This is a genomic window from Nocardia abscessus NBRC 100374, from assembly GCF_000308455.1.
Taxonomy (GTDB): Bacteria; Actinomycetota; Actinomycetes; order Mycobacteriales; family Mycobacteriaceae; genus Nocardia; species Nocardia abscessus.
Genome location: NZ_BAFP01000081.1, coordinates 57672 through 99188 on the forward strand (window position 1 = coordinate 57672; position 41517 = coordinate 99188).

40 protein-coding genes (1 of these 40 cut by a window edge) are annotated in these 41517 nt (G+C 68.4%); 17 read left to right on the forward strand and 23 right to left on the reverse strand.

Features of this window, described 5'->3' with window-relative positions; translation table 11 throughout:
- The 3 genes from ON19_RS16165 to ON19_RS40405 form a co-directional block, all read right to left on the reverse strand.
- Window positions 1–747: the 5' portion of a glycosyltransferase 87 family protein gene (locus tag ON19_RS16165; protein WP_157229731.1), read on the reverse strand. Its footprint begins 495 nt before the window's first position; only the first 747 of its 1242 coding nucleotides appear in the window; the start codon lies at window positions 745–747; the stop codon falls past the left edge of the window.
- A gap of 80 nt (window positions 748–827) precedes the next feature.
- Entirely contained in the window at window positions 828–2306 is a 1479-nt protein-coding gene (locus ON19_RS16170) for a metallophosphoesterase (RefSeq protein WP_063709443.1), read from the reverse strand.
- 231 nt (window positions 2307–2537) lie between these two features.
- Entirely contained in the window at window positions 2538–2714 is a 177-nt protein-coding gene (locus ON19_RS40405) for a helix-turn-helix domain-containing protein (protein WP_306307046.1), read from the reverse strand.
- A gap of 185 nt (window positions 2715–2899) precedes the next feature.
- Between ON19_RS40405 and ON19_RS16175 the strand changes: the two genes are divergently transcribed.
- Window positions 2900–3292 carry a hypothetical protein gene (locus tag ON19_RS16175; RefSeq protein WP_157229732.1) on the forward strand — a complete coding sequence of 131 codons (393 nt, stop codon included), beginning with the start codon at window positions 2900–2902 and terminating at the stop codon, window positions 3290–3292.
- Window positions 3293–4237: a hypothetical protein gene (locus ON19_RS16180; RefSeq protein ID WP_051168956.1), complete on the forward strand. Its 945-nt coding sequence runs from the start codon at window positions 3293–3295 to the stop codon at window positions 4235–4237. It begins immediately after the preceding gene.
- Window positions 4238–4318: 81 nt separating this feature from the next.
- Here the strand turns inward: ON19_RS16180 and ON19_RS16185 are convergent, their stop codons facing one another.
- Both ON19_RS16185 and ON19_RS16190 read right to left on the reverse strand, forming a co-directional pair.
- Window positions 4319–4909 carry an LppA family lipoprotein gene (locus ON19_RS16185; protein ID WP_157229733.1) on the reverse strand — a complete coding sequence of 197 codons (591 nt, stop codon included), beginning with the start codon at window positions 4907–4909 and terminating at the stop codon, window positions 4319–4321.
- 67 nt (window positions 4910–4976) lie between these two features.
- Window positions 4977–6221 (reverse strand): TIGR03618 family F420-dependent PPOX class oxidoreductase, encoded by a 1245-nt coding sequence (locus ON19_RS16190; protein WP_043692568.1) that lies wholly within the window; start codon window positions 6219–6221, stop codon window positions 4977–4979.
- A 334-nt stretch (window positions 6222–6555) separates the two neighbouring features.
- Between ON19_RS16190 and ON19_RS16195 the strand changes: the two genes are divergently transcribed.
- The 8 genes from ON19_RS16195 to ON19_RS16230 all read left to right on the forward strand — a co-directional run bounded on the left by ON19_RS16195 (window position 6556) and on the right by ON19_RS16230 (window position 16482).
- On the forward strand, window positions 6556–7017 hold the full coding sequence (locus tag ON19_RS16195; protein ID WP_157229734.1) for a YfbM family protein: 462 nt from the start codon (window positions 6556–6558) through the stop codon (window positions 7015–7017).
- Between the two features lie 125 nt (window positions 7018–7142).
- Window positions 7143–8084 (forward strand): RNA polymerase sigma-70 factor, encoded by a 942-nt coding sequence (locus tag ON19_RS16200; protein WP_043692587.1) that lies wholly within the window; start codon window positions 7143–7145, stop codon window positions 8082–8084.
- Between the two features lie 115 nt (window positions 8085–8199).
- A complete protein-coding gene (locus ON19_RS16205; RefSeq protein ID WP_043692590.1) occupies window positions 8200–8439 on the forward strand; it encodes a hypothetical protein in 240 nt (79 codons plus the stop codon).
- Window positions 8440–9251: 812 nt separating this feature from the next.
- Window positions 9252–10727, forward strand: a complete 1476-nt coding sequence (locus tag ON19_RS16210; RefSeq protein ID WP_043692593.1) for an NAD(P)/FAD-dependent oxidoreductase — start codon at window positions 9252–9254, stop codon at window positions 10725–10727.
- A 49-nt stretch (window positions 10728–10776) separates the two neighbouring features.
- Window positions 10777–12606 (forward strand): 3-deoxy-7-phosphoheptulonate synthase, encoded by a 1830-nt coding sequence (locus ON19_RS16215; RefSeq protein WP_043692596.1) that lies wholly within the window; start codon window positions 10777–10779, stop codon window positions 12604–12606.
- 725 nt (window positions 12607–13331) lie between these two features.
- On the forward strand, window positions 13332–15662 hold the full coding sequence (locus ON19_RS16220) for a sensor histidine kinase (protein ID WP_227954821.1): 2331 nt from the start codon (window positions 13332–13334) through the stop codon (window positions 15660–15662).
- Between the two features lie 32 nt (window positions 15663–15694).
- Window positions 15695–16111: a roadblock/LC7 domain-containing protein gene (locus tag ON19_RS16225; protein WP_043692599.1), complete on the forward strand. Its 417-nt coding sequence runs from the start codon at window positions 15695–15697 to the stop codon at window positions 16109–16111.
- Window positions 16108–16482 (forward strand): DUF742 domain-containing protein, encoded by a 375-nt coding sequence (locus tag ON19_RS16230; protein WP_043692602.1) that lies wholly within the window; start codon window positions 16108–16110, stop codon window positions 16480–16482. The genes ON19_RS16225 and ON19_RS16230 overlap by 4 nt, the downstream gene beginning before the upstream one ends.
- Before the next feature lie 22 nt (window positions 16483–16504).
- On the opposite strand, the gene ON19_RS16235 is transcribed toward ON19_RS16230, so the two are convergent.
- Window positions 16505–18460, reverse strand: coding sequence for a GMC family oxidoreductase N-terminal domain-containing protein (locus ON19_RS16235; RefSeq protein WP_043692605.1), 1956 nt, complete (start codon window positions 18458–18460; stop codon window positions 16505–16507).
- A 199-nt stretch (window positions 18461–18659) separates the two neighbouring features.
- Window positions 18660–19244: a hypothetical protein gene (locus ON19_RS16240; protein WP_043692607.1), complete on the reverse strand. Its 585-nt coding sequence runs from the start codon at window positions 19242–19244 to the stop codon at window positions 18660–18662.
- Between the two features lie 280 nt (window positions 19245–19524).
- On the opposite strand from ON19_RS16240, the gene ON19_RS16245 reads away from it, so the two are divergent.
- Entirely contained in the window at window positions 19525–20724 is a 1200-nt protein-coding gene (locus ON19_RS16245; RefSeq protein WP_043692609.1) for an alpha/beta hydrolase family protein, read from the forward strand.
- Between the two features lie 37 nt (window positions 20725–20761).
- Here the strand turns inward: ON19_RS16245 and ON19_RS16250 are convergent, their stop codons facing one another.
- The 15 genes from ON19_RS16250 to ON19_RS16315 all read right to left on the reverse strand — a co-directional run bounded on the left by ON19_RS16250 (window position 20762) and on the right by ON19_RS16315 (window position 35274).
- Window positions 20762–21517 carry a DUF6882 domain-containing protein gene (locus ON19_RS16250; protein ID WP_157229735.1) on the reverse strand — a complete coding sequence of 252 codons (756 nt, stop codon included), beginning with the start codon at window positions 21515–21517 and terminating at the stop codon, window positions 20762–20764.
- A gap of 58 nt (window positions 21518–21575) precedes the next feature.
- On the reverse strand, window positions 21576–21929 hold the full coding sequence (locus ON19_RS16255) for a hypothetical protein (RefSeq protein WP_157229736.1): 354 nt from the start codon (window positions 21927–21929) through the stop codon (window positions 21576–21578).
- A 238-nt stretch (window positions 21930–22167) separates the two neighbouring features.
- Window positions 22168–22701, reverse strand: coding sequence for a hypothetical protein (locus tag ON19_RS16260; protein WP_043692613.1), 534 nt, complete (start codon window positions 22699–22701; stop codon window positions 22168–22170).
- A 4-nt stretch (window positions 22702–22705) separates the two neighbouring features.
- Entirely contained in the window at window positions 22706–23050 is a 345-nt protein-coding gene (locus ON19_RS44690) for a carboxylesterase family protein (protein WP_218006432.1), read from the reverse strand.
- A gap of 322 nt (window positions 23051–23372) precedes the next feature.
- Entirely contained in the window at window positions 23373–24524 is a 1152-nt protein-coding gene (locus ON19_RS16265; protein WP_043692616.1) for an acyl-CoA dehydrogenase family protein, read from the reverse strand.
- 13 nt (window positions 24525–24537) lie between these two features.
- Entirely contained in the window at window positions 24538–25683 is a 1146-nt protein-coding gene (locus tag ON19_RS16270; RefSeq protein WP_043692618.1) for a thiolase family protein, read from the reverse strand.
- A 3-nt stretch (window positions 25684–25686) separates the two neighbouring features.
- Window positions 25687–26514, reverse strand: coding sequence for an enoyl-CoA hydratase/isomerase family protein (locus ON19_RS16275; RefSeq protein ID WP_043692621.1), 828 nt, complete (start codon window positions 26512–26514; stop codon window positions 25687–25689).
- Window positions 26511–27764 carry a CaiB/BaiF CoA transferase family protein gene (locus ON19_RS16280; RefSeq protein WP_083899422.1) on the reverse strand — a complete coding sequence of 418 codons (1254 nt, stop codon included), beginning with the start codon at window positions 27762–27764 and terminating at the stop codon, window positions 26511–26513. The genes ON19_RS16275 and ON19_RS16280 overlap by 4 nt, the downstream gene beginning before the upstream one ends.
- A complete protein-coding gene (locus ON19_RS16285; RefSeq protein WP_043692624.1) occupies window positions 27764–28528 on the reverse strand; it encodes an SDR family NAD(P)-dependent oxidoreductase in 765 nt (254 codons plus the stop codon). Before ON19_RS16285 ends, ON19_RS16280 begins: the two co-directional genes overlap by 1 nt.
- Entirely contained in the window at window positions 28528–29694 is a 1167-nt protein-coding gene (locus ON19_RS16290; RefSeq protein ID WP_043692720.1) for an acyl-CoA dehydrogenase family protein, read from the reverse strand. Before ON19_RS16290 ends, ON19_RS16285 begins: the two co-directional genes overlap by 1 nt.
- A gap of 267 nt (window positions 29695–29961) precedes the next feature.
- On the reverse strand, window positions 29962–30333 hold the full coding sequence (locus tag ON19_RS16295; RefSeq protein ID WP_043692627.1) for a hypothetical protein: 372 nt from the start codon (window positions 30331–30333) through the stop codon (window positions 29962–29964).
- A complete protein-coding gene (locus ON19_RS16300; protein ID WP_051168959.1) occupies window positions 30330–31088 on the reverse strand; it encodes an ABC transporter ATP-binding protein in 759 nt (252 codons plus the stop codon). The genes ON19_RS16295 and ON19_RS16300 overlap by 4 nt, the downstream gene beginning before the upstream one ends.
- The gene (locus ON19_RS16305; protein ID WP_043692630.1) at window positions 31085–31798 is read right to left on the reverse strand and encodes an ABC transporter ATP-binding protein; all 714 of its coding nucleotides are present in this window, start codon (window positions 31796–31798) and stop codon (window positions 31085–31087) included. The genes ON19_RS16300 and ON19_RS16305 overlap by 4 nt, the downstream gene beginning before the upstream one ends.
- Window positions 31776–33899 carry a branched-chain amino acid ABC transporter permease gene (locus tag ON19_RS16310; protein ID WP_043692633.1) on the reverse strand — a complete coding sequence of 708 codons (2124 nt, stop codon included), beginning with the start codon at window positions 33897–33899 and terminating at the stop codon, window positions 31776–31778. Before ON19_RS16310 ends, ON19_RS16305 begins: the two co-directional genes overlap by 23 nt.
- Window positions 33900–33915: 16 nt before the next feature.
- The gene (locus ON19_RS16315) at window positions 33916–35274 is read right to left on the reverse strand and encodes an ABC transporter substrate-binding protein (protein WP_043692636.1); all 1359 of its coding nucleotides are present in this window, start codon (window positions 35272–35274) and stop codon (window positions 33916–33918) included.
- Window positions 35275–35768: 494 nt separating this feature from the next.
- Here ON19_RS16315 and ON19_RS16320 point away from each other — a divergent pair, with 494 nt between their 5' ends.
- The 6 genes from ON19_RS16320 (at window position 35769) to ON19_RS16345 (ending at window position 40971) form a co-directional block, all read left to right on the forward strand.
- Window positions 35769–37037 (forward strand): aromatic ring-hydroxylating oxygenase subunit alpha, encoded by a 1269-nt coding sequence (locus ON19_RS16320; protein WP_043692725.1) that lies wholly within the window; start codon window positions 35769–35771, stop codon window positions 37035–37037.
- Window positions 37021–37389 carry a hypothetical protein gene (locus ON19_RS16325; protein ID WP_051168960.1) on the forward strand — a complete coding sequence of 123 codons (369 nt, stop codon included), beginning with the start codon at window positions 37021–37023 and terminating at the stop codon, window positions 37387–37389. The genes ON19_RS16320 and ON19_RS16325 overlap by 17 nt, the downstream gene beginning before the upstream one ends.
- Before the next feature lie 3 nt (window positions 37390–37392).
- Window positions 37393–38610, forward strand: coding sequence for a metal-dependent hydrolase family protein (locus ON19_RS16330; protein WP_043692639.1), 1218 nt, complete (start codon window positions 37393–37395; stop codon window positions 38608–38610).
- Window positions 38597–39013, forward strand: a complete 417-nt coding sequence (locus tag ON19_RS16335) for a nuclear transport factor 2 family protein (protein WP_043692644.1) — start codon at window positions 38597–38599, stop codon at window positions 39011–39013. Before ON19_RS16330 ends, ON19_RS16335 begins: the two co-directional genes overlap by 14 nt.
- A 36-nt stretch (window positions 39014–39049) precedes the next feature.
- On the forward strand, window positions 39050–40162 hold the full coding sequence (locus tag ON19_RS16340) for an acyl-CoA dehydrogenase family protein (protein WP_043692647.1): 1113 nt from the start codon (window positions 39050–39052) through the stop codon (window positions 40160–40162).
- Window positions 40163–40227: 65 nt separating this feature from the next.
- Entirely contained in the window at window positions 40228–40971 is a 744-nt protein-coding gene (locus ON19_RS16345) for an acyl-CoA dehydrogenase family protein (protein ID WP_083899424.1), read from the forward strand.
- Between the two features lie 170 nt (window positions 40972–41141).
- Here the strand turns inward: ON19_RS16345 and ON19_RS16350 are convergent.
- The coding region (locus tag ON19_RS16350; protein ID WP_043692650.1) for an MTB12 C-terminal domain-containing protein at window positions 41142–41517 on the reverse strand (376 nt) is incomplete at its 5' end.

Genomic DNA, 41517 nt, shown 5'->3' on the forward strand with positions numbered 1-41517 from the left:
CACCGCAGGCCCGGACAACTCCTCGGCCCCGTAACGATGCACGATGGTCCAGCCGCCGTTCACCAGCCGAGCGATCAACAGCGGTGTGGCAGCGGGCGATTCGATCTGCAACCCACGCTGCGACTGGAACCGCAGGAAAGACCACGCACCCGGACCCAACGCTGTCAATCCCACGGTCACCGTCACACCGACACCCGCCATCACGGCACTCATCCGCCACAGCGCTCGCCGGCGCAATCCCAGCACGACCACCACCGGCCACAGTTTCAGCAACGCGCCCGCGGCAGCGGCCGCACCGGCCGCCGCCGGACGGCGCATCGACCACAGCAGCGCCGCGACCGCGGTCGCGGCCACGATCAGATCGAATCGGCCATAACAGACCCGGCCCAGTAACGCCACCCCCACCGTCCACAGCCACGGCCCGGCCTGCGCCGTCTCCCAGCCGGTGCGCCGGGCCGCCCGGATCAACAAGCCCAGTACGCCCGCGTCCGCCGCGGCCACCAGCGCGAAGAATATCCAGTTGTAGCCGAGCCCGCCGCCGATCAGCCAAGGCACCACCAGCAATGCACCCGCTCCGGGCGGGTACTGCCACCGCTCGTCGTCCAGCGGGAAAGCGTTCCGGTCCACGATGAACTCGGCCCATCCGCGGTACAGGGTCAAGTCCGCGGCCGAGGCATCCCAGATGCTGTGCGGCAGGACCGTCACCCCCGTGAACACCACCATCAGAATCCGGGTGACCACCCACACCAACCACAACCTCGATACCGACGACCACCCACGCACAAGGCCGCAGCCTATCCACCGCGACAGACGGATGGCTAAACCTCTTATCGCTGGGCCGCGCTGGGCAATTCACGATGCCGGATCCGACGGGACGCATGAGAAGCTCTGCGCGACCGAGCTATCCGCTCGATCCCCGACAGATCGCGGCGCACCACATGGTTTCGGTCGGCGAGTGATCCCAGGCTGTAGCGTGACTGCAGCCCGAACAGCTGGGTTCGGGTACGGGCGCTCCAGCGCCGAGCGGCTGCCGTGCGAGTGGTCTGGAACGTGACCATGTACCCGCCCTCGTACAGCCGCAGCAGCGAGTATCCAGCCGGGTATTCCTTGATCGAGGCCACTTCCAGGAACTCGACCGGAATGGGGGTGTCCGGGCGCGTGCGTCGATTGCGGTGCGTGTGCCCGCTGTGGTGCAGAAACACCCCTGGGGAGCGCCCGTAGAGTTGGTGCACGATCGACGCGTCCCGCCGGTTGAGCACGAAACCGGGGCCGCCGAGATTACCCGTCGCCGACTCTCTGGTCACCGGGTGATGGCCGAAAATCAGTGTCGGCTGGTCGGGCTCGTCACGCAGCAGTGCGCGCAGGCGAGACATCTGCTCGGCGTCGATGCGCCCGCCGGAGCCGTCGAGATCGGTGGTGTCCAGACCGATCACGCGCAGTCCGTCCAAGTCGTAGCTGAACAGTCGCTGCCGGGGCAGGAAGTGCGCGCCCCAGCAGTCGTGGTGCGCGGTTCCCGCCAGTCGCGGACCCGCCTGCCAGTCGGCGCCGACTCGCGGCCGGTCGTGATTACCGCGGCACAGCAACAGGTCTCGGCCGATGTGGCCCCAATTATCGAGCCGGCGCCGCAGATTGCGACATTCGCTCGGCGTTCCGTCACTGGTGAGGTCGCCTGCCAGCACCAGGTGGTCGACGTCGCGATCCGGCTCGCGCACGTCGGTCAGCAGCGCGTCCAGCATCACCTCCGGATACGGGGCCATTCCCGGCTCCTGCCGGACACCGGTCGGCAGTGCGGCCACGATCTGGCCGCTCACCTCCTCGCCGAAGTGCAAGTCGTTGGCCAGCGCGAGAGTGCGCAGCAGCCGCCCCGGCGGCGGGGTGAGCATGCGGAACTCGTGTCTCTGCTCGTCATCCCACCAGCGCGTCGTCGAACCGGACACTGCCCGCACGCCTCCCGAGCGGGCCTCCAACCGGTACGGCCGGCCGGGTTCGAGCCCGGTGACTTCGACGTAGTGGAAGGCGGTGGGTGTGGCGTCGGAGTGCACGACCGGCAGCGGTCTGCGCGAATCCGCCGGCCCGAGAGCGAGTTCGGTGTCCGCCGCGACAGGCCGCCATCGCCCGATCGGATCCGCAGCGGCGGTCGTCCAGCTGACCGCCACCGACCGATCGCTCACCGTGATGATCTCCAGATCACTGGCTGTCATCGCAAACGATCGGGACGCCAGCAGCGCGAATCCGCCTACCGGAAGCGCGGCCGCTGCGGCGAGCGCGGTGAGCACGGTCCTGCGGGATGGGTCCTGGTAGACCATCGCAACCCCTGACGTCGGTCTCGCCGATGCCTCGGCGGACTCGACGTTATCGAGGCAACCGTGCCGTCCCGTGAACAACGGTTGAGCGGTGCCGGTCGGTTGGCCGCCGGTTTCCTGAATAGGCCACTGCCCGCGTCGATCGCAGTTCACGGTCCATTCGATCGGGATCGCCGGACTTGATGCCCACCGCTCATCGCGCTCGGTGGTGCGGCCGCGGTGGCCGCCTCCGCGTCACGCCACCCGGAACGCTCGCCGGTAGGCGCCCGGCGTCGTGCCCACCTGCCTACGGAAGCGGCGGCGCAGGTTGACCGCGGAGTTGAGGGCGACGCGGACCGCGATCGCCTCCACCGGCAGGTCCGTCTGCTCCAGCAAGCTGCGTGCCTCGGCAGCGAGATAGACCAGGTTCAGGCCGGATTCCGGTCAGCATGTCGTCGGGAAGCACGCACCTACCCCCGAATATCGCCTCCCTGAGCACAATTCGCGTCGGCAGCTACCGCGAGCCGTCGCGATGCTACGTTGGGATCCGACGTTCACCGGAGTGCGCGAGACGAGCACCGCGTGGCATCTGGAGTCCGCGACGACGGGGAGAGATTGTGGTGGAGCCTGCGCAGCGGGATGCCCTTCGAGTAAGCGGCGGCTTGGCGTACGTGTGCCGGAATCTGCCTGAGATCCGCAGCCTGCTCCGAGATGACGGCCGTGACCCGTCCACCCCACTGCAACAGCTGCTCGCTCGCGCGCAATCCGGTGAGTCGCCCGCCATTTCGCCCCTACTCGACGCGGTGCACTCCTCGCTCCAGCAGGCCGGTGACGCCCGCGGGATCTTCGGAAACCTACGCGGTATGGCAGGCGTCGGGCTGCGCCCGATCGAAATCGTCTACCGGTGTCCCAACGCGCTGTGCACCGGCCGTCAGGACGACGAGGTCGGTGCGGAAACTCCCCGGTGTGCCGTCACAGACCGGGAACTGATCAGGGATACGAAGCGCTGAATGGGCGGCCTGTGGAGCGAACTCGGCAAGAAGCTCGCCGAGCGATGGGTCTCGTTGCTGGTACTGCCCGGCGCGCTCTACCTGGCGATCGCCGCGATCGCGGTATTCCTCGGGCAGGCACACGCGCTCGATATCGGCCTCCTCGTCCGCAAGATCGGCGCCGCTGCCGCGAATCCGACGGTGTCGAGCGCCGGTGGTCAGGCCATTCTGCTGGTCGCGATATTGGCGGGCGCGACAGTGGCGGGCCTGCTCGTCCAGGCGATCGGCACGGTCGTCGAGCGGGTCGTGCTCGCCGCGGATTGGCAGAGCTGGCCGCGGCCGCTCTCGACGGTGGCCGCCCGCGTGGTGAATCGACGGCAGCGCCGGTGGAAAGCGGCGCACACGCGCTACCACGAGCAGGATCGGCGTGCTCTGGCGCCGAACCCCGCCGACCGTCCGGATCCGGCCGTCCGGCATCGAGCGGCCCGCGACAGGTCCAGGATCTCGGTCGAGGAACCCGAGCGCCCGACCTGGAGCGGTGACCGGATTCATGCCGCGGCACTGCGCCTCGACCGCGACTACCACCTCGACCTCGCCACGGTGTGGCCGTTCACCTGGCTCGTGCTGCCGGATGTGGCCCGCGACCAGGTCACCCAGACCCGTGCCGGCCTCACGCGGGCATCGAATCTCACCGCGTGGTCAGCGCTGTATCTCCCGCTGGGCGTGCGTTGGTGGCCCGCGTTCGTGATCGCGGTCCTCGTCGCCGCATCGGCGCGCAATCGCATCCGCGCCTCGGTGGACGCCTACGCTCAAGCCCTGGAGGCCACCACCCGCCTGTATGCCACCACCCTGGCCGGTGAGCTCGGCATCGGCCACACCGGTTCGCTCACCAAGGAACTCGGCGGCGCGCTCACCCGTGCGCTCCGCGCGTCGCCGCTGCCGCCGCCGGACCCATCGCCGCGGTAGTCGCCCGTTACCTTCTTCGTGGCCCTGCAAACGAGGCGACGGTCGCCGAGCCCGGTACGACTTCTTGCCCGAATCGGCTTTTCATCCACCGTCCCGATCGCCTGCGGGCAAGCGGCAGCCGATGGTCGCGGTGATCGTCATCGACCGGGTATCGGCGAAGACCGACACCTCGGTATTGCTGTCCCACTCCGCGCCGTCACCGCCCTCGAAGGTGACGTGCCGGTCCGGCGACGAGGCGCTGCCGGGCAGCATGTCCGTCGCGCCGGCGGACGCGGCCAGCGCACGCGCCGTCTCCTGAAACCCGGGCCACGCCTCCTCGGCAACCGAACCATCGGCTCGGTAGCGCGGTAGGACGACGCGTCTGCCGCCGGTGTGCGCGTATGGGCCGTAACAGGGCCCGAGCGCGCGGTCCTCGCTTCGGCTCCACCGCAGCGCCGGTTCGATCGCCGACGCGGCGGCCGCGATCCGCTCGACGACCGACGCCATCTGTTGTTCCGCCACCTCGGAGGACGGCAAATCGGCCAATTCGGCGGTAGCGGCGGCTATTTCCTCCGCAGAAGGCGGCGGGGCGGGCTCACCGAGCAGAGTCGCGCATCCGCTCGCCGTCAGCGCCGCGACCACCAGCACGGCAGGACGGCGCAATACGACGAGCGGCCGTCGCGATCCGGTCATCGCCACCTCCCACGCTTCCGGCAGTCGCACAGAAGCCCCGATCCTATTCGGGATCCAGGGTGGTAGTTCAGAGCCGGCCGACGATCCGTTCGGGGGTGACCCGCACGGTGACCATCGGGATGTCGCCGTAGGTGGCCGCGGCGTCGGGATTGGATTCCGCGTAGGTCGCGCCGGTGTACTTCAGCGACAGCCGATCTCGCAGTTCGTGACCGCCCTCGACCAGGGTGGCGGTGCCGTGGATCGCGGCGTAGGTGTAGGGCTGCTCGGGCGGGCTGACCAGTACGCTGACTCGCGCGTCACGCCGCAGGTTGCGCTCCTTGCGACTGCCCGCGCCCACCGCGAAGAGAACGTCGTCGCCGTCGCGAAGAATCCACACCACCGACTGATGCGGGCTGCCGTCGGGCTGGATCGTGGCGACGGTGGCGAACACCGGCGAATCGAGGACCTGCCGCAATCGGGCCTCGGACACACCGAGCGCCGCTGATTGCAGCCGGCCGAGCAGGCCCGTCGTCTCGCGGTACAGTCGCGCCGCCGCCGCGGTATCGAAGGCGGGCCCGTGCACGTCCAACTGCTCGCCCTGCACGATCGCGGTGAGTGCGTCGCCCGGCGGGTTGTCCAGTACAGCCAGAATGGGTCCGATCGCCGTGTCCACCGATTGCGCGGTGCTGCGCAGTGTTTCGATCCGGGCCGCCATCTCGGCGTCGTAGTCGCCGGACAGCGCGGTGTTCACCACCCCGGGATGCAGCAACACGTACCGCACCCTGGCCGATGCCGGCCGGCGCGCGAACTCGATGCCGAGCAGATCGTTGAGCTGGCCGCCCTGGGTGAGGGCACGCATACCGTGGTAATCGCGCTCGTGACCGAGGTCGTCCCAGCGGATCTCGCTCGTACCGCTGCCCGGACCGCCCACGTTCACGATGACCGGGTTCTCGGCCCTGTTCAGCAGGTCGATCAGTTCGTAGCTGAGCACGAATCGGCTCAGGTAGAACAGCGCGAAGGTGTACTCGAACCCTTCCGCGGTGACGAGCCGATCGGACCGGTAGTGCCGGGCACACAGCACCAGGGCGTCCAGCGTCGTGAACCGGGCCCGGATGGCGTCGATGGCACCGCGCGTGTCACCGATGGAACTCAGATCCGTCGGCACGAAATGCGCCCGACCTTCCGCACCCAGCGCAGCAGCGGCGTCGAGAAACTCCTTACCTTTCACCGGGTTTCGCCCGATGACCAAAACGGCATCTCCTTCGGCCAGCCGCTCGAGGGCGACAGCCCGCCCGATACCGTCGGTCCCACCCGCGACAACAACATGCTTCATAGCATCGAAGCTAACGCATCAGTCCATCACTGTCATCAAATGAGTACATAAATTTGAACTCACTGGTAAGCGAAGCGGCCCCCCGAGTTATCGACCTATCGCCGATACAGTGCCCGCCGCCATCCGCCTGAACCCGACCCAGCGGGCAACCGGTCCGTGCCCCGCCCGGGGCACGGACCGTCGCGTTTCCGGCCTCCGGGTACGCCTGCGAATCGCCGCCTCGCTCGAATTCCGGCACGGTGGATCTGTCGGTCCACTCGGCTACATTTCCGGATCGGCGAGGGCGCTCGTCCGGGATCCGGTGGCGCCCGTTCTTCTGAGAGGTGGAGTTCCGATGGGCGTGATCCTGTCGTTCAGGAAGGTGACCGGAGAGCAACTCGAGCGGTTGACCGCCGCGGGCACGCAAGCGCACGAGTTGCTGTGGGAGCTCGAAGACGCCGACGGCGACCCGAGCGGTTACCTGGACAAATCCTGGGACGGGCTGCGGTACCTGCTCGAGTCGGCCGAGGTGGGAGTAGACCTGTTCTACGACGGAGACCTCCTCGACGACGACTACTACGCGTGGCCGGTGGATCTGGTGCGCGCGACAGCCCAGCGGCTGAAGGCCACCCCGTTCGACCGGCTCGCCGTGCACTACGACGGCACCGCGATGGACGCCGCGGACATCTACCCGCGCATCTGGGTCCGCAACGGTGCGGAAGGTCTGGGCTACCTGCGCTACCACTACGGCGTGCTGGTCGCCTTCTTCGACAACGCCGCTCGCTCCGGCGCGGCGGCGGTCATGCACTTCGGGTGAAGCCACGCCGCCTCGGCGGTAGGTAGTTCGGCGGCCGACTTCCATTGGCTACCGTCTCCGGTGTCACAAAACGGTGGGGACCGGTGTCTTATGGGTGACACAGTCAGCGTGAAGAGGAGCCACTTATGACCGGCACGTCGCAGAACACGTCCGGGCCTCACGACCGGGGCACGGACCAGGACCACCCCGCGAACCCCGCGACCGAGTCGTTCCTCGCTCACCGCAACCTGCTGTTCACCGTCGCCTACGAGATGCTCGGCTCGGCCGCCGACGCCGAAGACGTCTTGCAGGAGACCTGGCTGCGCTGGTCGGGCGTCGACCTCGACACCGTGCGGGATCAGCGCGCGTACCTGGTCCGGATCACCACTCGCCAATCACTCGTCCGGCTGCGCACGCTCGGCCGCCGAAAAGAGTCCTACGTCGGGCCCTGGCTACCCGAACCGCTGCTCACCGCACCCGACGTGGCCGAGGACGTCGAACTGGCCGATAGCGTCTCGATGGCGATGCTGCTGGTGCTGGAGACGCTCACGCCGACCGAGCGGGCGGTGTTCGTACTGCGCGAGGTGTTCGACGTCGGGTACGACGAGATCGCGAATGCTGTCGACAAGAGCCCGGCCGCGGTCCGCCAGATCGCGCACCGGGCGCGGGCGCACGTGGCCGCGCGCCGACCACGCGGGGTCGTTTCCCCGGCCGAGACCCGCGACGCGCTCGAGGCGTTCCAGCGGGCGGTCGAAACGGGCGACCTGCAACGACTGCTCGACATCCTCGCACCGGATGTCGTCCTGCTCGGTGACGGCGGCGGCGTCGTGCAGGCCCTGCCACGCCCCGTCGTGGGCGCAGGCCGGGTGGGCCGCGCACTCACCATAGGGCTGCGCAAGTTCGCCGCCGCGGTGTCCCTGCGGCCCGCGCAAGTCAACGGCTGCCCGGCGCTGATCGTCCGCCTCGACGAGGACATCGACACCGTCTTGGCGGTGCGGGTCGACGACGGCCTCATCACCGGGATCTACGCCGTGCGCAATCCCGAAAAGCTGTCGCGCATCGGGCAGGAGACAGCTCTGCGCCGCTGAACAGCCGTCGCCCGTCCACGAACCAGCCGCGGACCCGATCGCATCCGCCCGACGACTCCACCCGCCCAGCCTGGTCGTCTTCGACCAGCCGATCCCCTCCGAGGACCAGCGACCGATGGACCCGCGACGCATCGAGCTCAACCGCAGGCACAGCCGGGAGATGGGTGCGCTGTTCCACCAGTTCCTCGACGCCCATCCGGACGTCGAATCCGAAGTCGGCACAGCACCGATGACGGACGCCCAAGAGGCCGCGTGGACCGCCTACAGCGCTGAGCTGCTGGCTCGACATCGGGCCGAGCGATCCGCCCTCGCGGCCGAGATCGAAGCCGAGCAGCGACAGCGCGACCAGCGGTAGCTACGGCGCAACGACGGCACAGCCGTCCGACGGCCCACGGAATCGAATTCCGCCTATCCGGAGCACGACCTGCCCGCGGAGGGCGCGATCGGCATGCGCTGAACGCAGGCCCGAGCGGCACAAAGGGATTGCCATGTGAAGCGCCCGGAGGCGTCGGGTCCTCCGACGCCCTCGCCGAGGGATTCGCCGTGAGTGTCACGCCTACCGACATCCCGACGTGCACTGCACATGCAGGCCATATCGTCGGCAAATCGACCGCGCCAGAACGTCATCCGCCCGCGCGGCGCATCGCCCGGAGTTGGCCGGAGCGGCGATGAGGTCACCGGCCGAGTAACTCCGGGTGAACGGCCGGTGCGATCCGAGCCCCCGCCGTATCCTGAATCGGTACGGAAAGCGGGGTGATGTGCAGACGACCTACGCCATCGCCGCCTACCTCGAAGTCCCACGTACCCCGGCGCGTTTCCACCGCGCAGCCGAATTACCTTCCCCCGCAACGGTTTCTGAATCGCCAGTGATCTCCGTCTCTTTCGGAGCCGCAGGCCGTCCCGAGTGACGCCACTTCGGCAGAAGGTCTCCCGCGGGTATTTTCGCGACCCCGCAGCAATCCTCCGATCGATAGACCGGTAGTTGCCAAACCTGTTCTCAATATTGAGGATTCGCTATCGATTGCTACAATCGAATCGTGCACCGTTAGCATAGCTAATCAGTGGCAATGCTTTGTCCGGACTCGCCCACCACCATGGCTCGCCCGGAGTTCCTCCGTCACTGAAACGGGCGCACGATCCGTTGTCGGCAGTTCCAGGGAGTTTGCTATGGACAATCCGCACGTTCTGGTCATCGGCGGCGGCCCAGCCGGGTCGACGACCGCAGCCCTGCTCGCCAAGTCGGGGGTCCGGGTGACCCTCCTGGAACGAGATAAGTTCCCGCGCTATCACATCGGCGAAAGCCTGTTGGCATCAGTTCTGTCGACACTGCGCCTCTCCGGCGCCTACGACGCGGTCGCCGCCCATGGCTTCCAGATCAAACGAGGCGGCCATTTCCAGTGGCAGAACGACGACTGGCTGCTGGACTGGTCCAAGCTCGTCGACGCGGAGGCCTGGTCGTGGCAGGTCCAGCGCGACGTCTTCGACGACATACTGCTCCGCAACGCCGCCGAGCAAGGGGCGAAGGTGATCGAGCACGCCACGGTCACCAATGTGCTGTTCGAGGGCGATCGCCCCACGGCCGTCGAATGGACCGTCGAGGGTGACGACCAGGTCCACACCGTCGAGATCGACTTCCTCGTCGACGCCTCTGGACGGGCCGGTGTGCTGGCCAAGAAGCAACTCGTCGAGCGCCAGCAGCACCCGGCCTTCCGCAACGTGGCGGTGTGGTCGTATTGGGAAGGCGCACACCTACATCCGGACAGTCCGGAAGGCGCGATCAACGTCGTTTCCACCCCCGAGGGCGGCTGGTTCTGGAACATTCCGCTCTCGAACGGCCGCCACAGCGTCGGCTACGTCGTCTCCGCGCGCAAAGCCGCCCCGAAACTCCGTGAACAAGGGCGCGAGGCGTACTACCTGGACACCATCCGCGACAGCGCGCCCATGAGCAAGCTGCTCGCGGGCGCGCGACAGGTCGCCGAGGTCAAGGCGGAGCAGGACTATTCCTACAGCTCGGACCGGTTCTGCGGTCCCGGCTGGGTCGTGGTCGGCGACGCGGCGTGCTTCCTCGATCCGTTGTTGTCCAGCGGCGTGCACCTGGCGACGTACTCGGGTCTGGTCGCGTCGGCGGCGATCGCGAGCATCCTGCGCGGCGAGCTGAGCGAGGCCGATGCTCTCGGCTTCTACGAACACGCCTATCGCCGGGCATACACGCGATTCCTGGTGCTGGTTTCCCGGATGTACGAACAGTATGTCGGGTCGGAGGAATACTTCGCGCACGCGGGCACCCTGACGACCGGGCACAGTGGCGACACGAAGCAGGCTCAGTTCACCGAGATCATGGCGGGACTCACCGACATGGACGAGTCCTCGGGAGCGCAGCAGCGCGCGGCGACCGAAACCATCGTCTCCGCGGCCGAACGACTCCATGACGAGTCGGCGAATCTCGAATACATGGGTCACCTGGATATGTCCGTCGTGTGGGATCACTGGCGTGATCCGCTGGCCGACACGACGACCGGCGAACTGCGCATCACGACCGATCCGGTGCTGGGCCTGACCGATCGACCCAGGACGGACACGGAAATCGCCGCCGTGGCTCGCCCCGTTCTCCCGCCGACGGCGGCCGGCGCCACCACCCACTAGCGCCGGTTCGGTTCGGACTTCTCGTGACACCCACCGCACGGAGCCGGCCGTGACGATCACGCACACCGGCCCCGAACCACCGGGTGATTGCCCGCCCGGTGGTTCGGGTCTCCGTCAACCGGACGGGATCGAACGATTCGGCCACCCGCTGACCAGGATGCTGCTGAGCAGCGACGGCTTCACCACCCCTGTGCTCGCGGGAATTCTGGGCACCGAGCTGCAGATTCGGGTGCTGCGCCAGGACGATATCGCGGCCGGCCGGTTGCCGGGCACCGTCACCGACGCATTGCGCGTATCCGGCGCCGATCGCGTCATCGTCCGACGCTCGTGTCTGGTCAACGCCGATCTGGTCACCGTATCCGTCAACTACGTCGTCGCCGTGCGCGGACCTGCGGCCGCGTCCGGGGTGGACGATGTGCGGGTGCCCATCGGGTCCGGCCTGATTTCGCGCGGGATGTCACAGCGCCGGCAGCTGCTGCGGACCGGCGTGACGAGATGGCCGGACGGCAGGATGTGCGCGACACGGTCCTATGTCATGCTGCTCGGCGATCGGCCTCTCTGCTACATCCGGGAGTCGTTCAATCCCAGCGTTGTTCCACCCGCCTATGCCACCGCGACCGATGATGATCCGCCTTGGGCCGATGAACCGGAACGCGCGCAGCCGGGATCGTTCACCCTTCGAACAGCACTCCCGGCCCCGCAGAAGGCCATGGGCAACGGGCCGACGGACATCCCACCCGCGACATTGTGGGGCCGCGTGCGGCGCTCGCGCCCCTTGCCTGCGCTGGTCCACCCGGACGAGTGCGAGACGCTCACCGCCGGTTTGGCCCGGGCAGCGCGCGGACAGGGCTTCGTGCTGCACCTCGGCGGCAGCGACGACCGATCCACCGCAGACGGTTCCCGCGCCGTCGATGCCCGCCGCGCGCTGATCTACGCCGCCGCGGCGGTCATGGCGCACGGGTCGGGCGAACCGGTCGTCACCATCGAACGAGCGGCCAGGTTGTATCCCGCACCACGATGGATGCCGGAGGTACTCGGCCTCGCGGCGGCGTCTTTCGTCGGCGCTGCGACCGATGACGGAAGCGATCCGGCCGACCGCACGCCGGACCCGCTGCCGGACAGGTCCGTTCACGCGGCTCGTGACGGCCTCCGCGGCGATCATCTGCCGCTCACGCTGTGTGTGAATATCCTGCGCCGTGCCGGGGATCGGTGCCATGACCCGGTGCGTCGCGACCTGCTCCGCGAGGTCGGTGGACTGTTGCCCCTCGCCGCGATCGCACCGCCGGGCGCTCACGAACTGCACAGTTCGCTGGGTTCGCTACACGTCTCGCGGGAACCGGTCCTGCCCTACGCGCACGACCCTCCCCCGCACAGCGCCCACCGGCGCGGGTGGGATCGTTCGGCACACCTGCTCTGGATCGGTGACGAGACCCGCCCCGCCGCCAGCGACCAGCTACGGTTCGCGGCCGGCGTCGGCAACCCTGTTGCCGTAGCGCTCGGTCCCACCACCACACCGCACGATGTCGAGTTCCTGTGCCGAACGTTGAATCCGCAGAAGCGACCCGGCAAACTCACCCTCGTTCCTCGGCTGAGCGCCGCCTGCACCCGCGACAAGCTCCCGGCCTTGTTCGATGCGGCTACCACGTGCGGAACTCCGGTCTGCTGGGTGTTCGATCCGCTGCCGCCCGCCCCGCGTACCCGGGACGGCCGCATACCCCTGCTCGGCGAGGGTGCCATCGACGGCATTCGCGCGTTCTTCCAGACCTGCCGGGCCACTGGCACCGCTCCCGGCGGCCTGCATCTGGAATGTGCGCCCGGCCTCGATCCGGCACAGACGCTGCACTGTGTCATCGCGGCGCTCGAGTCGAGGGCCGCCTGATCGATTGCGGCCCGCGCCAAGGCGTCCCGGTCCGCGAAGGGTCCGGAAAACCGGAGCCGGGCAGCGTGCCGCGAGTCCTTCGGCACCGGCCGTCGTAGCGACGACCGGGAGCCGGGTCCCCCTGACTGGGAAGCATATTCGTGCCTCCGGCCACTTCGGGTACTGTCCCATCCGGGTGCACTCGACAAGTCGAGCTGCACGGTTGATGGGCTCATGACAATTAGAGAAGAATCGCCGGTAAGTTCGTGGTCCGTCTCTACCGTTCCAGGCAGTTGCGGATTCACCCGCAGAGCCCGAATCCCGGCACCGGAGAACTCGGCCGGTATCGCTGCTGTCGCCCACTCGCTCAGGATCGCTACAGCAAGTTATCTGCACTGATCCGATATCATCGCCCGCTATCCCCCGCCCCCAGACCGCACTGCTGAGCGGAGGCGCATCCCAGCAAGAAAGGGGCACCCCCTCCTGCGCCACCACAGAGCTCCTCCGGCAAGCGCAATACAATTCAGGAATAATTGCGGTTCACTTGTGGAGTATCACAAATCCGCGTGATTCGCGATGTGATCGCTACGCTTTCGTTATTCTTCGGACGGGTACAGGTGAGGCGTCGGCCGGCCGGGGCGGCGCCGTGTTGGAGGTAGGCGTTTCCAGCCGTGAGCAAGTGGTCTGAACTACGCACGTCCGCTGTGGGACTGGTGCGATCGAGTCAGCGCGATGTCCGTGGTCGAGTGAGTGTGCGGGTGCGACTGCTGGCGATCGTGCTCATCTCCAGCGTCACACTGCTCACCATCGGCGTCGGAGCAGCGGGTTACCTGGTGAAATCCGCTCGCGAGGCGGAGGAATGGGCGGAGCTGGCCAGCAGCACGACAGCGCCTGCGATTCTCATGGTGCAGGCGTTCCAGGAGGAACGCCGGTTGTCGCTGTTGTATCTGGCAGGTGATGCCGAGGTCGTGCCCGGGCTCGCCGCCGCACGGCAGCGCTCGGACGCCGCGCTGGCGGCAGTGATCGACAAAGGCGATGCCGCCCGCAAACTCAATCCCGGCGGCTCCGCCTCGGATATCGAGGGCTACAACAAGCTGTTCGCCATGGTTCCCAAGCTGCGCGCCGGGGTCGACGCGCAACAGGCGCCACCGAACGATGTAATCCAAGTATTCAGCCAGGTCATCGGCACGATCGTCGCCGCGTCCATGCTCGCCGCCCGGGTAGCGCCGCAAGCCGACATCGCCATCGAACTCGGCAATGGTGTCGAGCCCCTGCGAGCAGCCGAGGCATTGTCGATGGCGGACACGCTGGGAGCGGTGGCATTGACCCGCGGCGAACTCACTCCCGCGCAACTGACCGAGTTCAACCGGCTGGTCGGCGAATTCCGCAGCCAGGTCGCCTATTCCAGCCGCGTGTTGAAGGGCACCCGGCTGGCCCAGCTCGAGGAGATCACTGCCGGAGCGGCCTACCAGAAGGTGATCGCGATGCAGGACGCGGTGATGGTCCGGGGACCGGTGGAGGCGGGCACCGATTTCGAGGATTCGACTCGCTCCACGGACGGTACCGGCAGAACCCAGGGCGCCCGCTCGACATCCACGACCGCGGCATTGCCCATGGGCGTCGCGGCCTGGCAGGATGCCTCCGGCCAGGTGGGCTCGGCGCTGCTGAAGCTGTGGGATTTCCAGAGCCGCGACGCGCACGACATCGCTCGCGAGCAAGGCGACCGGACCGCGCGGCAATCCCTGCTCGGCGGCGCGGCGGTATTGCTGGTCGCGACCCTCGCCTTCGTCGCGGCACTGGTGCTGGCCAATCGCTTCATCGCGCGGATGCGCCGATTGCGGCGCGACACGTTGGAGCTGGCGGACCAACAGCTGCCCGATCTCATGCACAGGCTCGGCCGAGGCGAGAGTCCGGACTCCGAGAAGGAGTTCACGCGCCTCGATTTCGGTTCCGACGAACTGGGTCAGGTGGCCGACGCCTTCAACCGTGCGCACGTCGCGGCCGTGGCGGCCGCGGCGGCGGAGGCGAAGACCCGCGCGGGCGTCAACGCGGTGTTCCTCAACATCGCCCATCGCAGTCAGGTGGTGGTGCACCGCCAGCTCGCACTGCTCGACCAGGCCGAGCGCAAAGAGGAGAACGCCGACCAGCTCGAGCTGCTGTTCCAGCTGGACCACCTCGCGACGCGGGCCCGGCGCAACGCCGAGAACCTCATCATCCTCGGTGGCGAGCAACCGGGTCGGCGCTGGCGCAAGCCGGTGCCGCTGCTGGACTTGGTCCGGGCCGCGGTCGCGGAAAGCCTCGACTACACGCGTATCCAGATCGGCCGGCTGCCGGATATCCAGGTGTCCAGTAACGCCGTGGCCGACCTGATCCATTTGATGGCCGAGCTGACCGACAATGCGACAGCCTTCTCACCCCCGCAGGCGCGCGTAGAGGTGACCGGCGTCGTGGTCGGGCGGGGTGTGGCGGTCGAGATCATCGATCAGGGTCTGGGCATGTCGGAGTCCGACTTCGCCGCACGGAACGAACTGTTGTCCAACCCACCCGATTTCAGTGTGGTGACCTTGTCCAGCGAGACCCGGCTGGGCTTGTTCGTAGTCGCGAAGCTGGCGCACCGCCACGGCGTTTCGGTGCGATTGGGTGAATCGGTCTACGGCGGCGTCCGGGCCGTGGTGCTGCTTCCGAACGCCCTTTTGCAGACGCAGACGCGGCCGTACGAACAGCACGACGGCGGCCCTGCCGAACCCCCGGAGACACCGATCTCGGACAACGCATCGCCTCGTCCGTCTCCGGTCGTGCAACGATCGGCATGGTTCACCCCGCCTTCCGAGCAGTCCCCGGCGCCGGGCACGCACAGCGATCGCCGTGGATCCGGCTCGGACGCCACACCGTATTCCGGGCCTGCCCCGGATGCCCGGCCGCCGTTGCCACGTCGCCGCCGTCAATCCCCCGAGGAACAGGCGGCGCCCCCCGCCGCCCCGGTGCGGCAGCGGACCGCCGACGAGGCACGCAATCTGATGAGTGCCATCGAGAACGGAACCCGCCAGGGACGCCGGAAGCGTCCCGACCTCGACTAGTCCGCGATCCACCCCACCATCGGAAGGCGACGATGACTACTTCCCAGGGAACCGGCTTCGGTTGGCTGCTCGACGAGCTGGTCACCGGACTGGTCGGAGCCCAGTCCGCGGTGCTGCTGTCCTCGGACGGGCTGCTGCTCGGCCATTCGAACCAGCTGGACAAGGCCGACGCCGAGCGGTTCAGCGCGATGGCTTCGGCGCTGCACAGCCTGTCGCGCAGCGTCGGTCACCATTTCGACGCCGGTGGCGTCTGCCAGACCGTGGTGGAACTCGACCGGGCGGTGCTGTTCGTCACCGCGGCAGGCGCCAACGCGTGCCTGGCGCTGCTGGCGTCCGAGACCGCCGATATGGGTATGGTGGCCTACGAGATGAACCAAACGGTGCAGCGAGTCGGAACACATCTGTCGGTCGACACGCGCCCGCACCCACCCGCTTCGACACAGCCATGACTTATCCGCACGATCCCTGGTACGAAGAAGACGCCGGACCGCTGGTCCGGCTCTACGCCATCACGCGCGGCCGGGGTCGTGCCGCGCGACCGGAACTGAACCTGACCACCCAGGTGGTCGATGCCGCGCCCGGTACCGCCCTGCGGCGCACCGAGCCGGAATACGCCGCGATCGTGCAGTTGTGCCAAACTCCACAGTCGGTGGCCGAGGTGTCCGCGCGACTGCACCTGCCCCTGACGATGACGAAGGTCCTCATCGGCGACCTGCTCGATGACGGCCGGCTGATCTGCCGGTCGCCCCAGCCCGCTATGGGGGCGGAGTCGGATCTCGGTCTCCTGCGCGCCGTGCTCGACGGCATTCGAGCGCTCTGACCGCACCGGCTCCGGCCCATGCTCAGATCAACTGCGCGGCAAGCCTTTTCGCGTTCATGTAGGCGATCGCCTCGATCGACACCATCGGGTTGACGCCCGACGCCGTGGGGAAGCAAGACGCGTCGGCGACGACGATGTTCGCCACTTCCCAAGTGGCGCCGTCCGGGTTGGTGGCCGAGTTCTCCGGCGAGCCGCCCATCCGGGCCGAGCCCATGATGTGCAGCGCGCCGAGGGAACATTGCCCGGGGCCGTACCCCGCGGCCCGGCAGGCGGCGGCGAACTCGGCGTGCGAGCCGCGCCGGCCCGGTTCATAGGAGATGCCGGCCTGGTGCCCGGAAAAGATGCGGTGCGCCCCGGCCGCCTCCAGAATGCTGGCCGCCCCCTCGATTCCGGTATGCAGATGGGCGGCGTCGTAGTCCGACAACCGGTACTCGACGATCGGCTCACCGCCGCGGTCGACGGACACGCGGCCCGGGTCACGGTCGCGCGTGATGATGCCGATCGCGTTCGATTTCGCGAAATCGAGCATGGTGGCCCGATGTTGCTCGGCACCGCGCCAGCTCATGAACCCGGTGGCGAGACCGGGATGGATCGGACCGGTTTCGTAGATCACACCGTAGCCGTTGCCGTCCAGGTCGCTGTGCCTGCGGCAGATCCGGGTCTGCAAGCCACCTTCCCACGGCCTGATCTCTTCCTCGAACACGCCGAATACCGCGGCCGCCGGGTGCAGGCGCAGGTAGCGGCCGATGTTGTCGTTGCGCAACCCGGAACGCCGCAGCAACGCCGGGGTCTGGATCGCGCCGGCCGACACCACGACCGCACGTGCGTGCACCTCGATCGCCACGCCGTCCGAGGTGACCGCCGAAACTCCCTGGGCCCGGCCGTCACGCACGATGATCCGCCGCACGTCGGCGTCCACGACGAGGCGAGCGTCCCGGTCGGCCGCATCGGCGAGCCAGGTCTTGGTCACCGACTGCTTGGCGCCGAGCCGGCAGCCGTATCCGCATCGACCGCACTCCACACCGGCGTCGCAGGCATCGGTGACGTTGCGCGGCAACGTATCCACTTCCCAGCCCAGCGCCTTGGCACCACGCTCCAGAACGCCGTCGCGTGCGGACAACACCGACCGCCGATCGGTGACACCGAGCCGCCGTTGCACTACTTCGAGCGCCTCGTCGAACTCGGTCTCGGCGAATTGACCGGCGCCGAGCGCGGCCCACTCCGCCCGCACGTCCTGCGGCGTCGGCAAGGAGGTGCTCCAGTTCACGACCGTCCCGCCACCGAGGCAGGTGCCCGCGACGAGAGTGATCTGACCTTCGGTGGACGCGGGCGGGCCCGGCGCGTACAGCTGCTGCAGTCCGCCGAGCTCGCCGGTACCGAAATCGCGGTCGTCGTAATAGTTCCCGCGTTCCAGCACCACGACGTCGAGCCCCGCTTCGGCCAGGACCGCGGCCGCTACACCGCCGCCCGCACCGGATCCGACGACTACGACATCGCACCGCAGTTCGGTGGTCTCGGTGCACCGCAGCGGCGCCAGCGCGGGCGCGGGCGCCGTCGGCAGCGGACCGGTCGGAGCCGGATAGCCGATCTCCTTCCACAGCGGATTGGCGCCGGCCGGGCCGGGAGTGATGTTGTAGGACAGCAGTGACGCTTGTTTGAGCGCTTGGAAGATCACCCGCACCGGCTCGAAGCGGGAATCGGCCAGCCGCAGCAGCGCTCGCTCCCGTTGCTGCTGTGACAAGCTGGAGAAGCGGCGCGGACCGCTCCCGGTGAGCAAGCCGGTCAGCCGGGAGTCCCACAGGTTCAGCAGCGTGGCCAATTGCTTCTTCTCGGCCTCGCGCGGGTTGCGCCCCAGGATCTGGAAGACGGTGTCGACGGCGCCGATCGCGCTCGCCGACGGCAGCGTCAACCCGTCGCCGGGGTTGAACGTGTCGCAGATCAGGTTCAACGCCGCGCGTTGCTTGGCTGTTGGTTCCATGTCGAACAGTCCCCTTCGTTTCGCCGAGTGAGTTCTATCACAGGACGTGAACAACCACTAACTAAACGACTGTTTGCACAGGTCGTATCATCCCCGAGCTGGGAAGAATGCATGGACACATACTGCAGCTTCCGGCGCACCAGCCGGACTTGGCGGCGGCGGGCGGCGACAAGCCGAGGCCCCCGTTCGTGCCGGACGTTCACGCCGGAATGACGATCGCCGCCGCGTAACCGACCGCCAGGAACGCGTGGACGACCGAGACGAGCGCTCCGGCGAGTTCCGCCGTCCGGTCCGCACCGGCCCGCGGCCGCGTCAGCGACCACCGGGTGAACGTTCGCTCGGCATGTACCGCGAGGCGCAGCAACTCGGCGCGATAAGACCCGAGCAGCGGTTGGTCGCATGCGCTCAGTGCCGCGGCGGTGAGATGCGCGCAGCGGCCTATCGTCACCACGACCTCGAGCACCTCGTCCGGCACCGCCGTGATGACGTAGGCGTCCGCGAGCGCGGCCGCCATCCGCGTGCGTTCGACGACGCGGCCGAGCACCCGGCCCAATTCGGACAGCCGCGCACCGTCCGCCGCCACGGACCCGGACTCCAGGGCAGTGGTCAAGTTCGCGATCACCACACCGACCGCGTGTTCGACGCGGCGCAACCGGTCGAGAATCCCCGAGGCGTCGATCGGCGAGCAACCGAAATCCGCCAGGACCGTCGCCGCCTCGACCAGCGTCGCGGCCGCCGCACGGAAGTAGATGTCCGTTCCCGCGCTTGCCGACTGCGTCCCCATGCCCACTCCCTTCGGGTAGAGACCCTCGATCAGCAGCCATCGCGCGGCGGCCCGGCTTGGGTCAGGTTTGCCGCAAATATGCGTCAATGGTTCATAACATATCGCATCGATTTGCAGGTAGATAGAAGATATGGCCCAGAACAGTCATTCACTTAAATACCGCAGAGCCTCCACCGAACGCGGCGGATACGTCCAGGAGCGTCCGACCGGCGTTGGTCCGCACATGCCGTCGCAGGCACGATGATGGAGCCGAGCCGATGTCCGTCGAGAGGATCGACCGATGTACCGTCCGAGCCGCTGTCTGGTCGCGGTCGTCGTCCTGTTCTGGGCAGCTGTGGGGTGCGGGGATACCGAGCCCGAAACGCAGCCTGCCCGGGGCGAAATCGTGTCGACGACCTCCCTGCTGAGCCTGCCGCTCGACCAGACCGCCGCGCTGCTGGCCGGCGGCGGAATCCGAACGCCCGTGCGCAACGGTGTCGACGCGTTCCGCGTCGACTACCGCACGATCACCCCGCAGGGCGAACCGACCACCGCGAGCGGGCTGGTCGTGCTGCCGCGCACCGAGTCCGAGCGCCTGCGGGTGGTCAGCTACGAGCACGGGACCATGACGCTGAAAAGTGACGCGCCGTCGGTCGATACCCGCAACCTCCCCGACCGGCTGCGCGCGGTGATGTTCGCCGCGGTCGGCTACGCGGCGACGGCGCCGGACTATCTGGGCCTGGGGACCGGCCCAGGACCGCACCCCTACACCCACGCACCGTCGGAGGTCAGCGCGTCGGCCGACCTGTTGCGCGCGGCGCAGTCCCTCGCCGCACGGCAACGCCGGGAGTTGGACCCGAACGTGCTGGTGACCGGCTTCTCCCAAGGCGGCCACGCCGCCATGGCGCTGGGCAAGGCGCTACAGGCCGGAACGATCCCGGGCTTCGGCGTCGCCGCGTTGGCCCCGATCAGCGGCCCCTACGACATACGGCAGGTGCAGGCGCCGGCCGCGCTCGACGGCCGGGTCGTGCCGGGCGCGGCGGTCCTCTTCCTTTCGTATTGGATCACCTCGATGAACCGGATCCACCAGCTCTACGACGACCCGACCGAAGCTTTCCAGCAGCCCTACGCCGACAAAGTCGAAGAACTCTTCGACGGCTTCCACAACGAGATCACCATCGTGACCTCGCTGGCGACCACACCCGGGCAACTGCTGACCGCGCGGTTCCTCGGATTGGCCGCCGAACCCACCGGCGCCGCCGCGAAGGCCATCGCCGACAGTGACGGAACCTGCGACTGGACGCCGCGGGTGCCCGTCCAGCTCTACGCCGCCCGCGGCGACCGCGCGGTCCCCTACGCCAATACCGAGCACTGCCTGCGAGCCCTCGCCAGCGGCAACGCCACACTGCGCGACGTGGGCGATGTGGACCACGCCGGGACGGCCCGCGTTGCCCTTCCGGAGATTCTCAGCTGGTTCCAGCAACAGTTTCCGCCGAGCTGACCGGCACCATAGGGGCAGGTCGCCGCATGATCGGCGGTCAGTGCGAGTCGGCCGGTTGTGTCTTCGGCTCGAAGGGTGACTCGATCCGATCCATGACGATGCGGATGTCGAGGTTCGCGACCTCACCGGAGGCGTCGAACTCGACATCGCCCGCGATACCGTGGCCGCTGAATTCCAACCACCGGTAGTCGTCGAGGAACTCGGTGGCCAGGCCGCGCCGGGTCAGGTAGCTGTGCACCGCACGCCGGTGATCCGTCAGCGGCAGTGCCCCGAAACCGTAGGCCAGCACGCGAGCGAGGCCGGAGGCGGTCGGCGCGGGCAGCTCGAACGCCGGATGGTCGATGAGAAACGCGACGCAGGCGCCATCGATGATCCCACAGTAGGAGCTCCAGCGGCCACAGACGATCTTCGCCGCGTCCGCCATCAGCCCGGCCACCTGATAGGGCTCCGGCGCCGCACCGCCGAGCACGACGGGCAGTTCCGCCGAACACAATTCGGCGACGCCGTACCGAAAGCCGAACTCGCGCACCGTCTGTGCGGAGCGCAGCAGTGACCGCGGGTAGCCCCAGGGATTGACCCATCCCCACAGCCACGACTCGGCGTCGGCCGTTCCGAGCAGGTGGACGTCGGTGCACACGATGGAGCGCTCGTCGCCGAGGAATTCGAGCCGGCGTCCTTCCAGGTCGGCTTCCCACACGTGTGCGCCAAGCACTTCTTCCAGGTGCAGTCGGTGCTCGAGCGACAGCAAGCCCGCGTCATCGAGAAGTCTCGTCAGTGGCACGGATTTGGACACCGAGTCAGCGTAGTCAACGCGCGCCGGTGGATGCGCCTCCCACCGGATGTAGCGCCGGCTATCCGAAGGAACTGACGTTGTTCACCTGGTTCGAGGTGGTGTACCCGCTGACGTGGTAGGTGATGGTGAACGAGAGGTCCGAACCGGTCCACGTAATCGGCGACCACTCACCGGACTCGGAGAACAGGATGTAGATTTCGTGCCCGGCCTCGTACTCGGCACTGGTAGCGCCGGGGGCCAGCACGAACAGCTCTTCGGGCTTGTCCCATTCCTGCCGGTAGACCGAGACGTGTCCCCCCGAATCGTTGTGCAGCTTGTACCAGCCGGGCGAGCTGCGCGTTGCGGGCTCCGAGGCCGTCGACGACATTGTGATGATCTTCTTCTTGAGCGCCATTCGGGTGCTCTCCGTCATTCGACTCTCCTTCGATCCGCGTCGGGCATGCCAGAAATCGAACGCGAACCCGGTTCGACAACGTCGACGCGCTCGATCTCCGCACGAAGAAACAGCCGAACCAGGTCGCGAAGAATAGTGACCAGACGAAACTCCGAGAGGCTCGTCTGTTCTCACCACACAGTCTGCCCATCTCGGGGCGAACTCGATTCACCCCTTACGGGTGAAATACCGCGCAGCGCAGGGACGGCCGGGGCGCTCAGACCGCCGCGGCCGGTCGGCCCGGCAACGGGTGGGGCAGGAAACCGTCGGCGAAGTACATCATGGAACCGCACTGATCACACCGGTAGGCGTGCTGCTTCGATATCTCCTGGCCCAGCTCACTCGGGTGATCGGTCATGAAACCGGCATGTCCGGTGATGAAACCGACAACACCGAGGTAGGTGCGTCGCCGTTCGCACCACGGACACGTCAGGTCGACGCACTCCTGCCTGCGGCGGATCTCGTTTTCCTGCAGCGTTATCCGACGCTTCACCTGATCGATGTAGTGCCGCGCCTCCGACAGCGACAGTCGCTGTGGTTCGCTCCACGGGCCTTCGTACACAGTGTCGACGGCCGTCCGGAGTTGCGCGAACTCCGCTGCGGAACAACGCACCACCCGCGTACCCCTGAGGCCGCCCTCGACGCGATAGGTGATTTCCGCTCGCGAAACACCTTTCGGTAACCCTTTGTTCAGCTTCACCCGTTTCGGGTCATCCGCATCCGGCTTGAATTCCAGCCCCCGGTCCGACACACCATTACGATACCGTTCGAATCGACTCGGCGGCCTTCCGTCGGACGGCTACTTCGAGTAGTTGAAACCGATCAGCACCACGCCGTCGCGGGCGAAGGCCGCGCCGTCGTAGGGGGTGCTCACCGGCCGGCTGATCGAAGAGTCCTCCGGCGGCTCGTGGGGCGTAGGGGCCGAACTCGTCCGCGCGTCGCACGCCGGTCCACGGTGTCGCCGCTACCGGCGAGCCGAAGCGTCTCGGGCCGGTCGCAGGCGCCGCGTGCGGCACACCGGGAAAGGCGCCGACCCCGTTGCGGACCGCGCCCGCGACCCGGCCGCATCGGGTCGGTACTTCCCAAGTTCCGTCGGACACGTGCCACCTCGCGCTTCGCGGATCGTCGTCGCCCGGCCCCAGTGACAGGCGACAGGCGATGCTAATAATAGCGATCAGCTATGACGCGTAGTCCGTTCCGGCGAAATTCGCGAAACTTCGAAATCGGACGAGATCGACACGCTGTTCCGAGGTCGGCGACGCGAACGTCGAGCCGAGTTTCTCGGCCGTCGGTGCGCCTCACCCGAGGGTAGCCGCCGGGTCCACGGTCAAACATAGGTCTCGAGTACCTCGATGTCGGCGGCGGGCGCGCCCATCACGACGACGTCGATCGGGCGATCGGCCCGCTCCCGCGCAGCGGTATTCAGGACAGCCCCAGGTCCCGGGCGACGATCATCTTCATGACCTCGCTGGTACCCGCGTAGATGCGGGCCACTCGGGCATCGGTGTACAACCGGGCGATCGGGTACTCCATCATGTATCCGTAGCCACCGAACAGTTGCAGGCAGCGATCCACCACACGCGCTTGCACCTCGGTGCAGAACAGTTTGACGCGGGCGGCGTCCGCCCCGGACAGCGTCCCCGCGACCAGGTCGAGCACCGCCCGGTCGACCATGGTCTGGGCTGCCTCGACTTCCGCGGACATCGCGGCCAGTTCGAACTTGGTGTTCTGGAACGACGCGACGGGCGTGCCGAATGCCTTGCGCTGCTTGGTGTATTCGACCGTCGCGGTGATCGCGGCACGTGCTTGGGCGACCGAGCCGACCGCGACGGTCAGCCGTTCCTGCGGCAGGTTGTGCCCCAGGTAGCCGAACGCCGCGCCTTCGGCGCCGAGCCGGTTGGCCACCGGCACCCGGACGTCCTGGAACGACAGCTCCATGGTGTCCTGCACCTTGCAGCCCATCTTCTCCAGCATGCGCCCACGGGTGAAACCGGGCATCCCGTCCTCCACCACCAGGAGGGTGAGCCCGGCGCGCCGGTCGTCCGGATCGGCGGACGTGCGCGCCACCACGATCACCAGGTCCGCGAGCAGGCCGCCGGTGATGAACGTCTTGGCGCCGTTGAGTACGTAGTCGTCGCCGTCGCGCACCGCGCTGGTGCGCATGCCCGCCAGATCCGAACCCGTACCCGGCTCGGTCATCGCGATGGCGGTGAGCAGCTGCCCCGATGCGAGCCCGGGGAACCATCGGTCCCGTTGCGCGGCGTCGGCGTACTCGAGGAAATACGGCAGTATCACATCTAGTTGGGTGCGCACCGTGCCGAGCGTGACCAGCGCCCGGGCCGCTTCCTCTTGCAGGATCACGTTGTAGCGGTAGTCACGGATCCCCGCTCCCCCGTGCTCCTCGGGCAGCGCGAACCCGAGCAGCCCGAGTTCGCCCATCGCCGCGAAGATCTCGCGCGGCATTCTGCCGTCCTTCTCCCACGTGGAGTAGTTGGGCTCGATCTGTTTCGCCACGAATTCCCGGACCAGTTGCCGGAATGCCTCGTGGTCGGTGCCGAAAAGCTCTCGTCGCACGCCGCGCCTCCGCTCAGGACATCAGTTCGACGACGGTGGCGTTGGCGGTGCCGCCACCCTCGCACATGGTCTGCAAGCCGTAGCGGATTCCGTTGTCCCGCATGTGGTGCAGCATCCGCGTCATCAGCACGGCTCCGGACCCGCCCAGCGGATGCCCGAGCGCGATCGCTCCGCCCAGCGGATTCATCAGGGCCTCGTCGGCGCCGGTCTCGGCGAGCCAGGCGAGTGGAACGGGGGCGAAGGCCTCGTTCACCTCGAAGACACCGATGTCGGCGAGCGCGAGACCCGCTTTGCGCAGTACCTTTTCCGTCGCGGGGATCGGCCCGGTGAGCATCAGCACCGGATCGGAACCGGCTACGGCGCCCGCGCGGTAGCGCGCCAACGGCGTCAGGCCCAGCTCGCGCGCCTTGCGCGGGGTGGTCACCAGCAGGGCGGCCGCGCCGTCGGAGATCTGCGAGGCGTTGCCCGCGTGGATCACCCCGTCGTCCCGGAACGCGGGTTTCAGCCCGCCGAGTTTCGCCGCGGTGGTGCCGCGCCGGATCCCCTCGTCCGCGCTCACCACGCCTGATTCCGTGGTGACGGGCACGATCTGGTCGGTGAACGCGCCCGCGTCCTGGGCGGCGGCGGCACGTTCGTGCGAGCGCGCGGAGTACTCGTCGAGCCGGGTGCGGGTGAATCCCCACTTCTGCGCGATCAATTCGGCCGAGATGCCCTGGTTGAAGGCGAAATCGTCGTAGCGCGCCAATGCTTTCGGTCCGTAGGGAGTGCCGGAGGCCTTCGCCGCGTTCAACGGCACCCGGCTCATCACTTCCACGCCTCCGGCCACGACGATGTCCTGCTGCCCGGACAGCACGGCTTGCGCAGCGAAGTCCAACGCTTGCTGGCTGGAGCCGCAGGCCCGGTTGACCGTGACCCCCGGAATGGTCTCCGGCCAGCCCGCCGCCAGCACGGAGTAGCGGCCGATATTGCTGGACTGATCCCCGACCTGGGAGACACAGCCCCAGATCACGTCGTCGACCAGCGCCGGATCGAGGCCGCAGCGTTCGGCCAGCGCGGCCAGCACGAGCGCGGACAGGTCCGCCGGGTGCACCCCGGACAGCCCTCCGTTGCGTTTGCCCACCGCGGTGCGGACCGCGCCGGCGATAACTACCTCACGCATCTGTCATCTCCCGTTCTCGGAATTGCTGGCGGCGCGGATCGGCGGCCGCCGGACCGTCCAGTGGCCGGTGAACCGCGGCTCGCGCTGTTCTGCGAAGGCCGCGAACGCCTCCGGGGCGTCCGCGGTGGCGAAGTTCAGTCCTTGCGCCCTGGCTTCGGCCGCGAGCGCCTCCCGGAGGGTCGAGCCCGCGCCTTCGTGCAGTAGCGCCTTGGTCTGGGCCAGCGCCACCGGCGGTCCGGTGGCCAGGCGCGCGCCGAGATCGGTGACGAACCCGTCGATCTCCTCCTCCGGCACCACCCAGGTCACCAGCCCCAGATCCCGGGCGTGGGCGGCGTCGATCGTCTCGGCCAGCAGCGCCAGCCGCTTGGCCTGTTGCAGGCCGATCAGCCGGGGCAGCAGCCAGGAGCCACCCAGATCCAGGGACAGTCCACGCCGGGTGAAGATCTGCGCGAAGGTCGATGCCGGGGTGGCGACCACGAGATCGCAGCCCAGGGCCAGGTTCCAGCCCGCGCCGACCGCCACGCCGGTGACCTTCGCGACGGTGGGCAGCGGCAGTTCGTGCAGCAGGACCGCGACGTCGGTGAGGGCACGCATCCGGTAGATCGGGTGCGCGTTGTCCGGCGTCGAGATATCCGCGCCGGAACAGAACGCGCCGCCCGCGCCGGCGAGCACCAGAGCCCGGACGGTGCGGTCGGCCGCGACGGCGCGCAGCGCGTCGGCCAGCGCCGCCCAGAGCTCGGCGTCGATCGCGTTCTTGCGGTGCGGCCGGTTCAGCGTCAGCGTGCGCACGCCGTCGAGGTCGTCGGAGAGCAAAACGGGCGCGCCGGTCATCGGCGGGCCCCGATCACTCCGGAATCGCGCAGCGCCGCGATCTCGACTGCGGTGCAGCCTATTTCGGTGAGCACCGCGTCGGTGTGCGCGCCGAGGCCGGGCACCGGGCGCATCGGCGGCTCGAAACCGCTGAGGATCGCCGGTGGCAGCAGGGACGGAATCGAACCCGCCGGGGTCTCGATGCTGCGCCAGCGGTCGCGCTCGGTCAGCTGCGGGTGGTCGAGCACCTCGGTGGGACGGTTGTAGCAGGAGTTGCCGATCCCGGCGTCGTCGGCGATCTTCTGGATGCGCGCCAAGTCGTGGCGCAGGCACCACGCGGCGATCGCGTCGTCGATTTCGGCGCGGTGACGCACCCGTCCCGGGTTGGTGCGGAATCGCTCGTCCGCGGCGAGGTCGGGGCGGTCGAGTACCTCCGTCGCCAGCCGCTGCCACTCCCGGTCGTTGGTGGTGCCCAGCACCACGATTCGGCCGTCGGCGGTGGGATAGGCCCCGTAGGGTGCCACGGCGGGCGAACTCATCCCGAGTGGCTGCTGATCCACCCCCGCGTGCCGGGCGTAGGTCAGGTGGTAGCCCATCATCTCGGCCATGGTGTCGAACAGGCTGACCGAGATCGTGTTGCCGTGGCACGCGTCCCTGGCCCGTCCGCACAGCGCGGCCAGGATCGACAGCGCCGCGTACAGACCCGTGGTGACGTCGGCGACCGGCGGACCGGGTTTGGCCGGGGCATCCGCGGTGCCGGTCACCGCGCAGACCCCCGACTCGGCCTGGACGAGCAGGTCGTAGGCGCGTTTGTGGGACAGCGGCCCGCCCGCGCCGAACCCGTCGATCTCCACCGCGATCAGATCCGGATGACGCGCCGCCAGGTCCGCGGGCGCGAGGCCCAGACGCGCGGTGGCGCCGGGCGCGAGGTTGGACACCAGCACGTCGGCGCGGCTCAGCAGACGATGCAGGACATCCACCCCGGCAGACGTTTTCACGTCGAGGGTGACCGATTCCTTACCGCGGTTGACCCAGACGAAGTGCGCGGCCTGCCCGTGCACCACGTCGTCGTAGTACCGGGCGAAGTCGCCGCCGCGCGGGTGCTCCACTTTGATCACCCGGGCGCCGAAATCGGCCAGAGTGCGCGTGCACATCGGCGCGGACACCGCTTGTTCCAAGGCCACGACCGTGACACCCGCCAGTGGCCCCTGGGCCGTCCTCGGGCCGGGAGACTCGGCGTCCGGCGCGGAATGCTGCGCGGGATCCGCCATCAGATCACCGTGCCGCCGTCCACCGGCAGCACTTGGCCGGTGACGAAGGAGGCGGCGTCGGAGGCGAGGAAGACGAACGCGCCCGCGACTTCCTCCGGTTCGGCCCAGCGCCGCAACAGGATTCGGTTGAGCATCTGCTCGGAGAACCGCTCGTCGGTGCGGATGGTGTGCGTCATCGGCGTCGCCGCCAGCGGCGCCAGTGCGTTGACCAGGATGTTCTTGCGCGCCAGTTCCTTGGCCATGGATTTGGTGATGCCGATGATCGCGGCCTTGGCGGCCGAGTAGTTCACCTGGCCGAGGGTGCCGACGATGCCCGCGGCCGAGGTGACGTTGATGATCCGCCCGGTGCCGTCGGTGGGCAGGAACGGCAACGCGGCCTGCGAGCAGTTGATCGTGCCCAAGGCGTGGATGTCGAACAGGCGCTTGACCGATTCCGCGGTGGTGTCGGCGAGCATCGCGGGGGCGGTGACTCCGGCGTTGTTCACGACGATGTGCAGCACACCGTCGGCGAGCCCGGCGGCCTGCTCGGCGGCCGCCGCGGCGGAGTCCCGGTCCGTGACGTCCAGGGCGCGAGCGGCCGCGCTGCCGCCGTCGGCGACGATCTTCTCCGCGACGGCGGCGGCCGCCTCGCCGTTGCGATCGGTGACCAGCACGGCCGCGCCCGCGGTGGCCAGCGCCCGCGCCACCGCGGAGCCGATCCCGCCCGCGGCGCCGGTGACCAGCGCCGAACGCCCGGTGAGGTCGAACAGTGTCTGCTGGGTCATCAGTAGCTCCTCGGCAATCCCAGGGCGTGCGAGCCCAGATAGTTCAAGATCATTTCTTGGCTGACCGGGGCGATGCGCATCACGCGCGCCTCCCGGAAGTAGCGGGCCACGTGGTATTCCTCCGCGTATCCCATGCCGCCGTGCGTCTGCAGCGCCCGGTCGGCGGCGGTGAAGCCGGCGTCGGCGCACAGGTATTTCGCGGTGTTCGCCTCGCGCCCACAAGATTTCCCCTTGTCGTAGCGCCAGGTGGCCTTGCGCAGCATCAGCTCGGCCGCGTCCAGCCGGGCCAGCGAGTCGGCAAGCGGGAACTGGATGCCCTGGTTCATGCCGATCGGGCGGTCGAAGACCACGCGTTCCTTCGCGTACCGCACCGCCCGGTCCAAGGCGACCCGGCCGAGCCCGAGCGCCTCGGCGGCGATCAGCATGCGCTCGGGGTTCAGCCCGTCGAGCAGATACCGGAACCCCTCGCCTTCCGCGCCGACCCGGTCCTCCACCGGAATGCGCAGGTCGTCGATGAACAGCTCGTTGGAGGTGACGGCGTTGCGGCCCATCTTCGCGATCGGCCGGATGTCGACGTGCGCGCGATCGAGGTCGGTGAGGAACAGCGTCATGCCGTCGGTCTTCTTGGCGACGTCGTCGTAGGAACTGGTGCGGGTCAGCAGCAGAATCTTCTCCGACTCCTGCGCTTTGGAGATCCACACCTTGCGCCCGTTCACCACGTAGTGGTCGCCGTCGCGGCGGGCGAAGGTGGTGATGCGCGGAGTGTCCAGTCCCGCGCCGGGTTCGGTCACGCCGAAGCACACGTGCAGCTCGCCGGTCGCGATGCGCGGCAACGTGCGCCGTTTCAACTCCTCGGATCCGTGCACCACCACGGGATGCATGCCGAAGATCGACATGTGGATCGAGCTGGCGGCGTTCATCCCGCCGCCCGAGCGCGACACCTCCTCGGCCAGCAGTGTGGCCTCGGTGATGCCGAGGCCGTGGCCCCCGTACTCCTCGGGGATGGTGATGCCGAGCCAGCCGCCGCCCGCGACGGCGTCGTAGAACTCGGTGGGGAACTCGTGCGCCTGGTCCTTCTCCATCCAGTACTGGTCGTCGAACTTGCGGCACAGCTCGGCCACCGATTTCCGGATCAGCTCCTGATCCTCGGACAGCTCGAAGTTCATGCCCTCGTCGTTGGTGTCACCGGACACTTCCGAACCTCCACTTCCTCGTCTCGCGGCTACTCACCGTCGGCTGTGGCGCACGCCGGTGCGGAAGGTCGATCCAGCCCTTCCGCACCGGCGGCATCCGACGGGCGACCGCTCGGTACCGCGCGTGTGGCCCTCCGTCTCCCCAGTCGAGGCGGATGACGCGCGAGCCGATCCCCGTCCCCCGGCGCGGCAGTGCACCGAGGCGATTCCCGCGGGAGTCGTTCGACTCCGCGGCCTGGCTCACCGGGGCGCTGCTGCCACCCCGTCGTAGCCGATCTCCGCGCTGAGCACTCGAGTGCCGAGTTCATCCAGGTCGTAGGACTGGCGCGCCAGCCAGAACCGCAAGAAGTTGGTCAGCGAATAACGCAGGAACAGCGCGGAACCCACGACGCTCGCCGCTACCCCACCGAGGGCGAGCGTGATGGCGTCACGCTGGGCCAGTGGGTCGGTGGTGCCGTGCGACATGAAATATGCCAGGACCGCGACCACCAGCCCGGCCACCATGAGCGTGACGCCGGTGCGCAGCCACAGCCCGGAGCGGCCCGCCGCCGGGTCGGGAATCTTCAATTCCTGCAGTTCGCGGACGAAACGCTCCGCGCGAGATTCGGTCATGTGGAACTTCCTAGGTAGAGGGCTGCCAATTCGTTGCGGATTCCGCTGTCGGGATGTCCCTGCCGCACGACCCGGCCGCGCACCAGGACGGCGGCGTGATCGGCGATGTCCAGCACGGCGGCGGCGAACTGCTCGACCAGCAGCACCGCGACGCCCTGGCGGGCGATCTCAGCGACCTCGTCGTAGAGCTTGCCGACCACCAAAGGGGCCAGGCCCATGGACAGTTCGTCCAGCAGCAGCACGGCGGGATTCGTCGCCAGGCCGCGGGCCAGCGCCAGCATCTGCTGTTCGCCGCCGGACATGGTGCCCGCGATCTGGCCCGCGCGTTTGCCGAGGATCGGGAACCGGCTGAAGGCGATCTCCTCGATCTCCTCCCTCGACCGCCCGGTGAAGGTCATCATCAGCAGGTTGTCGCGCACGGTGAGATTCGGGAACACGCCGCGGCCCTCGGGGATCAAGCAGACCCCCGCGCGGGCCAGGTCGCGCGGGTCGGCTCCGGTCACGTCGCGCCCGCCGAGCACCAGCCGCCCCGAGGTGACCGGGTGGATGCCCGCGATCACCTTCAGCGCGGTGGTCTTGCCTGCGCCGTTGGGTCCGAGCAGGGCCACCACCTGTCCGGCGGCGACGTCCAGGTCGACCCCGTGCAGCACGGTGATGGCGTCGTAGGCGGCGCGCGCCTCACGCAGCGCGAGGAGTTCGGCGGGGCCGGACGGTGTTGTCGCCGTAGCTGTTTCGGTTGCGCTCTGCACGCTCATAGGTCTCCCAGATAGGCCGCGAGGACGGTCTCGTCCGCACGGATCACCGCGGGCGGGCCGGAGGCGATCACCTTGCCGAGATCGAGCACGAACACCTCGTCGCAGACGTTCATCACCAGGCCCATGTCGTGCTCCACGAGCAGCACCGCGGTGCCGTCGTCGGCCAGTGAACGCAGCAGTTCACCGAATCGCTCGGTCTCGGTGTGGTCCTGGCCTGCGGCCGGCTCGTCGAGCAGGATCAGGCTGGGTCGTGCCGCGATCGCCCGCCCCACCTCCACCAGGCGTCCGGTGCCGGTCGGCAGTTCGTCGGCGGAGGCGTCGGCGATCTCGTGCAGGCCGAGCCGATCGATGATCTCGGTGACGATCCGGGCCGCGTGCCTGCGTTGCGGGCCGAGTTCGGCCGCGACCAGCAGGTTGTCGCGCACGCTCAGTCTGCCGAACAGCTCCAGCCGCTGGAAGGTGCGGGCCAGGCCGTGCCGAGCCCGGCGGGACGGGCCGAGCCGGGTGACGTCGGCGCCGTCGATCGCCACGCGTCCCTTCGTCGGTTTGCGCAGCCCGCAGATCACGTCGAACAGCGTGCTCTTGCCCGCGCCGTTCGGGCCGATCAGTCCGGTCACCGCGCCGCGTTCGGCGCGCAGCCCGGCGCCGTCGAGCGCGCGGTTGCCGCCGAAGACGACGGTGACATCGTCAACTTCCAGTAGCGACGGCACGGTCGAGCACCTCCTCGTCCTCGGATGCCCACGGCCGTTCGACGCCCCACCACTCCACCGGCACGTCCGCCGGATCCGGCGCGGGCCGCGAACGCACCCCGTACCAGACGCGCGCCGCCACAGCGGCGACCACCACGCCGAGAGTGAAGCCCCAGCCGTCGACCACGTCGATCAGCCGCAGCCCCCACAGCCCCAGGATCACCAGCACGAGCAGCGGGGCGACGATCCGGTCGCGCAGCATCGGCACCCAGTCCTTGCGCAGCGAGGCGATCGCCCCTTCCTTCAGTACGCCGCCGCCGAAGGCGATCCCGCCGAGCGCGGGCAGCACCTGCGCCAGGTTCTGCAGGCCCGGCCACAGCACGGGGATCACGTTCAACGGTCCGGCGAAGACGGCGCCGGTGAACATGCCCGCACCGACCGCGCCGAGACCGGCGATGGTCACGATCAGGAAGATCGGCAATCCGGCCACCAGATTGAATTGTTCGGGGGCGACCGCCTGCAACTGCATGCCGTACAGCGCGCCGCCCAGCCCGGCGATCGCGGCGGCGAGCGCGAAGACCAGCACACGCGCCGCGAGCAGGCTTCCGCCGAGGGTGGCGTAGGCGGCCTCACTGTCACGCAAGGCGATCAGGCGACGCCCGAACCGGCTGCGCCGCAATAGGGCCACCGCCAGGCCCGCCACGGCCAGGCATACCGCGGCGAAGACGGTCACCTCGGCGGTGGTGTCGACGTTCAAGCCGAACAGATCCGGCCCCACCAGTGACACCGAGCCCTGGTCGAACAGCGCGATCCGGATGCCGAGGATCTCGAAGGAGGGCAGGGTGAAGATCCAGCGATCCAGGATGACGGCGAACGCCGCCGTCGCCAGGGCCAGATACACCCCGGACAGCCGCAGCGCGGGCACGGCGACCACCGCTCCCACCACCCCTGCGATGCCCATCGCGGCGAGCAGCGCCCACCATTGGCCGTCCGGGCCCAGGTGCGCGTAGGCCACCGCGCCCACACCGGCCAGGCTGAGCTGACACAGCGAGATCTGGCCCGCGAAACCGAGCAGCGGCACATACGACAGCGCGATCACGCCCCAGGCGAACATCGCGCCGTAGGTGATCAGGTCGGATTCGCTGAGCATGGTCGCCAGCATCAGGCCGAGCACGACCACGGCGGCGGCGAAGACCACCGAACCGTTGATCGAGGGCAGCGGCACCGGGCTGAGCTTGCGGTCGCGCCCGCGCAGCCTGCCGTGCGGGAACAGCAGCAGCGCCACGAACAGCAGCAGTGCGGGTGCCGCGAGCCGCAGGCCGGGCAGGTAGTCGTTCTGCGGCAGGTACCCGGTGAGGTAGCTCTCCAGCAGGCCGACCACCACCGCGCCGGCGAACGTCATCGGCAGGTTGCGCAGCCGCCCGAAAATGGCCGCCGTGTAGGCGCTGACGATCAGCAGCGACAGCTGCGCGGCGTCCAGCGCCACGGTCGGCGCGATGAGGATCCCGCCGATCGCGGCCAGCTCGATGCCGAGGATCCAGGCGATCCGGTTGGCCCGCCGGGGATCGGCGCCGGTGAGGCCGACCAGCGCGCGATCGTCCACGGTGGCCCGCATCTCGGCACCGATCCTGGTGCGGAACAGCAGGATTCGCAGTCCCACGGCGACCGCCACCGCGACGGCCATGGTCAGGGCCTGATGCCAGGTGATGATGACCGGGCCGAGGTCGATCGACGGTTTGTCCGCGAAAAACCTCGTCAGCGAGCGCGACTCGTTGGGATTCCATATCCAGCGCGCCAGCACGATGAGACCACTGAGCAAGGCGATCGTCATCACGAGCTTCTCTGCGTCACCCAATCCTTGGGTCGGCGCGAGCGCCTTGCCGAACAGCAACCCGAACAGCGGCGCGAAGACCAGCAGCACCGCGACGATCGCCATCGGCACCGGCCAGCCCCAGCCGATGGTGAGCTGCCAGTAGACGAACGCCGAGATCATTCCCGCGGCGCCGTGCGCGAAGTTGAACACACCGGTCGTGGTGTAGGTGAGCACCAGCCCGCTGCCGATCACGGCATAGATCGCCGCGGTGCTGAGGCCGACGATCCCGAAGGCGATGAACTGCTCCATCAGCGCGAATGCTCCGTCACTTCAGGTCGCTCATGCTCTTGCCGACGTCGGCGAGGGTCAGCGGCTTGCCGAAATCCTGGGTGTACTTGTAGGGAGTGAAACCGCAACGGAATACGCCGTTGTCGGGCTTGAACTCCGCCGTCTTCCAACCGTCCGGAGTGGCCTGCTGGACGTTGAAGCACCGCGTCTGCTCCGACAGCGGCCGGGACAGATCGACAGGCGCCTGCAAGCCGCCGCCGGTCCACGCCGTTTCCTTGCGCGCGGCGTTGTATACGCACGCACGGGTGAGATCGTCGCCGCAGCTGGTCGCCGATTTGGCGAACAGCAGCCACGACTGGAAGGCGCGCAGCACCTGGAAGGTGATGGCGCTGCTGGGCGCGTACTGCTTGAACAGATCTTTCAGCTGCTGCACCGCCGGTACCTGCCCGGCCGCGTCCAAGGGTGCGGTCCCGCTCAGATCGGCGTAGTTGTTCTGGGAGGCCAGCGAGCTCTTCGTGACGTCGAGGAACGACTGGTTGTAGGAGTTGGCGTTGGCGTCGATCCAGTCCAGCTTGTAGTTCATGCTGGTGAGCACGTCCTGCAGTTTGGCGAGGTAGCGGTACTCGCCGAAGAAGATCAGGCCCTTGACGTTGTTGGCCTTGATCGCCTGCGCGTAGGGGGTCCAGTCGGAGACGCCCGCGAGCGGATAGAGATCGTTGTAGACGATCTTCGCGCCCGCCGCCGTCAGGGATTCGGTCATTTTCTCGCCCATGACCTTGGTGATCGGCGAGTCGCCGTTGATCATCCCGACCGCACCCGCCGAAGCCGGGTAGGCCTCCTTGATCAGCCAGTCCTGGAAGCCGGTGTACGGGTTGACCGCTTCGGAGGCGGAGGAACCGCCGCCCAGCTGCAGGTCCGAGCCGGTGTTGGCGGTCTGGGTGACCTGGGCGGGGAATTCCGGCAGCAGGCACGACAGCCGGTCCTTCACGCCCAGCCCGTCCAGCGCCGCGCTCCCGCCGACGAGGACGAAGTCCTCCCGGCAGGACTCGAGCATGCGCTGGCGCACCTCCATGAGCTTGGTGTCACGCAGGTTGGTCACCAGTTTGCGTCCGTTGATGCCGCCCGCGGCGTTGCACCAGGAGGTGAACACCTTCGCCGCGTCGACGAGGTCGGGATTCTTCGTGAAACCGATGTCGGAGAAGACCCCGATTTCGATCTCCGTGGCAGTGACACCCTGCGCCGACGCGCTTTTCGCGTTCCCGGGCTGACAGACGCTGGTCAGGTCGCCGAAGTTGCCCGACGCGGTCGGCCCCGGACCCTCCTCGGTTCCGCGACCCCCGCCCTCGCGGCCGCATCCGGCCACCAAGAGCGCGATCGCCAGCGCGGCGACGATCATTCGCTGCGGTCTCACCGTAGTTCCTCCTCTGTGGGCTGTTCGGCGCCCGATGGGTGGCCTGGGCCGTCGCCGACGTCTCGCCCTTCGCTCGTCGATGAGCAGCACGTGCCCGGAGGCACACTCGCTGTCAGGGAAACTATCTTCTCAGATTTGGATAATCAATATCTGCTTTTAGGAGAGTGCAACCTACACAGGCGGCGACGGCGAGCCTTGACGGCGGCCACGCCCGCCGCGGGATCCAACCCGCACGCTCGGCGTTGACAGTGCGGCAGCCGCATGGAAATCTACTAGTTGTTTTTGAGAATGCTATTCTCATTTCGGACGAACGGAGGTTCACGCCACCTGGAACGGCTGTCGAGCGCCCGCGGCGACCCGCCACCCGAGGGGCGCCTCGGCCGACAGCCGGGAACCCAGCCGCCGCCTCGACCGGTACGGCCCACCGGGCACGGCATTCGACACCTCCGGCGCGTCACCGGACCATGAAAGGTAATCCCTTGGCACACTTCACCAAACCCGCTGCGGGGAGCTGGACGCAGAACTATCCCGAGCTGGGTACCGAGCCGGTCGACTACATCGACTCGATCGATCCCGCCTTCTACGAGGACGAGCGTCAGGCGATCTTCCGCAAGAGCTGGCTCAACGTCGGCCGGGTCAACCGGCTGCCCCGCGTCGGCAACTACTTCACCAAGGAACTGGCCTGCGTCGGCACTTCGCTGATCGTCGTCAAGGACAACGACGGCGTGGTCCGCGCGTTCCACAACATCTGCAGGCATCGCGGCAACAAGCTGGTCTGGGACGACTACCCGGGCGAGGAGACCGCAGGCACCTGCCGCCAGTTCACCTGCAAGTACCACGCCTGGCGCTACAGCCTCAAGGGTGAGCTCACCTTCGTCCAGCAGGAGAAGGAGTTCTTCGACCTGGACAAGGACAAGTTCGGCTTGAAGCCGGTCCGCTGCGAGGTGTGGGAGGGCTTCATCTTCGTCAACCTCGACGAGAACGCCAAGCCGCTCACCGAATACCTGGGTCCGCTGGCCAAGGGTCTCGAGGGGTACCCGTTCGACCAGATGACCGAGGTCTTCAGCTACAAGGCCGAGATCGGCAGCAACTGGAAGCTGTTCATCGACGCGTTCGCCGAGTTCTACCACGCACCGGTCCTGCACCAGAAGCAAGCGGTCAAGGACGAGGCCGACAAGTTGTACGGCGTGGGCTACGAAGCGCTGCACTACGAGATCGCGGCTCCGCACTCGATGATCTCGTCCTGGGGCGGAATGGCCCCGCCGAAGGACCCCACGATGGTCAAGCCGATCGAGCGCGAATTGCGCAGCGGCCTGTTCGGCCCCTGGGACCGGCCCGATATCGACGGCCTGGAACCGCTGCCGCAGGGCATCAACCCGGCCAAGCATCGCGCCTGGGGCGTCGACGAATTCGAGTTCTTCCCCAACTTCTCCCTGCTGTTCTGGGCGCCGGGTTGGTACCTGACCTACCACTACTGGCCGACCGCCGTGGACCGGCACATCTTCGAGGCGAGTCTGTACTTCGTACCGGCCAAGAACGCCAGGGAGCGGCTGGCCCAGGAACTGGCCGCCGTGACCTTCAAGGAGTACGCGCTGCAGGACGCGAACACCCTGGAGGCCACCCAGACCATGATCGCCACCCGCGAGGTCACCGAGTTCCCGCTCAACGACCAGGAGATCCTGCTCCGCCACCTGCACAAGACCGCCCAGAAGATCGTCGAGGAGTACCGCGATGGCCGCGCCCACTGATGACCAGCAGACCGACCAGGCGAACGCCACGCCGCTGCCCGCCGAGTTCGCCGACCTGGAGCGGTTCTCGGACTGGATCCTCGCCACGGAGCCCGAGCGCTACGCCAAGCGGATGGCCTCCTCCATGGACGATATGCAGCAGCTGTACGACACCGTGTTGCCGCGTCTGCAGTCCGCCCTGGATCACATCGACAAGTACGACTGGAAGGATTTGCCCGACGAGGCGCGCAATCTGTTCCACCTGTTGCAATCGCTCGTGATGGTGTCGTTCCCGATCGAGGTGTGGAAGCAGCCGCGAGTGCCGGATTCCGGCGCGGCTTACCTGGATATCGTCCGCGAGCCGGTGGTCTGACCGATGGCGGCGCTGACGCTGAAGGCCGCCGGTCTGCTCGACGTCGACACCGGTGCGATCGTCCGTCCCGGCATCCTGCGGATCGAGGACGATCGGATCGCCGGTGTCGGTGGCGCCGTCGCGGGCGAGGTCGTCGATCTCGGCGATCTCGTCCTGCTGCCGGGCCTGATGGACATGGAGGTCAACCTCCTCATGGGCGGACGCGGGGAGACCGGTCTGGCCTCCAGCGTCAAAGACGATCCGGCGCTGCGGGTGCTGCGCGCGGTGGGCAACGCCCGACGGACCCTGCTCGCCGGCTTCACCACCGTCCGCAATCTCGGGCTGTTCGTGAAGACCGGCGGCTACCTGCTGGACGTCGCGCTGGGCAAGGCGATCGACGCGGGCTGGATCGAGGGCCCGCGCATCGTGCCCGCCGGGCACGCGATCACCCCCACCGGGGGCCATCTGGACCCGACCATGTTCTCCGCCTTCGCTCCCGACGTGCTGAAGCTGACCCTCGAGGAGGGCATCGCCAACGGCGTGGACGAGGTGCGCAAGGCGGTGCGGTACCAGATCAAGCACGGCGCGCAGCTGATCAAGATCTGCGTCTCCGGTGGCGTCATGTCGCTCACCGGAGCGCCGGGCGCGCAGCATTATTCGGACGAGGAGCTGCACGCGATCGTCGACGAGGCGCATCGGCGCGGCCTCAAGGTGGCCGCGCACACGCACGGCGCGGACGCGGTGAAGCACGCGGTGCGGGCGGGCATCGACTGCATCGAGCACGGCTTCCTCATCGATGACGAGGCCATCGACCTGATGGTGCGGCACGGCACCTGGCTGGTGCCGACCACCCGGCTGGCCGACGCCATGGACGTCTCGAAAGCCGAACCCGCGCTGCAGGCCAAGGCGGCCGAGATGTTCCCGAAAGCCCGCACCTCCGTGCTGGCCGCTTACAAGGCGGGCGTGAAGATCGCGGTCGGCACCGACGCCCCCGCGATTCCGCACGGCCGCAACGCCGACGAGCTCGTGGCGCTGGTCGAGCGCGGGCTGCCGCCGCTGGAGGTGCTGCGGGCCGCGACGCTCGCCGCGGCCGAGCTGGTCGGCGTGGAAGACCGCGGCCGGCTCGCGGAGGGGCTGCTGGCCGATGTGATCGGCGTTCCCGGCGACCCGGTGCAGGACATCACCGTCACCCGGGACGTGCGATTCGTGATGAAAGGCGGAAGAATTCATGTCCAGAAGTGACGACCTGCTCGAAATCCAGCAGGTGCTGGCCCGGTACGCGGTGACCATCACCAAGGGCGATATCGAGGGCCTGCTGGCGGTGTTCACCCCCGACGGCACCTACAGCGCCTTCGGTGACACCTACACCCTCGATCTGTTCCCGGAACTGGTCGCGGCCGCGCCGAAGGGGCTGTTCCTCACCGGAATACCGGTCCTCGACATCGACGGTGACACCGCCACCGGCACGCAGCCACTGTGCTTCGTCGAGCACAGCACACACGACATGCGCATCGGGTACTACACCGATTCTCTTGTGCGCACCACGGACGGATGGCGGTTGAAGACGCGCAAGATGACCTTCATCCGGCGCAACGGCGAACACGACTCCGGGATCCCGCACGCCTTCGAGCGTTCCAAGGCTTGAGCGACGCGCGGCCCGCCGGGTCAGAAAGGACATCGCATGACCGCAGGCGCAGACCCGAATCGGGATGTCGCCACCTTCCGGTCGAACCTGCGCGCCTGGCTCGACCGCAATGACCTCACCCCCGGCCCGGACCACTCGCTGGACGGGCAGGTCGAACAATTGCTGCGCGTGCGACGCGCCCTGTTCGACGCGGACTGGATGCGCTACGGCTGGCCCGCCACCGTGCGCGGGCTCGGTGGGCCCGCCGCGCTGCGCGCGGTCCTCGGTGAGGAGGTCGCGTCCCGCGACTTGGCCGAACCCGGTATCTATTCGATGATCGAGGTGCTCGCACCGACGATGATCTCCTACGCGCGACCGGAACTCGCCGCCGCGATGGTGCCGCTGCTGCTGTCCGGCCGCGAGCAGTGGTGCCAGGGATTCTCCGAGCCCGGGTCGGGCAGCGACCTGGCCTCGCTGGCCACCAAGGCGACGGCGCGGGGTGCGGACTGGGTGGTCAGCGGCCAGAAAGTGTGGACCAGTCTGGCCCAGTACGCGGCTCGCTGCGTGCTGCTCACCCGCACCGGGCCCGGTCACGACGGCATCACCGCCTTCTTCGTGGACATGGACTCCCCCGGCATCACCGTCCGTCCGCTGCGCACCATGCACGGCGTGGACGAGTTCGCCGAGGTCTTCTTCGACGATGTGGTGGTGCCCGGCGACCGCATGCTGGGCAACCCCGGCGACGGCTGGCGGGTGGCGATGGATCTGCTGCCCTACGAACGCTCCACCTGCTTCTGGCACCGGATCGCGTACCTGTTCACCCGGCTGGACCAAGTACTCGAGCAGACCACGAGCGCCGACGACGCCGAACTCGGCGCCGCGTACCTGGCGCTGCACACGGTGCGGTGCCGCTCGCACGGGACGCAGCGGCGCCTGGCGGGCGGCGTCCGGCTGGGTGCGGAAACCTCGGTCGACAAAGTGCTGCTGGCCACCGCCGAACAGCGCCTGTTCGACACCGCGCGCGATCTGCTGCCCGGCGCGGTGGAACTCGGCGATTCGCCGTGGCGCACCGAGTTCCTCTACTCCCGCGCTGCCACGATCTACGGCGGAACCGCCGAGATCCAGCGCAACATCATCGCCCGCCGCCTGCTGGACCTGGGGAAGGAGTGACCGTGGCCGGAGCCGAACTCGACGGGGCGGAACTCGACCTGCTCACCGAGACGCTGCGCAAGACCATGGCGGCCGCCACGGGGCGCGAACTCGACGCCGCGCTGGCCGGACTCGGTTGGCCGGATCTGCTCGCCGAGTCGCCCGATCTCGCTGTTCCACTGGTGTTCCGGCTGCTCGGCGAGACCGGCACGCACGCCGCGGTCCTCGACGACGTCGTCCGGCACGCCGCCGGGGATGCAGGGCCGGGCCCGGTACCGCTACCGTTCGCGGGCGCGACGTGGGTGGTGTGGGACCGCGACGGCGAGCCCGGCGCCACGGTCGACGAGGAACTGCCCCTGCGCACCGTCGCGACCGGGACGGAGCTATCGCGCCACGCCCTCGCCGCCGGGCGGCGCGCCCTCGGCTGGTGGCTGCTCGGCACCGGCCATGCGATGCTGGCGCTCGCGCGGCGGCATGCCGTGGAACGCATCCAGTTCGGCCGCCCGCTCGCCTCGTTCCAGGCGGTCCGGCACCGGCTCGCGGAAACCCTCGTGGCCCTCGAGGGCGCGCAGGCCGCGCTGCACACCGCCGAGGGCGAACTCGGGGCTCTGCTCGGCAAGGCCGCCGCGGGGCAGGCGGCGCTCACCGCGGCGCGGCACTGCCAGCAGGTGCTCGGCGGCATCGGCTTCACCGCCGAGCACGACCTGCACCGGCACGTGCGCCGCACCCTGGTCCTGGACGGATTGCTGGGCAGCACAAGAGAACTCACCCGCGCGGCGGGCGCGCACATCCGCGTCGCCGGATCGGCCCCGCGGTTGGCACAGTTGTAGACGGCGCGCACACCGCGAACGGCCCGGTACCGGATTCCGCTCCAGCACCGGGCCATTCGGGCGCGCTTCGCCGATCAGCGGGCCGGGACGGCGCCGACCTGATCCGAACACGGCGAACGGCCTGGCGCCGGATCTGTTCGGCATCAGGCCATTCGGCCACGCATCGGCCGTCAGCAGGCCGGCGAGGTGCCGCCCTGGAGGGTCATCAACGCGCAGAAGGTGCTCGTGGCGACCTTCCACTGGCCGCCGTCCTTGACCGCCTGCCCGGTCTGGTTCGGCAGCACCGGATTGCCGCCGAGCAGCAGCGTGTAGGTGACGTCGGCGTTGTTCGCGTCCACGAGTTTCACCGCCGAGACCGTGACCGACGTGCCCTGGGACTGCGGATTGCCCGCCTGCGCCTGCAGAATCGGCAGGAAGACGTCGCCTTTCTGCACCTGGGCGGCCTTCTGGTCCGGCGGGGTCGAAGCGCTGAAGAAACTGGTGTACACGTCGGTGATCGCCTTGGTCGTCGCCGCGTCGGCCGGGCCGGGCGCCGCGCTGGTCGCC

Bases quoted from the DNA above. Each gene is read 5' to 3' on its own strand.
- ON19_RS16225 (WP_043692599.1), top strand. From the start codon at position 15,695: ATGACTACTTCCCAGGGAACCGGCTTCGGTTGGCTGCTCGACGAGCTG.
- ON19_RS16315 (WP_043692636.1), bottom strand. From the start codon at position 35,274: ATGATCGTCGCCGCGCTGGCGATCGCGCTCTTGGTGGCCGGATGCGGC.
- ON19_RS16185 (WP_157229733.1), bottom strand. From the start codon at position 4,909: ATGACCGGATCGCGACGGCCGCTCGTCGTATTGCGCCGTCCTGCCGTG.
- ON19_RS16235 (WP_043692605.1), bottom strand. From the start codon at position 18,460: ATGGAACCAACAGCCAAGCAACGCGCGGCGTTGAACCTGATCTGCGAC.
- ON19_RS16255 (WP_157229736.1), bottom strand. From the start codon at position 21,929: ATGACGGAGAGCACCCGAATGGCGCTCAAGAAGAAGATCATCACAATG.
- ON19_RS16200 (WP_043692587.1), top strand. From the start codon at position 7,143: ATGACCGGCACGTCGCAGAACACGTCCGGGCCTCACGACCGGGGCACG.
- ON19_RS16170 (WP_063709443.1), bottom strand. From the start codon at position 2,306: ATGGTCTACCAGGACCCATCCCGCAGGACCGTGCTCACCGCGCTCGCC.
- ON19_RS16330 (WP_043692639.1), top strand. From the start codon at position 37,393: ATGGCGGCGCTGACGCTGAAGGCCGCCGGTCTGCTCGACGTCGACACC.
- ON19_RS16345 (WP_083899424.1), top strand. From the start codon at position 40,228: ATGGCGGCCGCCACGGGGCGCGAACTCGACGCCGCGCTGGCCGGACTC.
- ON19_RS16290 (WP_043692720.1), bottom strand. From the start codon at position 29,694: ATGAACTTCGAGCTGTCCGAGGATCAGGAGCTGATCCGGAAATCGGTG.
- ON19_RS16285 (WP_043692624.1), bottom strand. From the start codon at position 28,528: ATGACCCAGCAGACACTGTTCGACCTCACCGGGCGTTCGGCGCTGGTC.
- ON19_RS16205 (WP_043692590.1), top strand. From the start codon at position 8,200: ATGGACCCGCGACGCATCGAGCTCAACCGCAGGCACAGCCGGGAGATG.
- ON19_RS16335 (WP_043692644.1), top strand. From the start codon at position 38,597: ATGTCCAGAAGTGACGACCTGCTCGAAATCCAGCAGGTGCTGGCCCGG.
- ON19_RS16280 (WP_083899422.1), bottom strand. From the start codon at position 27,764: ATGGCGGATCCCGCGCAGCATTCCGCGCCGGACGCCGAGTCTCCCGGC.
- ON19_RS16270 (WP_043692618.1), bottom strand. From the start codon at position 25,683: ATGCGTGAGGTAGTTATCGCCGGCGCGGTCCGCACCGCGGTGGGCAAA.
- ON19_RS16310 (WP_043692633.1), bottom strand. From the start codon at position 33,899: ATGGAGCAGTTCATCGCCTTCGGGATCGTCGGCCTCAGCACCGCGGCG.
- ON19_RS16245 (WP_043692609.1), top strand. From the start codon at position 19,525: ATGTACCGTCCGAGCCGCTGTCTGGTCGCGGTCGTCGTCCTGTTCTGG.
- ON19_RS16190 (WP_043692568.1), bottom strand. From the start codon at position 6,221: ATGAAGCATGTTGTTGTCGCGGGTGGGACCGACGGTATCGGGCGGGCT.
- ON19_RS16240 (WP_043692607.1), bottom strand. From the start codon at position 19,244: ATGGGGACGCAGTCGGCAAGCGCGGGAACGGACATCTACTTCCGTGCG.
- ON19_RS16230 (WP_043692602.1), top strand. From the start codon at position 16,108: ATGACTTATCCGCACGATCCCTGGTACGAAGAAGACGCCGGACCGCTG.
- ON19_RS16195 (WP_157229734.1), top strand. From the start codon at position 6,556: ATGGGCGTGATCCTGTCGTTCAGGAAGGTGACCGGAGAGCAACTCGAG.
- ON19_RS16210 (WP_043692593.1), top strand. From the start codon at position 9,252: ATGGACAATCCGCACGTTCTGGTCATCGGCGGCGGCCCAGCCGGGTCG.
- ON19_RS16325 (WP_051168960.1), top strand. From the start codon at position 37,021: ATGGCCGCGCCCACTGATGACCAGCAGACCGACCAGGCGAACGCCACG.
- ON19_RS16340 (WP_043692647.1), top strand. From the start codon at position 39,050: ATGACCGCAGGCGCAGACCCGAATCGGGATGTCGCCACCTTCCGGTCG.
- ON19_RS16295 (WP_043692627.1), bottom strand. From the start codon at position 30,333: ATGACCGAATCTCGCGCGGAGCGTTTCGTCCGCGAACTGCAGGAATTG.
- ON19_RS16275 (WP_043692621.1), bottom strand. From the start codon at position 26,514: ATGACCGGCGCGCCCGTTTTGCTCTCCGACGACCTCGACGGCGTGCGC.
- ON19_RS16300 (WP_051168959.1), bottom strand. From the start codon at position 31,088: ATGAGCGTGCAGAGCGCAACCGAAACAGCTACGGCGACAACACCGTCC.
- ON19_RS16180 (WP_051168956.1), top strand. From the start codon at position 3,293: ATGGGCGGCCTGTGGAGCGAACTCGGCAAGAAGCTCGCCGAGCGATGG.